This window comes from Flavobacterium urumqiense (assembly GCF_900108015.1).
GTDB lineage: Bacteria > Bacteroidota > Bacteroidia > Flavobacteriales > Flavobacteriaceae > Flavobacterium > Flavobacterium urumqiense.
Genome location: NZ_FNVP01000004.1, coordinates 173,015 through 230,685 on the forward strand (window position 1 = coordinate 173,015; position 57,671 = coordinate 230,685).

43 protein-coding genes (2 of these 43 running past the window's edge) are annotated in these 57,671 nt (G+C 33.3%); 14 read left to right on the plus strand and 29 right to left on the minus strand.

All coding sequences use genetic code 11. The features are described from left to right. Positions 1-1,729: the 5' portion of an ATP-dependent helicase gene (locus tag C4S35_RS07185; protein ID WP_103999531.1), read on the minus strand. 608 nt of this gene lie to the left of the window's left edge; the window shows 1,729 of its 2,337 coding nt (coding positions 1-1,729); the start codon lies at positions 1,727-1,729; the stop codon falls past the left edge of the window. Positions 1,730-1,847: 118 nt separating this feature from the next. Then, positions 1,848-2,615: a sulfite exporter TauE/SafE family protein gene (locus C4S35_RS07190; RefSeq protein WP_103999532.1), complete on the minus strand. Its 768-nt coding sequence runs from the start codon at positions 2,613-2,615 to the stop codon at positions 1,848-1,850. A gap of 131 nt (positions 2,616-2,746) precedes the next feature. Here C4S35_RS07190 and C4S35_RS07195 point away from each other — a divergent pair, with 131 nt between their 5' ends. Then, entirely contained in the window at positions 2,747-3,268 is a 522-nt protein-coding gene (locus C4S35_RS07195; protein WP_103999533.1) for a DUF7935 family protein, read from the plus strand. Between the two features lie 119 nt (positions 3,269-3,387). On the opposite strand, the gene C4S35_RS07200 is transcribed toward C4S35_RS07195, so the two are convergent. Continuing rightward, positions 3,388-5,451, minus strand: a complete 2,064-nt coding sequence (locus C4S35_RS07200; RefSeq protein WP_103999534.1) for a M1 family metallopeptidase — start codon at positions 5,449-5,451, stop codon at positions 3,388-3,390. A 104-nt stretch (positions 5,452-5,555) separates the two neighbouring features. On the opposite strand from C4S35_RS07200, the gene C4S35_RS07205 reads away from it, so the two are divergent. Continuing rightward, entirely contained in the window at positions 5,556-6,293 is a 738-nt protein-coding gene (locus tag C4S35_RS07205; RefSeq protein WP_103999535.1) for a Dph6-related ATP pyrophosphatase, read from the plus strand. Between the two features lie 65 nt (positions 6,294-6,358). On the opposite strand, the gene C4S35_RS07210 is transcribed toward C4S35_RS07205, so the two are convergent. The 5 genes from C4S35_RS07210 to C4S35_RS07230 form a co-directional block, all read right to left on the minus strand. Beyond that, positions 6,359-7,840, minus strand: coding sequence for an aminopeptidase P N-terminal domain-containing protein (locus C4S35_RS07210; RefSeq protein ID WP_103999536.1), 1,482 nt, complete (start codon positions 7,838-7,840; stop codon positions 6,359-6,361). A gap of 154 nt (positions 7,841-7,994) precedes the next feature. Continuing rightward, positions 7,995-8,417, minus strand: a complete 423-nt coding sequence (locus tag C4S35_RS07215) for a hypothetical protein (RefSeq protein ID WP_103999537.1) — start codon at positions 8,415-8,417, stop codon at positions 7,995-7,997. Between the two features lie 59 nt (positions 8,418-8,476). Further along, positions 8,477-9,022 (minus strand): DUF1697 domain-containing protein, encoded by a 546-nt coding sequence (locus C4S35_RS07220; protein ID WP_103999538.1) that lies wholly within the window; start codon positions 9,020-9,022, stop codon positions 8,477-8,479. Between the two features lie 202 nt (positions 9,023-9,224). Then, positions 9,225-9,704: a PIN domain-containing protein gene (locus C4S35_RS07225; RefSeq protein ID WP_244175208.1), complete on the minus strand. Its 480-nt coding sequence runs from the start codon at positions 9,702-9,704 to the stop codon at positions 9,225-9,227. After that, the gene (locus tag C4S35_RS07230) at positions 9,694-10,476 is read right to left on the minus strand and encodes a hypothetical protein (RefSeq protein ID WP_103999577.1); all 783 of its coding nucleotides are present in this window, start codon (positions 10,474-10,476) and stop codon (positions 9,694-9,696) included. Before C4S35_RS07230 ends, C4S35_RS07225 begins: the two co-directional genes overlap by 11 nt. A gap of 188 nt (positions 10,477-10,664) precedes the next feature. Between C4S35_RS07230 and recG the strand changes: the two genes are divergently transcribed. The 6 genes from recG (at position 10,665) to C4S35_RS07260 (ending at position 20,504) form a co-directional block, all read left to right on the plus strand. Next, the gene (gene recG / locus C4S35_RS07235; RefSeq protein ID WP_103999539.1) at positions 10,665-12,770 is read left to right on the plus strand and encodes an ATP-dependent DNA helicase RecG; all 2,106 of its coding nucleotides are present in this window, start codon (positions 10,665-10,667) and stop codon (positions 12,768-12,770) included. Between the two features lie 294 nt (positions 12,771-13,064). Beyond that, entirely contained in the window at positions 13,065-14,123 is a 1,059-nt protein-coding gene (locus C4S35_RS07240) for an efflux RND transporter periplasmic adaptor subunit (RefSeq protein ID WP_103999540.1), read from the plus strand. 81 nt (positions 14,124-14,204) lie between these two features. Then, positions 14,205-17,300, plus strand: coding sequence for an efflux RND transporter permease subunit (locus C4S35_RS07245; RefSeq protein ID WP_103999541.1), 3,096 nt, complete (start codon positions 14,205-14,207; stop codon positions 17,298-17,300). A 4-nt stretch (positions 17,301-17,304) separates the two neighbouring features. Further along, a complete protein-coding gene (locus tag C4S35_RS07250; protein ID WP_103999579.1) occupies positions 17,305-18,615 on the plus strand; it encodes a TolC family protein in 1,311 nt (436 codons plus the stop codon). A gap of 28 nt (positions 18,616-18,643) precedes the next feature. Further along, entirely contained in the window at positions 18,644-19,507 is an 864-nt protein-coding gene (locus C4S35_RS07255) for a bestrophin family protein (protein WP_103999542.1), read from the plus strand. 73 nt (positions 19,508-19,580) lie between these two features. After that, entirely contained in the window at positions 19,581-20,504 is a 924-nt protein-coding gene (locus tag C4S35_RS07260) for an AraC family transcriptional regulator (RefSeq protein WP_103999543.1), read from the plus strand. A gap of 1 nt (position 20,505) precedes the next feature. Here C4S35_RS07260 and C4S35_RS07265 read toward each other — a convergent pair whose 3' ends face one another. Continuing rightward, positions 20,506-20,880, minus strand: a complete 375-nt coding sequence (locus tag C4S35_RS07265; protein ID WP_103999544.1) for a DUF779 domain-containing protein — start codon at positions 20,878-20,880, stop codon at positions 20,506-20,508. Positions 20,881-21,110: 230 nt separating this feature from the next. Then, complete coding sequence (locus C4S35_RS07270; RefSeq protein ID WP_103999545.1) at positions 21,111-22,616, minus strand: aldehyde dehydrogenase family protein; 1,506 nt, start codon at positions 22,614-22,616, stop codon at positions 21,111-21,113. Positions 22,617-22,911: 295 nt separating this feature from the next. On the opposite strand from C4S35_RS07270, the gene pheT reads away from it, so the two are divergent. Next, positions 22,912-25,332: a phenylalanine--tRNA ligase subunit beta gene (pheT, locus tag C4S35_RS07275; RefSeq protein WP_103999546.1), complete on the plus strand. Its 2,421-nt coding sequence runs from the start codon at positions 22,912-22,914 to the stop codon at positions 25,330-25,332. Between the two features lie 126 nt (positions 25,333-25,458). Here pheT and C4S35_RS07280 read toward each other — a convergent pair whose 3' ends face one another. The 4 genes from C4S35_RS07280 to C4S35_RS07295 all read right to left on the minus strand — a co-directional run bounded on the left by C4S35_RS07280 (position 25,459) and on the right by C4S35_RS07295 (position 32,015). Continuing rightward, positions 25,459-27,555, minus strand: a complete 2,097-nt coding sequence (locus C4S35_RS07280; RefSeq protein WP_103999580.1) for an OmpA family protein — start codon at positions 27,553-27,555, stop codon at positions 25,459-25,461. 10 nt (positions 27,556-27,565) lie between these two features. After that, complete coding sequence (locus C4S35_RS07285) at positions 27,566-28,492, minus strand: PorP/SprF family type IX secretion system membrane protein (RefSeq protein ID WP_103999547.1); 927 nt, start codon at positions 28,490-28,492, stop codon at positions 27,566-27,568. Positions 28,493-28,526: 34 nt separating this feature from the next. After that, positions 28,527-31,163 carry a T9SS type B sorting domain-containing protein gene (locus tag C4S35_RS07290; protein WP_103999548.1) on the minus strand — a complete coding sequence of 879 codons (2,637 nt, stop codon included), beginning with the start codon at positions 31,161-31,163 and terminating at the stop codon, positions 28,527-28,529. Positions 31,164-31,460: 297 nt separating this feature from the next. After that, complete coding sequence (locus tag C4S35_RS07295; RefSeq protein ID WP_103999581.1) at positions 31,461-32,015, minus strand: fasciclin domain-containing protein; 555 nt, start codon at positions 32,013-32,015, stop codon at positions 31,461-31,463. A gap of 216 nt (positions 32,016-32,231) precedes the next feature. Here C4S35_RS07295 and C4S35_RS07300 point away from each other — a divergent pair, with 216 nt between their 5' ends. Continuing rightward, the gene (locus tag C4S35_RS07300) at positions 32,232-33,173 is read left to right on the plus strand and encodes a cation diffusion facilitator family transporter (protein ID WP_103999549.1); all 942 of its coding nucleotides are present in this window, start codon (positions 32,232-32,234) and stop codon (positions 33,171-33,173) included. Positions 33,174-33,290: 117 nt separating this feature from the next. Here C4S35_RS07300 and rpsA read toward each other — a convergent pair whose 3' ends face one another. From rpsA to C4S35_RS07355, 11 genes are all read right to left on the minus strand, one after another. Beyond that, the gene (gene rpsA, locus C4S35_RS07305; protein ID WP_073208518.1) at positions 33,291-35,072 is read right to left on the minus strand and encodes a 30S ribosomal protein S1; all 1,782 of its coding nucleotides are present in this window, start codon (positions 35,070-35,072) and stop codon (positions 33,291-33,293) included. A 403-nt stretch (positions 35,073-35,475) separates the two neighbouring features. After that, the gene (locus C4S35_RS07310; protein WP_103999550.1) at positions 35,476-36,732 is read right to left on the minus strand and encodes a nucleoside permease; all 1,257 of its coding nucleotides are present in this window, start codon (positions 36,730-36,732) and stop codon (positions 35,476-35,478) included. A 74-nt stretch (positions 36,733-36,806) separates the two neighbouring features. Further along, entirely contained in the window at positions 36,807-37,502 is a 696-nt protein-coding gene (cmk, locus tag C4S35_RS07315) for a (d)CMP kinase (RefSeq protein WP_103999551.1), read from the minus strand. 7 nt (positions 37,503-37,509) lie between these two features. Continuing rightward, the gene (porQ, locus tag C4S35_RS07320; RefSeq protein ID WP_103999552.1) at positions 37,510-38,529 is read right to left on the minus strand and encodes a type IX secretion system protein PorQ; all 1,020 of its coding nucleotides are present in this window, start codon (positions 38,527-38,529) and stop codon (positions 37,510-37,512) included. A gap of 179 nt (positions 38,530-38,708) precedes the next feature. After that, complete coding sequence (gene lon / locus C4S35_RS07325; RefSeq protein ID WP_103999553.1) at positions 38,709-41,159, minus strand: endopeptidase La; 2,451 nt, start codon at positions 41,157-41,159, stop codon at positions 38,709-38,711. A 290-nt stretch (positions 41,160-41,449) separates the two neighbouring features. Further along, complete coding sequence (locus C4S35_RS07330; RefSeq protein ID WP_103999554.1) at positions 41,450-42,775, minus strand: MFS transporter; 1,326 nt, start codon at positions 42,773-42,775, stop codon at positions 41,450-41,452. Positions 42,776-42,962: 187 nt separating this feature from the next. Further along, positions 42,963-43,778 (minus strand): M48 family metallopeptidase, encoded by an 816-nt coding sequence (locus C4S35_RS07335; protein ID WP_103999555.1) that lies wholly within the window; start codon positions 43,776-43,778, stop codon positions 42,963-42,965. Between the two features lie 88 nt (positions 43,779-43,866). Continuing rightward, positions 43,867-46,266: a glycoside hydrolase family 31 protein gene (locus C4S35_RS07340; protein ID WP_103999556.1), complete on the minus strand. Its 2,400-nt coding sequence runs from the start codon at positions 46,264-46,266 to the stop codon at positions 43,867-43,869. Between the two features lie 248 nt (positions 46,267-46,514). Then, positions 46,515-48,422 (minus strand): 1,4-alpha-glucan branching protein GlgB, encoded by a 1,908-nt coding sequence (glgB, locus tag C4S35_RS07345; RefSeq protein WP_103999557.1) that lies wholly within the window; start codon positions 48,420-48,422, stop codon positions 46,515-46,517. A 67-nt stretch (positions 48,423-48,489) separates the two neighbouring features. After that, entirely contained in the window at positions 48,490-49,770 is a 1,281-nt protein-coding gene (locus C4S35_RS07350) for a glucose-1-phosphate adenylyltransferase (RefSeq protein WP_103999558.1), read from the minus strand. Beyond that, positions 49,767-51,188 (minus strand): glycogen synthase, encoded by a 1,422-nt coding sequence (locus tag C4S35_RS07355; protein WP_103999559.1) that lies wholly within the window; start codon positions 51,186-51,188, stop codon positions 49,767-49,769. Before C4S35_RS07355 ends, C4S35_RS07350 begins: the two co-directional genes overlap by 4 nt. A gap of 177 nt (positions 51,189-51,365) precedes the next feature. On the opposite strand from C4S35_RS07355, the gene C4S35_RS07360 reads away from it, so the two are divergent. The 4 genes from C4S35_RS07360 (at position 51,366) to C4S35_RS16380 (ending at position 53,244) form a co-directional block, all read left to right on the plus strand. After that, complete coding sequence (locus tag C4S35_RS07360; RefSeq protein WP_103999560.1) at positions 51,366-52,232, plus strand: alpha/beta fold hydrolase; 867 nt, start codon at positions 51,366-51,368, stop codon at positions 52,230-52,232. A gap of 97 nt (positions 52,233-52,329) precedes the next feature. Next, positions 52,330-52,719 (plus strand): peptide-methionine (R)-S-oxide reductase MsrB, encoded by a 390-nt coding sequence (gene msrB, locus C4S35_RS07365; protein ID WP_103999561.1) that lies wholly within the window; start codon positions 52,330-52,332, stop codon positions 52,717-52,719. A gap of 196 nt (positions 52,720-52,915) precedes the next feature. Beyond that, positions 52,916-53,047: an HhH-GDP family DNA glycosylase gene (locus C4S35_RS16185; protein WP_279627778.1), complete on the plus strand. Its 132-nt coding sequence runs from the start codon at positions 52,916-52,918 to the stop codon at positions 53,045-53,047. An 80-nt stretch (positions 53,048-53,127) separates the two neighbouring features. Beyond that, on the plus strand, positions 53,128-53,244 hold the full coding sequence (locus C4S35_RS16380; RefSeq protein ID WP_244175209.1) for a hypothetical protein: 117 nt from the start codon (positions 53,128-53,130) through the stop codon (positions 53,242-53,244). Positions 53,245-53,294: 50 nt separating this feature from the next. On the opposite strand, the gene C4S35_RS07375 is transcribed toward C4S35_RS16380, so the two are convergent. From C4S35_RS07375 to C4S35_RS07395, 4 genes are all read right to left on the minus strand, one after another. After that, positions 53,295-54,245, minus strand: a complete 951-nt coding sequence (locus C4S35_RS07375) for an NAD(P)H-dependent flavin oxidoreductase (RefSeq protein WP_103999562.1) — start codon at positions 54,243-54,245, stop codon at positions 53,295-53,297. A gap of 288 nt (positions 54,246-54,533) precedes the next feature. Then, complete coding sequence (locus C4S35_RS07380; protein WP_103999563.1) at positions 54,534-56,153, minus strand: amidase; 1,620 nt, start codon at positions 56,151-56,153, stop codon at positions 54,534-54,536. Positions 56,154-56,294: 141 nt separating this feature from the next. After that, the gene (locus tag C4S35_RS07385) at positions 56,295-56,846 is read right to left on the minus strand and encodes a hypothetical protein (RefSeq protein ID WP_103999564.1); all 552 of its coding nucleotides are present in this window, start codon (positions 56,844-56,846) and stop codon (positions 56,295-56,297) included. A 469-nt stretch (positions 56,847-57,315) separates the two neighbouring features. Beyond that, positions 57,316-57,671: the 3' portion of a sensor histidine kinase gene (locus C4S35_RS07395; RefSeq protein WP_103999565.1), read on the minus strand. It continues 2,650 nt past the right edge of the window; only the last 356 of its 3,006 coding nucleotides appear in the window; its start codon lies off the right edge, out of view; it ends in the stop codon at positions 57,316-57,318.

Here is a 57,671-nt window from a genome sequence, read left to right on the forward strand (position 1 = left end):
GGAATTCTAATCCTTTAGCCAAGTGAATAGTCATTAAAGCCACACGATCTTCATCGCTGGTATCTTTATCTAAATCGGTTGCCAAAGCTACATCTTCCATGAACTCAGATAATGCGCCACGAGCGCCATCAACTTCTTTTTGTCCATCGGTGAAATCCTTAATACCGTTTAATAATTCTTCAATATTTTGAATTTTAGCCATTCCCTCAGGAGTTGCATCTTTCTTTAATTCTTGTACCAACCCCGTTTTCTTAGCAACATGATCAGCGAGATAAAAGGCATCGTGATTTTCATTTATGGCTTGAAAACTCTGAATCATCGTGACAAAATCAAGTAGTTTTTGTTTTGTCCCTGAGTTTAATTTCAAGTCAATTTTTTCAATATTCTGCATCACCTCAAATATCGAACGCTTATAATGATTGGCGGCAATGGTTAATTTTTCGATTGTTGTATTCCCAATTCCACGCGCAGGATAATTAATCACACGAACTAATGCTTCCTCATCTTTTGGATTTATAACCAATCGCAAATAACACAATACATCCTTTACTTCTTTCCTTTGATAAAAAGACAAACCACCATAAATTCGGTACGGAATATCTCTTTTTCTCAATGCATCTTCCATCGCCCGAGATTGTGCATTGGTACGATATAAAATAGCGAAAGCTCCATTAGGTAACTGGTTTTGCATTTTTTGCTCCCAAATGGTACTCGCAACAAATCGCCCTTCCTCGTTATCTGTTAAGCTGCGGTGTACTTTTACTTTTGGACCAAAATCATTCGCAGTCCAAACTATTTTATCCAGTTTTACTTTATTTTTATCGATGATAGTATTCGCCGCTTCCACAATATTTTTTGTCGAGCGGTAATTCTGTTCTAATCGAAAGGTTTTCACCCCTTCATAATCTTTCTGGAAATTCAGGATATTATTAATGTTTGCTCCACGAAATGCATAAATACTCTGCGCATCATCACCAACCACACAAATATTCTGAAATTTATCTGACAAGGCTCTAACTATCAAGTATTGGGAGTGATTCGTATCTTGGTACTCATCCACCAATATATAACGAAAACGGTTTTGATATTTAGCTAAAACTTCTGGAAAACGAGTCAGCAACTCATTGGTTTTCAATAATAAATCATCAAAATCCATTGCTCCTGCTTTGAAACATCGATCAACATAATTTTGATAAATTTCTCCCATTCGAGGTTTTTTAGACATCGCATCTGCTTCTTGCAAATCGGGATCATTAAAATAAGCTTTTACAGTAATCAAACTATTTTTAAAATTAGAAATCCTGCTTAAAACCTGTTTTGGTTTGTATACATCTCTGTCCAATTGCATTTCCTTGATAATTCCAGAAATTGCACGAAGTGAATCTTGAGAATCATATATCGTAAAATTCGAAGGATAGCCCAGATGTTCCGCTTCTGACCGAAGAATTCGAGCAAAAACCGAGTGAAAGGTTCCCATCCAAAGATTTTTGGCCTCACCAGCACCAACAATATCAGAGATACGCTTTTTCATTTCTCTAGCTGCTTTGTTGGTAAAAGTCAGAGACAAAATGCTAAACGCATCCACTCCCTGACTCATCAAATAAGCAATTCTAATTGTCAACACTCGCGTTTTGCCAGAACCTGCACCTGCAATAATTATCATAGGACCGTCTTTTTGTAAAACGGGTTCGCGTTGCGCTTCGTTCAGTTGATCGATATATTTATGCATGGAAATTTTTAAATTATATTACGCAAAAATAGCGATTTTCAATGAGGTTTTAAGCACTATAAAACAACAATTAGATAATTCATATAGCTGTTGATTTTAATAAGACATTCTGTATTTTTTATTTAAAAAACACATCATAAGCAAATCGGATTAATGTACCTATTACAACCACCAAAAAGAAAATCCGAATAAAACCATTCCCTTTATTGATCGCTAATTTTGCACCAATCCAGCCACCAAAAGCATTGCTGGCTGCCATTGGTATTGCTATTGCCCAAATAATTTTGCCTTTCAAAATAAAGAGACAAATGGAACCAAAGTTAGTCGACAGATTCACCATTTTTGCATTTGCGGAAGCGTGTAAAAAATCAAATCCCATGATAGCGATAAACGCAACCACTAAAAAACTACCTGTTCCAGGCCCAATAAATCCATCATATAAACCCACTATAAAACTGATTGAAATCGCATTCAGGATTTGTGTTCTGGGAGAATGCGTTTTTTCAATATGTTGTCCAAAATTCTTCTTTGCGTAGGTATAAACCACTAAAAACGAAAGAACAACTAATAACAATGGTTTCATAAAATCATTACTAACATAGGTCAACAATGTAGAGCCTAAAAATGCCGAAGGAAAAGCCAAAAGCATCATAATTCCTAATAATTTCCAGTTCATATCGACCTTTTTAAGATATTGATAGGCCGCAAAAGAGGTACCGCTGAAAGCCGGAACTTTTAAGGTTCCAATAACTGTTGAAACTGGCAAATTAGGCAATAAAATCAACCCCATAGGTGTTTGTATCAGACCGCCACCGCCAACAATTGCATCTATAAATCCGGCGGCAAAAGCAGCTAAACAAAGTAAAACCAATACGTACGTTTCCATTTTAATAATCGAGCTTAAATATTCAGATATAAATGGTAAAAATACTATTAGAATTGATTTATTGCTAATAATTTCAAGTTGATTTGTAATGAAAAAAGTATATTTTTGCTTTAATAAACATTATTACCAAAATGGAATCAATACCAATCATAGAATTACTAAGTTATACTTTACCGGCAATAGTTACAGGAGTTGTGGCCTATTATTTTTTTAATCTCCATATTAAAAACGAAGAAGGAAGACGCCGTTATTTATTACATAAAGAAGCACAAAAAAGCGCTTTACCCCTACGCTTACAAGCATTTGAGCGCATGACTTTGTACATGGAACGCATCAATCCTACAAAATTGTTGATTCGAATTATTCCTCTTTCGCAAGATAAAAATGATTATGAAAACCTTATAATTGCACAAATCGAACAGGAATTTGAGCACAATTTATCACAGCAAATATACGTTTCAGATGAATGTTGGACCATTATTGTGACAGCTAAAAATGCTACTATCCAAATGATTCGTAAGGCAAATAGGAGTGATCGTGTTGATAGTGCTGATAAATTGCGAGAAGTGCTTTTGAATGATCTAATGGAAAAACAATCTCCAAGTAATGCGGCTTTGGCTTATATCAAAAACGAAGTGGGACAATTGTGGTAAAAAACTCAATGCATTTCCTACTTAAATTTATAGGGCTTATATTTTGAAAAATGCAATCATATAAGGCATATAAGCTTATTTAATCAAAAAAATAGCTCCCAAAATTCTATATTTAATCGCTATTCTTTCAATAGCCGATTCAGTTGAAATTGTTCGCCTTCATTTAAATTAGGTAAAATCCTTTCGAAAGAAACTCTCATTTCCTTATTTTTCAGCAGTTTTCTAATGTTATCCCTTCCAAATTTCGAAAATTGCCACATGTGATGAGTTGTAGCTTTAACCAAATTTTGCAATACTTCATCATTGACCATATTAAAAGCTAATAATTTTTCTAAGGCATTTTGCCTTGTATTCTCTTCATAATTGATTGACGAATAATTTATTAATTCATCTATCAATTGTTTTTTATCTATTGAATAATTGAATGTTGACAGTGCTAACGACAACCACAATGTTCGCAGGTTAAAATCACTAAAGCCGATCCAATCTTTTGATTTATCCAAATAACGAGCACGTTGCTCCGGAAAATTATTCCATAAATTAAATAATGCTATTTCTTGTGTTTGATAGGATTTGTCATCCAATAAAGTTTCGTATTGCGCTCTAAAACTTTCGGGAATTTCATTTAGTGTAGCCGCAACGGCTTGACGAACTTGTATGTTTTTAGTATTCATAGCCAAGTTTAAAAGTGTGACTTTATCTTCAAATTTTTCTGATTTCAATTGATTAACAATTGCTTCTTTGACTGAAAAATACACATCCGATTGTACTGTTTTTATAAAAAAATCTTCTTTCTCCGACAAAAGTTTATTTCTTGATTTTTCTATTTCAAACAATACCTGAATTGACTTATTTTTATTTAATAAAGCATTAGCTTGTTGTGTATTAAAAACAGTTGTTTCAAGCCATAGTTTACTAAAAATAGTCAAGTCATAAGATGATACTTTTTTAATTTCAGTAAAAAAATCTTGTGTATTTACCGTTTGAAAGGAATGTTTTTTCAAATAGCATTTTACAGCTTTTTTAAAAGCCTTTTCGCCTATTGCTTCGTGTAAAACATGCAAAGCCCAAGCACCTTTTTGATAGAAAGTCAACGAACTGGCTTTGGCATTCAAAACAGGAATGGTATCCGTTCTGGAGGCAAACTTTAATTGTTGCGCCGATTCATATAATTTGGAATAAAAATAATCTTCGCCATAGATTTCCCTCTCAGCCAGCAATGCATAATAAGTTGCAAATCCTTCCTGCAACCAATGGTGTTTCCCACTTTCGGCAGTGACTAAATTCCCAAACCACTGATGCGCCAATTCATGTGCATTAACGTTCGTGTAACTCCTGTCCTCAAAACCTACCGAATCCACAACATAACGCGTATTGAAAAGCGATGCCGATGTATTCTCCATTCCTGCATACAAAAAATCACGAACGGGAGCTTGTCTGTAAATTTCCCAAGGATACTTCACTCCTATTTCTTTTTCCAAAAAATCAAACATCCTTTTTGAGTTTCGATACGTTGGTTCAAATTTAGTTGCGTCTTTTGACTCTAAATACATTTCTAAAGGAATTCCCGAATTTGATTGCTGCGTTTGTTTTTCAAATTTTCCAATGGCAAGCATTAATAAATAAGAACTCATCGGTTTATGCATATTGAATCGCCAATACATCATCGAATTATTGTTCTCTTTACTTTTTAAAATTCCGTTAGAAATCACTTGGTACTTTGAATCAACAACTACTTCCAAACTAAAAATAACTTTCTCATTGACATCATCAAAACTTGGAAACCAATTACTGGTATATTTTCCTTGTCCTTGCGTCCAAATTTGCAGATTATCATTTGTTTCAGATCCTACGAAATACAGGGTTTGCTTTGGCTTGGCAACATAATTAAAACTAATATTATTTGTTCCTTTTTTGAAAGAGGAAATCAATAGAATTTGTTTACCATTACTAGTAAATTGAATTTGTTTCTGATTCAATTCAACATCAGTAAAAGCCATGTTTTGCGCATCGATTTTAATGGTATCTGTAGGTTTCAAAACATCAAACCAATAACTAACTGCTCCTCTCACCGATTTATCTTGTGGATTAATTGTTATTTGTCCACGAACCGATTTAAAATCAACGAATTGAGTTTGTTGAGCAAATGTTATTGTGGATAGTAATAGGAATAAATATTTCATGGATTGTAAAGATTTATAATGCGATTTTCAAAGTTACAAAGGTTTACCAAACTACTAGTACAAATTTTGTAAGTTTACCCCCAGAAAACCTCAAGAAAATCCCATTGAAAAAGAAAGCCCTATTTAATTGGAGTAGCGGAAAAGATTCTGCCCTTGCCTTATACAAAACGTTGCAAAATCCCGAATTTGAAATTACCTGTTTGCTAACTAGTATAAATCAACAACATCAACGTGTTTCGATGCATGGTGTTCGGATTGAATTACTTGAACAACAAGCCAAAAGTATCGGATTACCTTTGGAAATCATGCAAATTCCAGAAATGCCAACAATGGAGGTTTATGAAAACGTGATGCGCGAAATATTGGCAAAACTAAAAGATAAAAGTGTTACGCATTCTATTTTTGGAGATATTTTCTTGGAAGATTTGCGCAAATACCGGGAAGATAAATTAGCAGAAATAGGTTTCGAAGGTGTTTTCCCGCTTTGGAAAATTCCAACTCAAGATTTGATTCAGGAATTTATAAATTTAGGATTTAAAACGATTGTCGTTTGTGTAAACGAACGGTTTATGGACAAAAGCTTCGTTGGTCGCGTGATTGACCAGAATTTCATAAACGATTTACCCGAAAATGTAGATGTTTGTGGAGAAAATGGCGAGTTTCACACCTTTACATTTGACGGTCCCATTTTCTCGAAACCAATTGAGTTTGAAATTGGCGAAATTGTATACCGCAAATATGAAAAACCAGAAAAAGAAAATTCCTCAGATACAGCTGGCGACACTAGCGCTTCCGATGCATTTGATTTCGGGTTTTGGTATTGTGATTTGGTTACAAAATAAAAAAAAAACTCCGAAGTCATAGAAGACAACCGAGTTTTATTTTTTTTTTAGAATCTGAAAGAATATTAATCCAAACTTGGTAAAGTAAAACCATCCAAAACACTTTTTTCAGTCATGAGGGCTTCAATTTCATTTGATTTTCTTGGTGCTTCACCAGATAAATTCATTGGTCCGCTAGCCGTTATTAAAATATCATCTTCAATTCGCACAGCAATTCCCCACCATTTCTTATCACAATCACTTCCGTTCGGAATATAAATTCCCGGTTCTACCGTAACAACCATATCGGCCTCAAAATTGTTGTATAAACCAGGATCATGAACATCTAATCCAATATGATGCGAAGTCCCATGAGGGAAATATTTTCTGGATTCCTCTTGTGTTTTTGTAATTCCTAATTTCATTAAACCATCACTGATTATTTTACGTGCCGCAACATCGGGAGCGCTAAAGCTATTTCCAACTTTTGCAGTAGCAATTCCCGCTTCTTGCGCATCATAAACTAAATCATAAATTAACTTTTGCTCAGTAGAGAATTTTCCATTAGCAGGAATCGTTCGGGTTACATCGGCAGTGTAACCGTGATATTCAGCACCTAAATCCATCAAAACCAAGTCATTTTCAACTTTCATTTTGCTGTTTTCAATATAATGCAATACGCAGCCATTATTACCCGCTCCCACTATTGACGGATAACCTTCAAACTCACTGCCATACTTTTTATAGACAAATTCGTGAATTCCCTGTATCTCCGTTTCAGACATTCCAGGATGCATCGCTTTCATTATTTCACGTTGCCCCATTGCCGAAATTCTAACCGCTTTTGTCAGTAAAAGCATTTCCTCTTTAGATTTGATCTCACGTAAACTGGCCATATAGGTTAAAATCGATTTGGTATCAATAGTCACCTTTTTTGAAGTGATACTTTTTTTACGATTAATTTCATTTTGCATATTCAAATCCGTTTGTGGTTTCGCTTTTTCGTTGTAACCAATTTGGGATTTAAAAGATTCAAATAATTTATATAAATCAGCTTTATCTCGCTTTGAATTTCGGGTATCTTCTTCGAATTCCTTAAACAGAACATTGCTAAAACTTGCATAATCTATTCCTGAGTTGAGGAACTCTGTTCCATTCAATGCCACCTCAAAGCCTAAATCCTTTTTAGCACCTTCTGTTCCTAAACGAATTCCGGTCCATTGCTCCGCTTTTGGATTTTTTTCCTGAACGTAAAGTAGCTCATTAAATGATTTTCCCCCTTTAGTTTGATTACCAGAAAATATAACCAGAACAGAATTTGGTTCTTTATACCCTGTTAAGTAATAAAAATCTGGGTCTTGATGATAGATAAAATCTACGTCATTGGCTCGGTTCCGAATGGGATTACTAAAAAACACTGCAACACTATTCTTAGGCATTTTAGCCCGTAATGCTTCTCTTCTTTCTTTGTGAAATTGAGCCGACAAATAATCAGTTGGAATTCCGTTTTGAGCAATTGAAGAACAGACAAAAAGTACAGTTAGGATAAAAGAAAATTTGAAATTCATTTATATATGGGTTAAGTAAATAATAAATACAATGCTATTCTTTAATAATTAGAGGTAAATATAAAAAATTTTGAGTTTATAATAAAACTTTTTAATTGGAGGATTGTTAGTAGTTTTAGAATCTATAACCAAATATGTTGTGTGTACTTATAATTTATTTTTTGTATTCTAATCCGGGACCATCACAGTTTTTCCATGTACTTGACAAGATATTACTCTCTGTAATATAAAGTTCCTCTTTTAGATTTCCGTAACAGCTTCCTATAACTTCGCTGTCATTGGGATAGGTTAATTCAAAATAAAATCCATCTGGATGATTTGTAGTTGTGTAAGTACCCGAAATGGTTGTTTTAATTCCATTTCGTTCTCTGAATTTTATAAATGTTCTGTTAATCTTGAACAAATAGAATTCTTGCCATTCCATAGCTGCACCCGTCGTTTCCGAGTTAACCATAGAACCCGACATTTTTATCAAAGTCCATTTTCCATAATAACCAGTATTATCCGTTGGTACGAGATCCTTTGAACAGGAATTAAAAACAGAAAGAAAAGCAATAAGAATTATGAGATGTTTCATGTGTCCGTTTTTAAAGATGTGAATTGGCTTTATTGATGGTTAATTTTTTAAATAATTCTTTACCGCTCTTCATACATTTTCAATAACTGCGTCACCGTATTCCAATTCCTGATTGTGGCGGTTACATTCAGTTTTTTCTCAATGTATTTTTGATCAAATCGTGTTTTTCCTGCTCCAACAGCGTATTTAATAAAAATTCTGCTGCCGTCAATGCTCGCTTCATCTGGCTTGAACTGACTAATTCTCAAATCATTCATACTGGTACTTTGCAAAGTGGTTGAAATGAATGCTACGTATAACTTCTTCGTATCTATATCTTTTTCCTTCAAGAAAAGATTGTTCTTGAAACACGCTTCTAAATCTGCTGAACTAATAACTACAACCGGCACTTCATGACCAAAAGCCTTAAAAATTTCCTGCTTTATTTTGAATCCAACAGCAGCTGGACTTTCTTCTTCGGTATCCACAAAAACATTTCCAGATTGAATATAGGTTTGAACATTTTTAAAACCAATGGCTTCCAAAGTCGTTTTTAGCGCCTCCATTTTTATCATACTGTGACCGGAAACATTGATACCACGGAGTAATGCGAGATGAGTTGTCATTTTTTAAGCTTTTTATTTTTGCGAAGATATTGTGTTTGGAGTAAAATTTGGGTTTAGTATTATAGGGATTTTGACTAAGATTGGCTAGGACATGCACTGATATTATAAAAATAGGGAATAAATTAATTTATAGAGTAAAATAGATATCTCAAATATATTGAAAGTGAACATTATAAAATCTATATAATTAAGAATTAATTATTTATATATCAAGTAATCCAAAAATTTCGTAATGTGGAACTTTTAAGTCAATAAATTGAAATTTTGGATTTGATTCAATAGTTAATAAATTATAAATTTTAAAACTTTCACTGTCGGAAGAAACATAAAATTCTACAGATTTTTCACAATCAGCTTGAGAAAATAATTTTGTATCGTTTGGAATTATATTTCTTTCATTAAGCTTTAGTTTCCCTTTATTATGAAAAACAATTCGAGCAAATTCTCCTGTTCTTTTTGAATGATCTAAATTAAAGGGTATAATTTGTAAATTTCTTAGCGGTAATTCATGAATATCTCCACCTACACAATATTCTGCTATTGAAATAGTTGAAATCATCATTGTTATCTCTTCTTTTATGAAATAACGGAAATAACCATCTGCATTTTTAAATAGTGGGTCACTTTCATTTAAAAAGCGCAAAAAAAAACTTGTATCAAGTAAAACGGATTTATGCATCATATCCTCCTCTTATTTCTTTTAACCAAATATCTGGATCAATTGAATTAAGCCAAGACTTTCTAGCTTTGTCTCTTAAATTTTTGAGATATGAATCATCATATTTAGGATGGTAATCAATTAATTCAATGAATTTTAATGTACTTGTATCAATTTCACCTGTTGAGGAATGTTGTTTTCCCATAGCCCTAATTCCTAAAGTTTTATAAAGAAGATTTTCTTCATACTCTTCCAAGAAGCTAATAGGAGTTTGTATTCGAATCGTACCACTTTCAGATGTTAAAATATGAATATTAGCTTTATCTTTTCCTCCAGCATTAGTCACTTTTCCATAGAAATAAAATTCCGCATCCGCCCAAATGGCTTCAGTTCTAAAATATCGAGTAGTTCTATCTACTTTTACTTCATTAGTATTTTCTAAAGAAGTTTTAATACTAAAAGTATAATCTTTTTTAATCGCTATATTTTGTATATTCTCAAAAGCTTTTGCAGTAGAAATATCTAGAAAATCTATATCTTCAACTTCATTGACCTGACCTATTATTGCATTAAAACCAATAATAAATTGGATTGATGTTTTTAGTATATGTTTTACAGAACCTTGTTGAATGTTATAACTAATTGTGGGTCTATCTTTTTTATCTCCAGGATAAAGCAAATTTTCAGCATTTTCGAGAATAGAAATTATCTCCCGTATATCATAGTTATCGGGTGATAGTTCAATATTTCCTTTTGAACCCGTAATTCTAATTTCTATAAATCCAATTTTTTCCACATCGCAAATTAACATTTTTTTTTTGAAGTAAGTAAGTTTTATACTAAAAGTTCATTTTCAAATTCCCCTATTTCTCCATTTCCAAATTTCCAAACAAAAAACTATCTTCGCTCCATCAAATTAAAAATCCGTTTTAATCTGCGTTTTGCTTTTGCAAATCCGTTTTATCCGTGTCCAAAAAAATCTAAATGCAAAATCTCCTACTTACTCCCATAGAATACCTCAAAGGCGTTGGTCCCAATCGGGGCGAATTGCTGCGTAAGGAATTGGGAATTTATAAGTATGTGGATTTGGTTAATTTTTTTCCAAACAGATACATTGACAGAACGCGCTATTACAAGATTAACGAACTGCAAAATAATAGTGCTGAAGTTCAAATCATCGGTAAAATCATCAATATCAAAACCGTAGAATTTGGCAGAAACCAAAAACGATTGGTGGCGACTTTTGTGGATGATACCGGCCAAATGGAACTCGTTTGGTTTCAAGGTCATAAATGGATTCGGGAGAGTTTAAAGCTCAATGAAATTTGTGTTATTTTTGGGAAATGCACGTCTTTTGGGAATGCTTTCAATATGGCGCATCCGGAAATTGAACTGATGAGCGAGCATGAACAAAGTCTGCGTTCGGCAATGCAACCCGTTTATCCTTCGACAGAAACCTTGACGAATCGCGGAATTACGAACCGGGTGATTAATAAACTCATGCAACAATTATTTCTGGAAACGCAAGCGTTGTTCACGGAAACTTTGCCGGAATATTTAATCAACGAACTGAAGCTAATTCCTAAAAAAGCGGCTTTATTCAACATTCATTTTCCAAAAAGCGCTGACGTTTTGGCGAAAGCCAAATTCCGATTAATATTTGAAGAATTGTTCTTTATCCAATTGCAACTAATTACGAAAAACCTGATTCGAAAACATAAAATAAAAGGACATCCGTTTACAACCGTTGGCGAATACTTCAATGATTTTTATCAAAATCATTTGCCCTTCCAATTGACAAATGCCCAAAAAAGAGTCATTAAAGAAATACGAAGCGACATGGGCAGCAACGCCCAAATGAACAGACTGCTGCAAGGTGATGTGGGTTCGGGAAAAACAATTGTGGCTTTTATGAGTATGCTTTTGGCTCTCGATAATGGTTTCCAAGCGTGCTTGATGGCGCCTACGGAAATCCTCGCCAACCAGCATTTTATTGGATTATCCGAATTAGCAGAAACTCTAAATATAAATATCAGAATCTTAACAGGTTCCACCAAAATAGCGCAGCGAAGAATTATCCATGAAGAACTGGAAAACGGAACGTTACATATTCTCATCGGAACACATGCTTTACTGGAAGATAAAGTAAAATTTAAGAATTTAGGACTAGCTGTAATTGATGAGCAACATCGTTTTGGCGTAGAACAACGCTCTAAATTGTGGAAGAAGAATGCGATTCCTCCACACGTTTTGGTGATGACCGCCACGCCTATTCCCAGAACTTTGGCGATGAGCTTGTATGGCGATTTAGACATTTCAGTGATTGATGAATTGCCTCCGGGACGAAAACCCATTCAGACCGTGCACCGATTTGACAGCAACAGATTAAAGGTTTGGAAATTTCTTAGGGACGAAATCGCTTTGGGTAGACAGATCTATATTGTGTATCCGTTAATTCAAGAATCGGAAAAAATGGATTTTAAGGATTTAATGGACGGTTACGAAAGCGTTTCCCGAGATTTTCCGTTGCCGCAATATTCGATTTCCATACTTCACGGTAAGATGAAACCGGCGGATAAAGATGCTGAAATGAAACGTTTTTCGGAAGGGAAAACCAATATTATGGTCGCCACAACCGTAATTGAAGTCGGTGTGAATGTTCCAAACGCCAGTGTAATGATTATCGAAAGTGCGGAACGTTTTGGATTATCGCAACTGCATCAGCTTCGCGGTCGTGTGGGTCGTGGTGCGGAACAAAGTTATTGTATCCTGATGACGAGCCACAAATTAAGCTCTGACAGTAAAACCCGAATGGAAACGATGGTACAAACTAATGATGGTTTCGAAATTGCCGAAGTTGATCTTAAGCTTCGAGGACCTGGAGATTTAATGGGAACACAACAAAGCGGCGTACTCAATCTTCAAATTGCCGATTTGGTTCGAGACAGAGATATATTGGCATTAGCCAGAAATTATGCTTTAAAATTACTCAAGGAAGATGCGGGCATGCAAAAACCAGAGCATGCTGCTTTGAGAGCTATCTTTATAGAAATGACTAAGAAGAAGAATATTTGGAATTATATTAGTTAGGCTGCATTATTTCTTATGTGTTTCCCATAGTTCTATATTATTTCTAAATTCGAATAAATTTTCCCAAAAAAAAAATTCAATTATCGATTAAACCATTTCCCTTTTCAGCAGTCTTATTTTCACTATAATTGTGGACATTTGTTACGTTTTATGATTGTTTGTTTTTTTAAATTAATATTTGTATGTACAAACGTTAAATAAAAATCAACAAATCCGCTAATCCCAATTCTATAACCTAAATTTGTTTTTTAACTAAAATTACTGAGGCTTAATCCTACTTTATAACTTATAAATATGAAAATAAAATATCTTGTTTACACCTTATTATTAGCCGGCATAGTTGGTTTTATTGCTTATAGAATTTCAGCTAACAGTGATAAGAACGGCGATTCTAAAGAAAAAGATGGGAAAAGCAAGCCCATGAGTGTAAATGGAATTATTGTGCAGCCGCAAACTTTTGATAACAATCTATCGCTTTCCGGTTCAATCGAAGCCAATGAACAAGTAGAAATTAGAAGTGAAGTTTCCGGTATCGTCGAAGGCATTTATTTTCAGGAAGGAAGTAATGTTAGTAAAGGTCAAGTGCTTTTTAAAGTAAATGATTTAGAGTTAAAAGCACAATTGAGACAAACTGCGACCAAAGAAGGTTTAGCTTCGGAAAACGAAAGAAGAGCTAAACTTTTACTTCAAAAAGAGGCCATCAGCCGTGAAGAATACGATATAGCAAGTGCAGATTTGAAATCGGCACAGGCACAAAGCCAATTGATCAAAGCACAAATCGCAAAAACATCCGTAAGAGCACCATTTTCAGGAAAAATAGGTTTGCGTTCAATTTCGCCTGGAACTTATATCACCCCAACCATTTTAGTTGCCAAATTGGTAAATGTAGGCAAACTAAAAATCACTTTTTCAATTCCTGAAAAATATGCCAATCAAGTAAGAACCAACACTAATTTAACTTTTACAGTTGCCGGATCTACTGAAAAATATTCGGCTAAGGTTTATGCTATTGAACCTGGAATTGAAGTAGCGACCAGAACGTTACAAGTTCGAGCAATCGCAGAAAATAGAGACGGGAAGTTATTGCCGGGTACATTTGCTAATGTTGAATTGCCTTTGGATATCATTAAGGATGCAATTGTAGTTCCTACCGAAGCGATTATTCCAGTACAAAACGGAAAAAAAGTCTTCATTTCCTCCAATGGTCAAGCCAAAGAAGTCATGGTAGAAACTGCCACCAGAACGGATGCTTCAATTTTAATTCTTTCTGGTTTAAAAGCTGGTGACACTGTTTTAACTAGTGGAGTCATGACTTTAAAAGACGAAACACCGGTCAAAGTGAAAATCAAATAATTTTAAAAGTTATGAATTATGAATTAGAAGCTTACACTGGTAGCTTACAATTCATAACTTATAACTCATAATTCAACAAAAATGAGTTTATCTACTTTAAGCATAAAAAGACCCGTATTTACCATTGTTATTAATTTGGCAATAGTATTGTTCGGAATTATTGGCTATACCTACCTGGGCGTAAGAGAATTTCCTTCGATAGATCCTGCTCAAATCTCAATTAGAACTAATTATACAGGAGCAAATGCAGATATTATCGAATCTCAAATCACGGAGCCTCTTGAAAAAGCAATCAATTCAATTGACGGAATTCGAAATGTAACTTCGTCAAGCGCACAAGGGAGCAGCAATATTACAATCGAATTTAATCTGGATAAAAATCTGGAAGAAGCCGCAAACGATGTCCGTGATAAAGTTTCTCAAGCCGTTCGTAATTTGCCACAAGATATTGATGCACCGCCAGTAGTTTCTAAGGCTGATGCCAATGGTGATGCTATTATTTCGATGACGGTACAAAGTGATTCCAGAGATGCACTGGCACTAAGTGATTATGCCGAAAACGTAATTGCGCAGCGATTAGAAACGATTCCCGGCGTAAGCGGTGTCCAAATTTGGGGACAAAAAAGATATGCCATGCGCTTGTGGATTGATCCAGTAAAATTAGCGTCTTATGGATGTACGGTTTCAGAAGTTCGTGAAGCACTGATCAAACAAAATGTGGAGTTGCCTTCCGGTAAATTGACAGGAGCCAATACTGAATTGACAGTAAAAACAGTTGGAAATCTTTCTACAGCCGAAGAGTTCAATAATATCATTATCCGCTCCGAAGGAGAGAAAATAGTGCGTTTAAGCGATATTGGAACAGCTAGTATTGGTGCTGAAAATTTAGAAACTAAAATGACCCAATCCGGAACGCCATTAGTTGGTGTTGCCATTGTCCCGTTGCCAGGTGCTAATTATTTGGATATTTCGACAGCATTTTACAAAGAATTTGAAAAATTAAAAAAAGATTTACCGAAAGATATTACATTAAATATTGCCATTGACAATACCATATTTGTAAAAAAATCAGTTATTGAGGTAGCAGAAACATTGGGAATTTCAATCATTCTGGTTATTTTAATTATTTACTTATTCTTTAGAGATTGGGCTATTGCTTTTAGACCATTGATAGATATTCCCGTTTCTTTAATTGCTACTTTCTTTATAATGTGGCTTTTTGGATTTTCTATAAATGTTTTGACATTATTGGCAATTGTTCTTGCCACAGGACTTGTAGTTGATGACGGAATTGTAGTCACCGAGAATATTTTCAAAAAAGTAGAAGAAGGGATGTCACCAATTGAAGCCGCAATTAAGGGTTCAAATGAAATCTTTTTTGCAGTAATCTCCATTTCGATAACTTTGGCAGCGGTATTTTTACCGGTAATTTTTCTCGAAGGATTTGTTGGTCGACTGTTTAGGGAATTTGGTGTCGTCATTGGTGCGGCAGTATTAATTTCTGCTTTTGTTTCCTTGACTTTAACACCTATGTTAAACGCCTATTTGATGAAAGGCGGACAGCAAAAAAAATCAAATTTTTATATTAAAACAGAACCTTATTTTCAAAAACTAAACAAAGGTTATGCTGAGGCTTTGGGATCTTTCATGAAGAAAAAATGGTTGAGTTTTCCTATTTTGATTGCTTGTTTTGGTTTGATTTATTTATTTTTCAGTTTAATTCAAAAAGAAACGGCGCCCTATGATGACCGAAGTGGATTTGTAATGCGCATGACAACTCCAGAAGGTTCCTCTTATGAATACACCGATCGTTTCATGCAAGAAATGTCTAAATTGGTAGATGATTCCATTCCAGGGAAAAAAGTCAGCTTGGTAATTACTTCTCCCGGTTTTGGATCTTCCTCAGTAAATAGCGGTTTTATTCGCGTATCGCTAGTTGAACCAAATGAAAGAAAAGATTCTCAAAAAGAAATTGCTGATAAATTAACCAAATGGACCAAGAAATATCCAGATGCTAAAACATCGGTAATAGAACAGCCTACAATCGCTGTAAACAGACGTGGTGGTTTACCTATTCAATATATTATTCAAGCTCCGAACTTTGAGAAATTGCGGGAAAAAATACCGGTATTTATGGATGAAGTGAGCAAAAATGAAACTTTTGCGGTTAGTGATGTCAATTTAAAATTCAATAAACCTGAAATCAATGTAACTATTGACCGTGAAAAAGCCGAAAGTTTAGGAATTTCTGTTATTGATATTGCCCAAACTTTACAGCTATCATTGAGTGGACAACGATTTGGTTATTTTATGAGAAACGGCAAACAATATCAGGTTATTGGACAATTTGATCAAAAAGATCGTTCTAAACCATTGGATTTGACCTCAATGTTTGTCAAAAATAATAAAGGGGAATTAATCCAAATGGACAATGTCGTTACAGTTGAGGAAAAAAGTAATCCTCCACAATTATACCATAATAACAGGTATATGTCAGCAACGGTTTCTGCCGGTCTTGCTCCAGGCAAAAGTATCAGCGATGGAATTGATGCGATGAATGAAATAAAAGCAAAAGTACTGGATGATACTTTTACCACCGATTTAGGTGGAGAATCCAGAGATTTTGTCGAAAGTAGTTCAAATACTTCATTTGCGTTTGGTTTGGCTTTGCTATTGATATTTTTGATTTTGGCCGCACAATTTGAAAGTTTCATCGATCCGTTTATTATAATTTTGACCGTACCAATGGCTGTTGCCGGAGCATTATTCTCGCTATGGTTATTTGACCAGACTTGGAATATCTTTAGCCAGATTGGAACAGTAATGTTAATTGGTTTAGTAACCAAAAATGGAATTCTGATAGTCGAATTTGCTAATCAGCTTCGCGAACAAGGAAAATCTAAAATGGATGCAATTCTTGAAGCTTCTGAAGCTCGATTGAGACCAATATTAATGACTAGTTTAGCCATTTCATTAGGAGCATTTCCAATTGCAATGTCGCTTGGTGCTGCTTCAACGAGTAGAATTGGAATGGGAGTTGTTATTGTAGGAGGAACTATTTTCTCATTGGTTTTGACCTTATTTGTAATTCCGGCTATGTATTTAATGTGGTCTAAAGAAAGAAAACATTATCCTGAATTTGATCACATTGAAGAATATGAAAAAGAAAGTAAGTAATATGATGAATTCAAAAAATATATTTAAAAGTCTGATTTTATTTTTCTTTTGCATTTTAAAAACAAACGCTCAAGAAGTTTTAACCATAGAAGATGCCGTGAAAATTGCATTGGAAAATAATTATGAAATCAAAATTGCGTCTAATAATCTATTAATTGACAAAACCAACGTAAGTTCCGGAAATGCTGGAATGTTACCGAAAGCTACCGCTACCATTACGGATAATAATGCTATTCAAAATATTTCGCAAACGCGATCAGACGGTACGGTAACTAAACTTGACAATGCTAAAAACCATGGTTTGAATTATGGCGTTGGATTGGATTGGACGATTTTTGATGGGTTCAAAATGTTTGCGAAACTAGACCAATTAAAAGAATTACAAAAACTAGGTGAAGCGCAGTTAAAGCTAACCATAATAACAAAAATAAGTGATGTAAATGCTACCTATTTTGATTTGGTACAACAGCAGCAGCAATTATCCGCTTTAAATTCTACAATCGTAATTTCAAATCAACGATTGACATTGGCACAAAACCGATTTACAATTGGAAAAGCCTCAAAACTAGAAGTTTTAAACGCGCAAGTGGATTTAAACACGGACAAAGTTACACTGTTGAGACAAAAAGAATTATATGCCAATACTAAAATTCTATTAAATCAAATTCTTGCAAGAGATGCTAAAACTAATTTCATTGTTGTTAATTCAATTACTGTAGACAATACATTATTGCTTCCGGAATTAAATACATTGGCAGAAAAACAAAATCCACAACTGGAAGCTCAAATTATTAATAACAGAGTCTCAGAATTACAGTTGAAACAAATAAAAGCAACCCGATATCCTATAGTAAAAGTTAACACAGGATATAATTTTGCCGAAAGCCAATCCAGTCTCGGTTTTACCACACAATCATCTGCCAGAGGACTTAATTATGGTTTTAGCGCTTCATTAAATTTATTTGACGGATTTGCCCAAAACCGAAACGAAAAAATTGCTACAATTCAAATCGAGAATTCTAAAATGGTAATTGATCAGCAAAGTTTGGCTCTAAATTCAGCATTAGCAACTTCCTATCAAACCTATTTAACGAACTTGGAGCTGATTGCCTTGGAAGAAAAAAATGAGACTATAGCCAAACAAAATCTAACAATTACATTGGATAAATTTAGAATTGGAACCATAACTACCTTAGAATTTAGAACAGCACAATTGAATTACGTAAATGCAAAAGTTCGTTATAGCAATGCCCAATTTCAAGCTAAATTATCTGAAATTGCACTAAAAGAATTAGCTGGAAGTCTTAGTTTTTAATTTAAATTTGTATAAAATTTTTGCCTAAATGATTTCATACAATACTAAGGACTGGTTTACTTTTATCTTTCGTTTTCACAAAGCAGATACTTTTCGGACTTTGTTTCCAATCATGCTTGCCATTGGTGCCTACGCAGGAATTATAGGTTACTTAGAAGTTGAATATTGGCAACTTGCCGATGACAGTTATGTGAAAAATATTACCATCATGCATGGAATGTTGGGGTTTGTAATTTCATTATTACTCGTTTTCAGAACCAATACTGCCTATGACCGTTGGTGGGAAGGCCGAAAAATGTGGGGAAGTTTAGTCAACAATAGCCGTAATTTAGCCATCAAACTTTCCGTAATTTTAATGGATGAAAAAGATCGATCTTTTTTTAGAAAAATAATTCCCAGCTATGCTTCCATTTTAAACAAACACTTAAAAGATGAGGAAACTGGCAAACAATTATTTGATGATGTAGATTTAGAAATTGATTATCACAAACACAGACCCAACCAGGTTGCAAAAATATTATTTCAAAAAATTAATGATTTATATGTTTCCAAAAAAATTACGGGAGACCAATTGATTATTCTAAATGCCGAAGTATTATCGTTTACCGAAATTTGCGGTGCTTGCGAAAGAATCAAAAATACTCCAATTCCCTACTCCTATAGTGCTTTTCTTAAAAAATTCATCTTCTTTTATGTCATGACTTTGCCGTTTGGCTATTCGTTCAGTTTGGGTTATTATGTAGCACCTGTTGTGGTTTTTATTTTTTATGTTTTGGCCAGTTTAGAGTTAATTGCTGAGGAAATTGAAGATCCTTTTGGGAATGATGAAAATGATTTGCCTACAAAAAAGATTGCGGAAAACATAAAAAAACATGTTGAAGAATTAATTTAAATTTTGTTAAACAGTGTTTTGATTCTAATTATTTTCATTAAATTTAAACTTTCTCTTCTTTAAGTTTAAAACTATGAATAGTACTCGTGCTTTTATAAATCCTCCACATTTATCAAATGAAAAATCGTTAAAAACATTAGTTGAAAATAGAACAGTTTACTCGTTAAACCATTGTGAACTGAATCTTTTTGAAACGTATGAATCTTCTGCATTGGTTCCGCTAAAGTTTAATGATTTAGTAGTGACAAGTATGTTAAGAGGTAAAAAAGTAATGCATCTTTTTGATGATCCAAGCTTTGATTATTTGCCCGGAGAGACAGTGGTAATTCCTTCGAATGTAGAAATGAAAATCGATTTTCCTGAGGCCTCAAAAAGCAATCCCACACAGTGTTTGGCTTTGGCGATAGACCAAATTAAAATTAGTGATACCTTACAATTCTTAAACGAACGGTATCCAAAAGAAGGTAATTCACAATTTTGGCAATTGAATTACCAGAATTATTTTTTTTACAATAATATTGAATTAGCTTCAACCATCAACAAATTAATAAAAGAATGTATGAGCACTTCGATTACCAAGGATGCTTTGGCAGATTTGACTTTGCAGGAATTGTTAATTAGAATTATTCAAACGCAAACCGCTAAAGCAATTGATGACGGCTTATTCACGGATCCAAAAAATCCGATTACACAAGTTGTAGAATTTATCCGATTGAATTTGAAAGAAAATATTAGCATGAAACATTTGAGCGAAAAAGCATGTATGAGTACCGCTTCTTTCTACAGACTTTTCAAAAGAGAATTAGGTATGAGTCCGATTGAATTTGTAATAAACGAAAAAATAAGATGCGCAAAACAATTACTTAAAAATCCCACGATACAAATTAACGAAGTTTGCTATTTATCTGGGTTTGAAGATAGCAATTACTTCATTCGTTTGTTTAAAAAATACGAAGGTATAACTCCAAAACAATATCAGTTATTGCATGTAAATTAGATTATTCAATATATTTTAAAGGCTCAAGCGAGTGCTCCTCTTCTGGAGTAAAAATGCGGTATTCAATTCGGAATGTTTTTTTTAACGGCGTTTCTAAAGAAAATCCTCCTACCCCAAAGGCATCAATTACATCTAATGTAAAATGAGCATGTTTCCAATATTCGAATAAATCCTTGTCCACCCAGAATTCAGTGTTTTCTACTATTCCAATACAAACATCACCCATTCTTTGGTAAAATCCGCCTTTTTCAAAACACTGCGGCTGAGTTCCTTCGCAACAACCTCCGGCCTGGTAAAACATCAAATCTCCATGTTTTTCTTGTAAAATTTTGATCAATTCTATTGCTTTTTCTGTAGCTTCAATTCTTTTTGTCATCCTTTTTTATTTTATTTTTTGCAATATTTTTAAAATATTTAAACTAATAAAATTAGCGCTAATTCTCAAATTCATTACTATTCAACGGCAATAATTTATTATAAAATCTTTATAATCTGTGATATCCGTGTTTAATTTTAATTTATTTTATTTAACTATTTTCCTTTAAAATAAAACCTGACAAATACTACAATCTGTCAGGTTTAGATTTAAATAATAATCTGTAACTACTAAAAGAAACCTAATTTCTTTTTATCATAAGAAATCAGCATATTTTTTGTCTGACGGTAATGTCCAAGCATCATTTTATGGTTTTCACGACCAATTCCTGATTGTTTGTACCCTCCAAAAGGAGCTCCAGCAGGATAAGAATGGAATTGATTAATCCAAACACGACCAGCTTGAATTGCTCTTGGAACCTGATAAATTTCATGTGCATCACGTGTCCAAACTCCTGCTCCTAAACCATACATCGTATCATTTGCAATAGCAATTGCTTCTTCAGTAGTCTTAAAAGTAGTTACCGCTAAAACAGGTCCGAAAATTTCTTCCTGAAAAATACGCATTTTATTGTGTCCTTTGAAGAGCGTTGGTTTAATATAATATCCTTCAGATAAATTTCCTTCTAAATGATTTTCTTCACCACCAGTCAACAGTTCGGCGCCTTCTTCTTTTCCTAATTTAATGTAAGAAAGAATTTTTTCTTTTTGAACTAATGACGTCTGCGCTCCCATCATCGTGGTTTTGTCCAATGGATTGCCTATTTTAATTGCTTCTGTTCTTTCAATCACACGGGCGATAAATTTTTCATAAATATCTTCATGGACTAATAATCTGGAAGGACAGGTACAAATTTCACCTTGATTTAAAGCGAACATAACAGCGCCTTCAATTGCTTTATCAAAGAAATCATCATCAGCGTCTCCTACGGATTTCATGAAAATATTTGGAGATTTTCCACCCAATTCCAATGTTACAGGAATAATGTTTTCAGTGGCATATTGCATCACTAAACGGCCCGTTGGCGTCGAACCTGTAAACGCAGCTTTTGATACTTTTTTATTTGTCACCAATGGTCTTCCAAGTTCAGAGCCAAAACCATTTACAATATTTATAACTCCTGGAGGAAGGATGTCCCCAATCAATTCCATCAATATCAAAATAGAAATTGGAGTACTTTCCGCTGGCTTCAAAACGACTGTATTTCCTGCCGCTAATGCTGGAGCTAATTTCCAAATAGCCATTAAAATTGGGAAATTCCAAGGGATAATTTGCGCAATGACACCTAAAGGTTCGCTCAAAGCAATAGAAACTGTTTGAGAATCCAATTCAGCAATCGAACTTTCCTCCGCGCGAATTACACCTGCGAAATATCTGAAATGATCAATTGCTAACGGCATATCAGCAGCTAAAGTCTCCCGAATAGCTTTTCCGTTATCGATAGTTTCAACGGTAGCAAGATATTCAAGGTTATCTTCCATAACCTGTGCAATTTTATTCAATAAATTACTGCGTTCTGTAACGGATATTTTTCCCCATGTTTGAAAGGCTTCGTGTGCTTTATCAACAGCCAAATCAATATCCGCTTTGGTGGAATGTGCAGCTGTTGTAAATACTTTTCCATCAATTGGAGAAAAAACATCAAAATACTGTCCACCGATTGGCGCAACGAAATTTCCCCCTATATAATTATCATATTTTGCCTTAAATTCAGGTCTTTTTACTACGTTATCCATATTGTTTTCTATTTATATTTCATCAAATATACTTTCCTCTACAGCATTAGAATAGCACAATTCATTCAACTGATAGCATTAAATTTTAATATCTGTTTTTTTAACGTTATTTTATTAATTTATTCGTATCTATTTCTGTTTAATATTATTAAATCTCTTTTTTTAATACTGCCAAAATGTGACAAATCAGTTATAAAAAACCAAAAAAATTGTTTCTTTCTCCAACCTGCAATCCTTATATTTGCATCCGAGAACGCAGGTCGAACTGACGCAGTAATCTTATTAAAATTGACAGATGAAAATATCTTACAACTGGTTAAAACAATTCATTAAAATAGACTGGAAATCCGAAGAAACAGCAGCATTGCTGACAGATTTGGGTCTGGAAGTAGAAATTGTTGACAAATATCAATCGGTAAAAGGCGGATTAGAAGGCATTGTTGTAGGACATGTGCTTACTTGCATCCAGCATCCAGATGCTGATAGACTAAAAATTACAACGGTTGATTTAGGCGATGGAGTACCTGTTCAAATTGTATGTGGCGCCAGTAATGTTGCTGTGGGACAAAAAGTACCAGTTGCTACTATCGGGACTACATTATATGATAAAGAAGGCGTTGCCTTTTCGATTAAAAAAGGAAAAATACGCGGACAGGAAAGTCACGGTATGATTTGCGCTGAAGACGAATTAGGTCTTGGTGAAAGCCATGATGGCATTATGATATTAGACAATTCTTTAGTACCAGGCACTCCTGCTGCAACCGTTTTTAAAATTGAAAATGACGAAGTTTTCGAAATTGGATTAACGCCAAATCGTGCTGATGCTATGAGTCATCTTGGAACAGCCCGCGATTTAAGAGCTGGAATGTTACAAAGTGGCGTGAATGTAGAATTGATTACACCATCAGTAAGTAATTTTAGAGTGGACAAAAGAACTTTAAAAATAGATGTTGATGTAAAAGAACCTAAACTAGCACCGAGATATTGTGGCGTTACCATTTCAGGTATAACGGTGAAACCTTCACCAGAATGGTTGCAAAACCGTTTAAAAGCGATTGGATTAAATCCAAAAAATAATATTGTTGATGTAACTAATTATGTTTTGCATGAATTAGGTCAGCCTTTACACGCTTTTGATGCTTTAAAAATTAATGGAAAAGTAATCGTTCAAACCCTTCCATCAGGGACAAAATTTGTCACACTTGATGATGTTGAAAGAACTCTTCACGAGGAGGATTTGATGATATGTGATGAGAAAGGACCTTTATGCATTGCAGGAGTTTTTGGCGGAAAAAAATCAGGAGTATCTGAAAATACGAATTCTATTTTCTTAGAAAGTGCTTACTTCAATCCTGTAAGCATTCGTAAAACAGCCAAAAGACACCAGTTGAATACCGATGCTTCTTTCCGATTTGAGAGAGGAATTGATCCAACTATTACGGAATACGCATTGAAACGTGCGGCGTTACTAATACAAGAAGTAGCAGGCGGCGAAATAACATCGGATGTAATTAATGTATATCCAAAGAAAATTGAAGACTTTTCGGTATTTTTAAATTTTAGTAAAGTGGCTAAAATCATTGGTCAGGAATTACCAAAAGATAACATTAAAAAAATATTAGTTTCATTAGATATAAAAGTAAACAGCGTTTCTGATGCCGGATTAGGATTAACAATTCCTGCTTACCGTGTTGATGTACAAAGAGAAATAGATGTTATTGAAGAAATACTTCGAGTATATGGGTATAACAATATCAATTTTTCTAAAAAACTAAACGCTACAGTTACTAATTCTCCAAGAAATGAAGACTACAAAATACAAAATACGATTGCCACTCAGTTAAATTCTCAAGGATTTAATGAAATGATGGCTAATTCATTGACTACGGCATCTTATGTTGAACTTTCTGAAGTATTAAATGCAGCACATAATGTAACAATGCTTAATCCTTTGAGCAATGATTTGGCAACAATGCGTCAATCGTTATTATTCTCCGGATTAGAAGCAATCTCCTATAATATTAATCGTAAAAATGCCGATTTAAAATTATTTGAATTTGGGAAAACTTATCATAATCTTCCATCAGGTTATGAAGAACATAAGCATTTAACTTTATTTCTTTCTGGAAACAGAAACCAAGAAAGCTGGACTAATGCTCAAAAACCTTCTGATTTCTTTTTGTTTAAAGGTTATGTAAACGCCATACTTTCAAGATTAGGCATTCAAAAAACACAAAATCTACCAGTAACTTCAGATGTATTTTCAGAGGGAATTGCTATTGGTTTTGGTCAGGAAATAATAGTAGAACTAGGTATTGTGAAAAAATCTATTTTGAAAAGTTTTGGAATAAAACAAGAAGTGTTTTTTGCGGATTTTAATTGGGCTTTGATTTTAAAATTAATTTCTACCAAAATAAAATATACTGAAATTCCTAAGTATCCTGAAGTTCGGAGAGATTTAGCTTTACTGATTGATCAAAACGTAACGTATGACAGTATTTACTCTATTGCAAGACAATCAGAGAAAACACTATTAAAGGACATTAATTTATTTGATGTATATGAAGGACAAAACCTTCCTGAAGGGAAAAAATCATATGCTTTAAGCTTTACCATTCAAGATAATTCAAAAACATTAACTGATGCTCAAATCGATAAAATCATGAACAAATTGCAAACGAATTTTGAAACGGAGCTTGGAGCAAGCCTAAGGTAAAATCATTTATTTTCTATTAAAAAAGCTTAATTCTCTACAAGAATTAGGCTTTTTTTATTTGCTATAGCGATGGCAAGCTAAAAACGGGTTACCTTTTGTTACGAGATCTTAATATTTATCAGATAATTATAAATTTTTAATTACAAATTCACTTCGTCTGTTCAATTCATGTTGTTCTTCGGAACATGATTCACTTGGCTCACATTTTATGATTTGAACAGTTTCTCCATATCCTTTTGCAATAATTCTTTTTTCAACTATGCCTTGATTTATGAAATATTCTCTTGTTGCTTCAGCTCTATATGTAGAAAGATTCCTATTGTAAATATCATTTCCCCTATTGTCAGTATGAGAACCAATTTCGATAACCATAGCTGGATATTTTTTCATTATTTCAATAACCCGATTTAGAATTGGTTTTGATTCTTTACGAATATACCATAAATTATAATCGAAATATATAGGATCAGTTTTGATAATTAAACGGTCTTTATCTTTTATTACATCTTTTTCATTTGCAATAATGTTATCCATTTTTTCCTTCTTCTTAACTAATGCAATCTCAATCTCTTTTTGAGCAGCAATTTGCTTGTCCTTTTTATCTATTTCAAGTAAGGCCATTTCCTCATTTTTCTTTTTCTGAATGGCTATTTCCCCTTCTTTTTTAATCATCGAAGCAGACTTCAAAGACATGGAAGCGTCATTGCTTTTATTTCTTTCTTTGTTGATTTTGAATGATCTGGCATCCTTTGTATAATCCACTTTGTATGCCAAAACAGAACAACCGATCTCGCATGCAACGGCAAAGCTGAATTTTCCGTCCAAAGTTGTAAATACTTTTTGGATTTCAATTTTATCAGAATTTTGCAAACTTACCAAAGCATTTTCTAAAGGCATTTTTGTATCTACATCTGTAATAATTCCAGCGATTAATTGTGAACAATCTTCGATCAGTAAAGGTTTTGTTTCTTTTAGTTCGTAAATATCATCATTCCCTTTTCCGCCTGGTCTGTTAGATGAAAAATAGCCTTCTTTTGATTCTGAATCAATAGTAAATGTAAAATCATCGAAACCGGAATTCACTGGAAGTCCAATATTTAATGGTTTTGAAAAACTATTAATCTCTATTTCAGATACAAAAACATCCAAAGAACCATATCCTGTATGCCCATTGGAAGAAAAGTACAACTTATTGTCTTTTGAGACAAAAGGGAATTGCTCTTTTTTAGACGTATTTATTTTAGAACCTAAATTTTTTGGAGTTCCATAATTACCATCATTTATTGAAACACTAAAAATATCAAATGAGCCTAAAGTACTTGGCATATCTGAAGCAAAATATAATGTTTTTTCATCATTGCTTAAAGCAGGATGTTCTGTAGAATAATCATCACTATTGAACGGTAAAGAGACAATAGAAGTCCATTTATTATTAATTAATTCCGCTTTAAAAATTTGCAAGTTGGAGATTTTGTTAGTGTTTTTTACTCTTTTACCTTTTTTATAATTATTTCTCGTGAAGTAGACAGTTTTGCCATCTTTTGTAAAAACAGCATTTGCCTCGTGCAAGGATGTATTTAATTCATCAGAAAAATAATTTACAATTGAATCGCTGGAATTCCTGTTTTCTATACGAATTGTAAGCAAATCAAGATAAAGTTCATTATTCCATTTGTATGTTTTATCAAACAAACCAGCTTTCTTTTTAACACCTGAAAAAACTAGGTTTTGCACTTGTTTTACAGCTCCAAATTCAGAATTAACAGTATTTAAAGCTAGATTTTTTATTTCAAATCTATTCCCTATCGCAGTCACATTTTCTAGATTCTTATTTTCTTTTTCGAAATTTGTCAATGCTTCATTATCGTTTGTACTAATCAAATATTCTCGGATAACTGCATTAGATTCTTCATAATTTCCTGTTGCTTTTAGTGTTTGAGAATATCGGAAGTAATATTCTTCTTCGAGACCCGTTTTAAATCTCGACACAAGAAACCGATATTGTATTTGAGCATTTTCATAATCATTAGTGTAATAATAGCAATCTGCTAAATTTTTTACGACCTCAATTGAACGATTTCCTTGAATAATTTTTTCATACATAGGAATCGCTTCACTATAAAAAGTTCTTTCAAAAAAGCGTTTGGCTCTTTGTAAATCTTGTTCTTGGGCAGTTATAAATTGTATCGAAAATACGATTATTATGAAGTATATTCTTTTCATGCATTTTTTTTTAGAAGAATCTTGGTGATTTATCATAGCCTTTGCCTAATAAATCTAAATTAAATAGAACAAAAATTTCATGTGTTCCTGAATTGAACTGGCCCAGATTAGAAATGGTATAATCATAAGCGTAGCCTACTCTAATAATCGGAGTCACTTTTATGTTTACCAAAGTGCTAACTGCGTCTCCCACTCGATAAGCAGCTCCAAGTTCAAATTTGTCGTTATACAAAACATTCGCAGAAATATCTACAGCAATTGGTGCTCCTTTTACAAATTTTGACATAAAAGCAGGCTTTAATTTGAATGAATCAGACAAATTAAATACATACCCCCCAGTAAAAAAAACATGAACATTTTCTGAACCATAATTACTAATTCCAGAACGCTCTTCAATGTGTTTTGAATCAAGTAAATTGGGAGCGGATAATCCAATATAATAGACGTCATTAAAATAATAAGCACCAATCCCGATATTTGGTTTTAAAATATCTATGTTTTCAAAGGCAAAATCCGGAGAGGCACTTTCAAATTTAAAACCATTAAAATTAGTTTGTAGCGATTTGGCGCCAGCCTTCAATCCCAAAGAAAGTCGGTGCGAATCATTCAATTGAAGTACGTATGCAAAATCTACATAGAAGTTATTTTCTTTTTTTGCTCCATCGCCAATATCATCAGAAAGTAAAGAAAAACCCATTTCTATTTTTTTATTAACAGGCATGTGAGCAAAAACATTTAATGTCTTTGGAGCTCCAACTGCCCCAACCCATTGCGTTCTATATAATGTACCAATATCTAACATGAATTGCATACCAGTTGCATAAGCTGGGTTTATCACATTCATATTATACATGTATTGTGTATATTGCGAATCTTGCTGAGCAGAAACCTTTGTTATAAAAAATAAAAAACTTACAAATAGTATTGTTTTTTTCATTTGAAATTAGTTTAACGTAATGAAGAGCATTTATTTATCTGTTTAAATAAAGTCGCCCTTGTTTGGGAGGTTTGTTCCCTTTATTAAAATTGATAATATAAAAATAAATGCCATTAGGAGCAATGCCATCTAAACTCATATTTGAATCAGAATTTTTCCCATCCCATTCTGCTTTATTTTTATTACCCTTAAACATTAAACTACCATATCTATTGTAGATTTCTAAGGAATAATCTGGATATATAAACTCGATATCAGGAATTCTGAAAGTGTCATTTGTAGCATCTCCATTTGGCGAAAACCCATCAGGAATAAAAAAATCAGGAGTTACATCACAATTGGCTAGTGATACAGTAACTGCTAATGGATCCGAATAACAATTTGTACTACTTGAAAAATTGAGGCCATAATAGGTAGCACCATTGACAAGTAATTCTGTTGAAATTAATTTATTCCCATTAATAGCATCATCAAACCAGAATAAATTTCCGTTTGTAACGGTATTGTTTGTCAAACTTTGCAGAGTAGGATTATCCAAACCACAGAAATTTTGTCCGTCTTGATTTAATGTTGGAGCTGGCACTTCATTTATCACAACTAATGCTGATACTCTTCCAGATTCACAGCCAGTTGCTGCATTCACCTCTTTAACGTAATAATTTCCCGAAACCAAAAGAGTATTAGCACTTAAAACAGTGGTATTTGCTGGGGAATTGAACCATTGGAATTGTGTTCCGCTTGGAGTTAAAGCAGCAATTGTTTTTTTATCGTTTTTACAAAATATTTCGTCCTTAGTTGTTGGAGTTTTAGGAATGGCATTAATCATAAAGTTCTTAGTCCCATTATTTATTGATGATCCGCAACCACCACCATTATCAATAATATTAGTAATAACCAGAGAAGTAATTCCACTATTGACAAGAGTACTAGATGGAATTATAAAACTTGTACTCCCTGCAATAACTGCTACTACAACGGATTGGTTTGCTGCATTATTTACGCCAGTTAAATTATAATTTATGGTAATATTAGCTAAAATCCCCAATCCAGAAAGTGATACTACAACAGGTTGATTTTGACAAAGAGCTTTTATATCTAACTTAAGATTTGCAAAATCAGGCAATGGTTTAACACCAAATTCTTTAGTTATATTTGAAACATTAGTACAACCTGTAGTAAGATTAGTGATCTTTGTGATTGAAATTCTGATATTACCAACAACAGGAATCAAACTTGCCGGAATAACAAAAGTTCCGGTTCCTATTGCAACTTTAAAAAAAGCTTGTTGTGCAACAGCTATGTTACTGTCTGATAGATTATAAACTATACTGTAATTCCCCTCGGTTAAATTTGTATCTCCGGAAATTTTAACCGTAGCATCAAAACCTTTACATATTGGATCTATAGTTAATGTTGCTTTGTCAATTTTTGGTAATGGAAAAACATTTAAAACATCAGAAATGGAACCCATTTTACTTATACAAGCACCTAAACTACCAACTCTGGCAACATCGATTATACCAACAGTGTAAATACCGACTTGCGGAAAATAAATTCGACTTATACTAAATCTCAAAACTCCATTATTGAAATTTGAAATTATGGTAATTGGTTCCACAATTCCAGAAATGGTATAAGTCACGAAATAACTGCCATTTGGAATTTTTTGAATCCCTTGATTCAAAACAACGTTGTAGTTTGCTGTAGTAATTTCATTTTCACAAATATCAGAGTTTACAACCAGTTTAGCACCAGTTAAATCGATTTGTTTTTCTATGATAATAGTTACTGTTGCCTTTTTTATATCGCAAATGGGGTTGGAGGGTAAAACGGAATAAACGAAGTTATATGCTCCAGCACCAAAAGTATCATAGATATGCCTGACATCTATTGTAGAATCAAAAGAGCTTGATAATTCTGAGGTGCCGGAAATTTCCATCCATTTGCCATTTGCATCTTCTCCAGACAATCTACTATTTAAGTTTAAATTGGTATCAAATGATAAGTAATCAGAATCACATAACAATAAAACACTTCCAATTCCTGGATCAGGAGCTCTAAATACAGTTACAATAACAGTTGAAGATTCTGCTGGACAAGTTCCTAGTGCTGGCATAGTGTAGGTAAAAGAATGTGTTCCAAGTCCAGCTTTAGCTGCATTAAGAAAATTATCCGTTAGTGCCCCAGTCCCATCATTATCTGACCACGTTCCATTCGACTGTGGGCTGAGAAAATTTCCATTAAAGCCCTGAAACAAATTAAAACTAAGGTCATCACTACAAGCAGAAACATTAGGACTCGATATTCCGGAATAGCCACCGATGACCACTGTTATTACGGCAGAATCTTTGCAACCTATGCCGTTATTAACCGTGTAAGTATAAGTAAAAACACCACTTTTATTGATTATTTGAGCATTTAAAATTCCCGTAGTTAAATTTAGTCCTCCAGAAAAAAAATTATCAGTCCAAATACCACCTGTCGTATAAGCTCCTAAAAGACTAAAAAGGTTAATCGATTTATTATTTGAATTCGGAATATTGCAAATAGTTATACTGTTATCACTTCCTGCACATTGCGCACTAGTATTTATTGCAGAAAAAAATAACAAGAAGATAATGACATAATGTAAAAAGTTGGATTTTGAATGGAAGAGTATTTTTAAAATCATAAAAATTTCTTAATTTTAAATCAAATTTAAACTATTTCCTGTCTAAATTTTATAAATAACGTAATTATTGCATCAAAAAAATAAAATACTAAATTCTGTTTCCTTGATCGTACAATTAAAAATAATCAGGTAAAAAGTCCTCAAAAAGCTTTATAAATTTTAATTTTTATTTCTATAGCATAATATTTTTTGTGTTGATATTTAAAGATCTGACATCTTTTTACAAATAAAAAACCCTGCAAAAACTAGAATGCAGGGCTTTTTCAATAAACAATTCTCAACCTCAAATCAAATAATTTATTGTTTTGGTAATACAACTGCATCAATAACATGGATTACCCCATTTGACTGATTTACATCTGCAATTGTAACTTTAGCAGAATTACCATTTTCGTCAGTAATATATATATTTTTCCCTTTCATCCAAGCGGTCAAAGTTCCACCACTAACCGTTTTCAACATTGCTTTTCCTTTTCCCATTTTGATTGCTTTAGCAATTGCCGAAGCATTCATTTTCCCAGCAACTACATGATAAGTTAGTATAGTTTGCAAAGTTTTTAAATTTTCAGGTTTTAATAAGGTTTCTACTGTACCTTTTGGCAACTTATTAAACGCAGCATTTGTTGGGGCAAAAACAGTAAAAGGTCCTTTGCTTTGCAAAGTCTCTACTAAACCTGCTGCTTTTACTGCGGCAACTAATGTAGTATGATCTTTTGAATTTAGAGCATTTTCTACAATATTCTTAGTTGGATACATTGCAGCTCCACCAACCATAACACTTTTTTGAGCGAAAGAAGTTGCTCCAAACACTAATGCAAATAATGCAATCGATAAAATTTTTTTAGTTTTCATAAAATTTATTATTAAAGTTATATAAATGCATTTACGCAGTTCGTTTGATTTTGGTTTCAAAAAAATAAAAATATTTTTTAAAGTGTTGATTTTCATACCTAAATATTGAAAAAATATATTTATTAAGCGAACCGTAGTATTAGATATTTTTTTAAGAAAACACCTATTTGTTTAATCAATATATCGTTATTTTTATATTTTTAAATTAAATACAAAATGGATAAAAATTCTAAAGAGCATACTAAGACTGCCAATGGTTCAAATCATATCATTCAGAGCCTGTTAGTAAATGTTGTCATTGTTATTTCTAAAGGATTTGCAGCTTTTATGACCGGTTCCGGTGCTATGCTGGCAGAAACGATACACTCTACTGCAGACTGTGCCAATCAAATCTTATTATTATTTGGCATGAAACAAGCCAGCAAACCAGCAGATGAACAACATCCATTTGGTTATGGAATGTCTGTATACTTTTGGTCTTTTATGGTAGCCATGCTCCTATTTTCTATTGGAGGAATGTTTTCTATTTACGAAGGTGTTCATAAATACAATAACCCCGAACCAGTTCACGAAATCGGATGGGGAATTGGCGTTTTATTATTTGCCATTGCTTTAGAAGGTTATGCTACTTATTCAAATATTGTTGAACTCAACAAAAGAAAAGGAAATAACAGTTTTTTTAGTTATTTGCGCACCACAAAAGATAGCGATTTGATTGTTATTTTTGGAGAAAATTCTGCGGCCGTTCTTGGACTTATCATAGCAATACTTGCATTACTGGTTTCTTATTTTACTGGAGACAGCCGTTATGATGCAATGGGATCATTAGGAATTGGAGTAGTATTAATTTCAGTAGCTGTTTTTCTTGCTGTTGAAGTAAAATCATTACTGATTGGCGAAAGTGCCGATTCAATTATTTTAGAAACTATTGAAGTAATAATAAAAAAAGAATCATCTATTACTCAGCTAATAAATTGTAGAACAATTCAACAAGGTCCAAGAGAAGTTTTAGTGTGCGTGAAAATAAAATGCAGTCCGAATCTCAATACACAATCCATAAGCTTGCTAATTAATAATTTTGAAAAAGAACTTAGAGCGTTAAGACCCGAAGTAAAATGGCTTTATGTAGAACCTGATTTTCAGGAATGGAAAGCATAAGATTTTAAGTTTTATACTTTTAAAATGTAATCATTAAAATAAACTATTTAGCTAAATTGATTATACAAAAAAAGCTCCGCAAATTGCGGAGCTTTTTATATTCAAAAAATCAAGAAATTATTTTTTCTCAGACTTTTCCATTTTAGCTTTTAATGCTGCTAATACATCATTATTATCACCTAAAGTTGCAGCTGCTGCGTTTGTAGATGTTGAAGCTGATGAAGTATTTTCAGTAGCTGTTTTCACATTTTTCTCTTCTTCTTCACGGAAGATAGCAGTGTGAGATGCCACTACTCTTTTGAATTCTTTGTTAAATTCGATTACTTTGAAATCAGCTGATTCTCCTTTTTTCAATTTCTTACCATCTTCTTTTTCAAGGTGACGAGTAGGAATGAAAGCAACGATATCATCTCCGAATTCTACAGTAGCTCCTTTGTCAACGATTTCAGAAATTTCACCGGTGTGGATAGTTCCAACTGCGAAAGAATCTTCATATTGATCCCAAGGATTAGCAGTAGTTTGTTTGTGACCTAAAGATAATTTACGTCCTTCAACATCTAATTCTAATACTACTACATCAAGTTTTTCACCAACATTTACAAATTCAGATGGATGTTTGATTTTCTTAGTCCAAGATAAGTCAGAGATGTATATTAATCCATCAATTCCTTCTTCTAATTCTACGAAAATTCCAAAGTTTGTAAAGTTTCTAACGATACCTGTATGTTTAGAACCTACTGGATATTTAGAAGTGATATCAGTCCAAGGATCTTGAGACAATTGTTTGATACCTAATGACATTTTACGGTCATCTCTATCTAATGTTAAGATAACTGCTTCAACAACATCACCTACTTTTACGAAATCTTGAGCAGAACGTAAATGAGTAGACCAAGACATTTCAGAAACGTGGATTAAACCTTCAACACCTTCAGCAACTTCGATGAAAGCACCGTAATCAGCGATTACAACTACTTTACCTTTTACTTTATCTCCAATTGCTAATTTAGCATCTAGAGCATCCCAAGGGTGAGCGTTTAATTGTTTCAATCCTAATTGAATTCTTGTTTTTTCGTCATCGAAATCAAGGATTACAACATTTAATTTTTGGTCTAATTCCAGCACTTCACTTGGGTGGTTAATACGACTCCAAGAAAGGTCAGTAATGTGAATTAATCCATCAACACCACCTAAGTCAATGAACACACCGTAAGAAGTAATGTTTTTAACAACACCTTCTAATACTTGTCCTTTTTGTAATTGACCGATGATTTCTTTTTTCTGGATTTCGATATCCGCTTCAATAAGCGCTTTATGAGAAACAACAACATTTTTGAATTCGTGGTTAATTTTTACCACTTTGAATTCCATCATTTTGTTTACATATACATCGTAGTCTCTAATTGGTTTAACATCAATTTGAGATCCTGGTAAAAACGCTTCAATTCCGAAAACGTCAACGATCATACCACCTTTAGTTCTGCATTTTACAAAACCATTAACGATTTCTCCTGTTTCGTTAGCCGAAATAACTCTGTCCCAAGATTTGATAGTACGTGCTTTTCTGTGTGACAATACTAATTGACCTGTTTTATCCTCACGGATGTCAATTAATACCTCAACAGTATCACCTACTTTTAATGCTGGGTTGTAACGGAATTCGTTCAATGAAATAACACCTTCCGATTTTGCGTTGATATCAACGATAACGTCTCTATCTGTAATTCTAACAACTGTACCATCAACCACTTCTTCTTGATCCGTAGCGATAAATGTTTTTGAAACTAGTTCTTCGAATTCTAATAAGTTTTTCTCATCAACAGCATCAATACCTTCTTCGAAATTGTGCCAGTTAAAATTTGCTAAAAACTCTTCTTGTGATTTTACTTGTTCAGACATGCTGATTAAAAATTTGTATTCTGTATTCTCTCGAGTTTCTTAATGTGCTAGAAAACAACAGAAGTTGTTTGTATAATTAATTGATACCTAAAGGAAACTCTTATTCACCAAAAGGTCTGCAAAAGTAACACTTTTATATCAAATGACAAAATATTTACGTGTAGATAATAAACAACAAGCCAAAAGATAATTATCTGATAATCAGCATCCTTTATTTTAACTATTCGAATCGAATTATTGGGGCATTTTTGGAGCCAAAATTCCCGCTCTCGCCTTTATCTCTCCACTGCGCTACGAGGATATCGGCTCTATCGGGGATAGTTAGGTTTTATGGCGATTTTTCAGCACTAAAAAACCCGATATCTATAAAAGTTATCGGGTTAAATTTATAAGAAAAAGTATTTTAGTGATTAATTTCTCCCAAAACTTTTGGCCCAAATTTATCTTTAAAAACAAAAGGAAAAATTATGGCAAGAACTAAAGCATACGCTGCAAAAGTGATCCAGATATGAAACCAGTCTTTACTTCCATCAGCCATAGTAAAATATTTTTGAATAATATAACCACTCGCAAAACTACCAATTAAGGCGCCAAAACCATTAACCATCATCATAAACATACCTTGAGCACTTCCTCTAATTTTTGAATCCGTTTGTGTTTCCACAAACAAAGAACCTGAAATATTAAAAAAGTCAAAAGCCATTCCGTAAACGATACATGACATAATGATCATCCAAAGACCATCCGATGGATTTCCAAAAGCAAACAGTCCAAAACGCAATACCCAAGCCAGCATACTAAACAGCATAACATATTTAATACCAAATTTTCTCAGGAAAAATGGAATTGCCAATATAAATAAGGTTTCTGAAACTTGTGAAATCGACATGATTATTGCAGGATATTTAACTGCAATAGTATCTTTATAAGCATCAACCGTACCGAAATCATGGATATAAGTATCTCCATAGGCATTAGTCAATTGCAAAGCAGCTCCTAACAACATTGAAAAGATAAAGAAAATGGCAAATTTTTGTTGTTTAAACAATTCAAAAGCATTCAGTCCCAAAGCTTGTGTAAAAGAAGCACCTTTTTCTCCTTTACACATTGGAGGACACTTAGGAAGTGTAAATGCATAAATTCCTAATAATATAGAAACGATACCTGCAATGTAAAATTGATTTGCAGAAGTTTCATTATGCGTCAAACTAACCACCCAAAGTGCAACAATAAAACCTATGGTTCCCCATATTCTGATAGGCGGATAATCTTTTACGACATCCATATCTTTTGCAATTAATGCATTATAAGCAACCGTTATTGACAAGGAAATTGTAGGCATATAGAAAAACATATTCACTAACATAACCCAGAAAAATGTGGTCGGATTATCTACTTGCGGCAAATAAAACAAGGCTACTGCACCAAAAAAATGAAGCAAACCATATAATTTTTCCGCATTTATAAATCGGTCTGAAATAATTCCTGTTAAAGCGGGCATAAAAACCGAAGAAATTCCCATTGTTGAAAATATGATTCCAAACTCAGTTCCGGACCAATGTTTGTTATTAAACCAATATGCACCAATAGTTAGTAACCACGATCCCCAAATAAAAAACTGAAGAAAGTTCATTAAAACCAATCTATTTTTAATTCCCATAAGATGAGTTGTTTTTTTATTTTTAAAAATTAACAGGGCGTAAATCTAGTATTAAAAAAGAGATTTCCAAAAAATTATAACGTTTTAGTACTATCATTTACTAATTCTAAAACAACTTGGAATTGTTCTTCGCGGTTCAGATAAGAATTATCAATTTCTATTGCATCTTCCGCCTTTAATAATGGCGAGTCAACTCTATGAGTATCAATGTAATCACGCTCTTCCACATTTTTCAGAACTGCTTCATAAGTCACATCATCCCCTTTTTGTTGCAATTCATCAAAACGTCTTTGTGCTCTGGTAGTTGCACTTGCTGTCATAAAGATTTTTAGTTCCGCATCCGGAAAAACAACAGTCCCAATATCTCTGCCATCCATAACGATACCTTTATCCTTACCCATTTCCTTTTGCTGTTCCACTAATTTGGCTCGAACTTGTGAAACTTCAGCGACCTTGCTTACAAAATTAGAAACTTCAATTGTACGAATGGCTGTTTCAACATTTACATCATTTAAGTACATTTCGGCAAAACCCAAATCAGGATTAAATTTAAATTGTAATTTTATGAAAGATAAACTGTTTAGTAATGTTTCTTTGTCAAAAAAATCAGGATTAATATATCCGTTTTGCATCGCAAAAAAGGTTACTGCACGATACATCGCTCCGGTATCTACATAAACATATCCTAAATGTTTGGCGAGTTGTTTCGCTAAAGTGCTTTTTCCTGTTGAAGAGAATCCATCAATTGCGATCGTAATTTTTTTATCCAAAATGATATTATTGTAAGTTAATAGTTAATCCAAATAAACTCGTATTTCCAGCTAACGTATATTTCGAATACGAATAATTAAATTTTAATTTGTTCATTTTTAGCCCGAAACCAACTGAAATTCCTGAGAAATTACGCTGTTCTTCAAGCCTTAATTCTTCTGCTCTTCGAAAATTATACCCCAATCGAAGATTGAAGGCTTTTTTAGGAAAAAGTTCAACCCCAACAATTACATGACGCAGGGCATTATTAACCACTGAAATTTTCTCATCACTTGAACTTCCATCGATTGCCGATTGCGCTCTTACAGGATTAGAAAAAGCAACATTCCATTGTTGCAAATTTTCTAAAGTAACATGCCATCGAATAGGCACATTATCCAATTCCTGAGAAACACCAGCTATAATTTCTAAAGGTAATTTTTCGGATGTACCCGAATAAGTGGTGATTTGTGTCCCTATATTTCGGATTACCAAACCCCAATTCACATCATTCCTTTCGTCAATAAAAAGAGCACCCAGATCAATCGCTCCACCTAGGGAACTATAACTTTCTAAAGTCGAAGATATTAATTTTGCATTAGCGCCTAAATGAATAGTAGTATTCGGGATGTTATAGGCGTACCCTAGGGAAAGGGCAATTTCACTTCCAGTAAATTCCGATGTAGGCTGACCATTTTCGTCATAACCCTCAAAATTACCATAATTTACATAATTTACACCAGCGTGAAAAGTTTGCAAATGCCGATCATAAGTGTAAGCATAAGAAGCGGTCCCATAAGTCACTTCTTTATAATAGCTTCCATAATTCAAAGCCAAATGATTGTCCATCTCTACATTCAATGTTGCAGGATTAAAATTGACCTGATTCACATCGTCGTCATATATTGTAATCGTTTTTCCTCCCAGGGCCGCTTGTCGAGGTGATGTAACTAAATTTAAAAACTGATAAATATACTTCCCTCCTATCTGACTGTGGGACACAGAACAAACTAAAAATAAAGAGAATAATAAAAGTTTTTTGAGCATGCTTGAATAGCTGTCTTTGTATAGTAAAACGCAAATGCGAAGATAAAATTATAATATAAATATAATCCTATTTTTAGACCTAAGTTTTAGATTAAAACGGAATTATAATAAAAATTCCAAGTTCAAAACTTAAAAAATTAAGCAATGAACTTGGAATTTAAATTATACAAAAAAAGGTATTATAATACTTTTGCGTTTTTAACTTTCTGATCCGTCAGAGCAAATTTCAATACTTCATTCATTTCCTTCACATAATGAAAAGTAAGTCCTTCAAGATATTCCGGTTTTATTTCATCAATATCACTTTTATTATCCTGACATAAAATAATTTCTTTGATGTTTGCTCTTTTAGCAGCCAATATCTTTTCTTTTATTCCACCTACAGGCAACACTTTTCCCCTCAATGTAATTTCCCCAGTCATAGCCATGTTTTTCTTCACTCTCTTTTGCGTAAAAAGAGAAACTAATGAAGTCAACATTGCAATTCCTGCACTTGGTCCATCTTTAGGAGTAGCTCCTTCCGGAACGTGTAAGTGAATATTATATTTTGACAATATCTCTGAATCTAGTCCTAACAATTCTGTGTTGGCTTTGATATATTCCAGAGCAATTGTTGCCGATTCTTTCATTACTGTTCCTAAATTTCCAGTAATAGTCATTGTCCCTTTTCCTGGAGAAAGTAACGATTCTATAAAAAGAATATCACCACCAACGGAGGTCCAAGCTAAGCCTGTAACAACACCAGCGATATCATTGTTTTCGTATTTGTCTCTTTCTAATCTGGCAACACCAAGTGATTTAATTATATCTTGATCCGTAACCTTTTTGTTGTACTCCTCTTCCATTGCAACTGATTTTGCTGCATTACGGATCACTTGAGCAATTTTAGCTTCTAAACCACGAACTCCAGATTCACGGGTATATCCTTCTACAATTTTTTCCAATTGTTTTTTTCCAATAGTCAAATCTTTAGAAGTCAAACCGTGTTCTTTCAATTGTCTTGGAAATAAATGCTGACGCGCTATTTCTACTTTTTCTTCAATAGTATAACCGGACATATTGATAATTTCCATTCTGTCTTTCAATGCAGGCTGAATTGAAGCCATATTATTGGAAGTGGCAATAAACATGACTTTTGACAAATCATATCCCATTTCCAGGAAATTATCATAAAAAGAATTGTTTTGTTCCGGGTCTAAAACTTCCAGTAAAGCAGAAGACGGATCTCCGTGGCTACCGTTTGAAAGTTTATCTATTTCATCCAAAACAAAAACAGGATTTGATGTTCCGGCTTTTTTTAAACTTTGAATTATTCTACCAGGCATCGCACCAATGTAGGTTTTTCTATGTCCGCGAATCTCTGCTTCATCACGCAAACCACCCAATGAGATTCTAACATATTTTCTACCCAATGCTTCCGCAATTGATCTTCCTATTGAAGTTTTACCAACTCCCGGAGGTCCTGTCAAACAAATAATTGGAGATTTCATATCATTTCGCAATTTTAAAACTGCCAAATGTTCAATCATTCTTTTCTTGACATCTTCAAGACCAAAATGATCTCTATCGAGAATTTTTTGCGCTCGTTTTAGATCAAAATTATCTTTTGAAAACTCATTCCACGGCAAATCTAAAAACAACTCTAAATAGTTTCTTTGGATTCCAAAATCAGGTGCCTGTGGATTCATTTTACGCATTTTAATTAATTCTTTATCAAAATGCTTTTTCGTTTTTTCGTCCCATTTTTTTGACTTGGCTTTCAGACTCATTTCATCCATTTCCTCTTCCTGTGAAACGCCACCCAATTCTTCTTGAATGGTTTTCATTTGTTGGTGAAGGAAATATTCGCGTTGTTGTTGGTCTAAATCAAAACGAACTTTAGATTGAATATCGTTTTTTAATTCGAGCTTTTGCAACTCGATATTCATATAACGCAATGTTTCTAAGGCTCTTTCTTTCAATTCATTAATCGCCAGTAAATCTTGCTTTTCTTTAACAGACAAATTCATGTTTGAAGTAACAAAATTGATCAAAAACGATTGGCTTTCAATATTTTTTATTGCAAAAGTTGCTTCCGTTGGAATGTTTGGACTTTCTTTAATAATTTGAATGGCTAATTCCTTAACCGAATCAAGAATTGCTACAAACTCAGTGTCGTGTTTTGCAGGTCTTTTTTCTGAAACTTCCTTAATATTTGCAGTAATATATGGAGTTTCCGAGACAACACTGTCAATTTCAAAGCGTTTTTTCCCTTGAAGAATAACTGTTATATTACCATCGGGCATCTTTAAAACGCGCAGAATTCTGGCTACTGTTCCAATTTTATGGATATCATCAGTTGAAGGATCTTCATCCTGTTCATTTTTTTGAGCAACAACACCTATGATTTTACCTTCTGCATTGGCGTCATTAATTAATTTTATAGATTTGTCACGTCCTGCAGTAATAGGTATTACAACTCCAGGAAACAAAACCATATTCCGTAATGGCAAAATCGCTAATGTTTCAGGCAATGCTTCATTATTCATCTCCTCTTCATCTTCCGGAGTCAACAATGGTATTAAATCTGCTTCGGTATCAAATTCCTGAAGTGACAGATTGTCAATAGTAAGTATTTTATGATTTGACATATATTTATTTAAGTCTTTTTGTCATTAAAAATTTTCATTTGTCAAGCAAATATAAGTTATCATAGTATTAATTTTAATAAAATCGTTGTATGACACTAATAATTTGTACATCCCTAAAAGAGACAATCATTATGCCAAAGTGAACGTCAAATCAATTCCATTTCTTACAAATAAAGAAAATTTTGGAATTAATACGTAAGGAAACACCGCACTATAAAATGCAAAAACTAGAGTGCTAATTTGTATTTAAAATCAGCTCAAAACTAATTAGTGACAATTTTTGAGGATCATTAATTTAGAACACCTTTTTTTGGAACTCTTTTTAATAGTATAATACCAATAACAAAAAACACTCCAAGAAATACAATGGCAAATCGCGGACTTCCGGTGATTTGATCAATAATTCCATAAATTAACATTCCGATTACGATTCCTATTTTTTCAGCTACATCATAAAAACTAAAAAATGAAGCCGTATCTTCCGTTTGAGGTAATAATTTTGAATAAGTTGAGCGTGATAAGGCTTGAATTCCGCCCATCACTAAACCTACAACTGACGCCATCACGTAAAAATGTATGGGTAAAGTAATAAAAAATGCCAGTGTGCAAAATACTGCCCAAATACAGTTAATCACAATCAACGTTGGAATATTTCCGAATTTTTCGGACGCTTTTGAAGTTAGAACAGCACCAACAACAGCTACTAATTGTATTATTAAAATACAAATAATTAAACCCGTAGTACTTTCTGCTTTAGATGACCATGTAATTTCTTGAGCTCCAAAATAAGTGGCAACAAGCATTACAGTTTGTACGGCCATACTGTAAACAAAGAAACTTCCTAAATAACGCTTTAATGGAATATCTACTTGAAGTAAACCCCAAACTTTTTTTAATTCTTTAAAACCATTAAAAATAACAGCATGTGTCACTTTACGTTCTGCATTTTTGTTTCCTTTGGGTAAAAAATAATAAGAATACTGACTGAAAATAATCCACCAGACTCCTACCATGACAAACGAATATCGCATAGCTTTCATGGCTGCTTCACCTTCAGTTCCTGTAATTCCGAAAAATTTAGGTTTCATGATCATCGCTAAATTAATAATCAATAAAATTACACTTCCAATATATCCTAAAGAGTAGCCTTTAGCACTAATTTTATCTTGTTGTTCCAAAAAAGCGATATCAGGCAAATAGGAATTGTAGAATACTAAACTTCCCCAATAACCAATAAGTCCTAAGAAATAAAATGCCAATCCCATGTATATATTTTCGAGATTGAACCAATACAATCCCATACATGACAAAGCTCCCATGTAGCAAAAGAACTTCATAAATGATTTCTTATTTCCCACATAATCTGCGATTCCAGATAATAATGGTGAAATAAAAGCGACCAATAAAAAAGCTACAGCGGTTACAAAGCTTATTAAAGCTGAATTTTTGAGATGCAAACCAAAAACATCAATATAATGATCTCGCTCTGTAAATAAGGCTTCATAAAAAATTGGAAATACTGAAGATGCAATGGTTAGTGTATAAACTGAATTTGCCCAATCATAAAAAGCCCAAGCATTCAATAATTTTTTACTCCCTTTTTGTAAATCTGCCATATTTCTTTTTTTATGCTGCGAATTTATTTATTTTTTGTTTAGAATTATGAAAAATAGTAGTAAATCTTATATTAATAAATCATTAAAAAATTGAATCCTTCGCCTTCTTTTACATGAATTCAAAAAAAAAGCTATTCTAAAAAAGAATAGCTTTTGTAAAAAATTAGATGCCTAATTAATATGATTTTTATCTGTAAATAATTCCAACTTTAGCTGCTGTTGCTTTCGCTTCTGGAATTAATGCTTTCAAATTTGCAATTCTGGTAGCATCAGACGGGTGTGTACTTAAAAATTCTGGCGGTGCTTGACCATTTGATTGCGCTGCCATTCTTTGCCAAAAAACAATAGAATCATCCGGATTGTAGCCTGCAATTGCCATAAGCGTAAGACCTATTTTGTCAGCTTCACTTTCATGACTTCTGCTAAATGGAAGCATTACTCCAACTTGAGAGCCTAATCCATAATATTGTTGCCACATTTGTTGATTTTCGGCACTTTGGCTTCCTGTTGCAACTGCAACTCCAACTGCTCCTAATTGTTGCAATTGAGCAGCACTCATTCTTTGTGCACCATGATTTGCTAAAGCATGTGAAACTTCATGTCCCATCACAGTTGCTAAACCTGTATCATCTTTAGTAATAGGTAATATTCCGGAATAAACAACAATTTTACCTCCTGGCATACACCAAGCATTGACTTCTTTATTATCTATTAATTTATATTCCCAACGATAGTCATTCAGGTATTGTGTTTGTCCTAAATAAGTCAAATATTTTTCGGCTGCTGCCTTAATTCGCATACCAACTGTTTCAACTCTTCTTGCATCGGCAGTTCCAGTAATTACTTTATTTTCTTTTAAAAAAGTACCATATTGTTGAAACGATGATGGAAACAACTCACTGTTTGAAACAAAATTTAAACTTTTCTTTCCTGTAAGAGGATTTGTAGCACAGGAGTATATCAGCCCTAGCGCACAGACTCCTAATAATAAGTGTTTTTTCATAATTTTAAGTTTAATTGATAGACAAAAGTACAAATAGTAATTAATTTTACTATTATATAATTAAATTCAAAAGTATCAACTTTTTTGTTTATTCGCCAATAATGTGCAACTCTGTAAATTCTTTATCTACGATTAAATAATTGCCATCTTCAAATGATTTATGATCAAATGAAATTTTGACATTATCCACCTCTATAGTATTTATTATAAATGGCAATCCTATTAAATCTATTTTATACTTAGAATATCGAGTATCATATTTTCCTTCTTTATGTAATTGTATGATTAATTCTTTTTCTTTTCCGGTTGTTTGAAATGATAAAAAACTATATCTCCCTTTTTTGTAATCATAACCATCTTGAGCATCCTCATAAACTACTGATTTTTCTTTGCCTTCTTTATAATAAATCTCTAATGTCAATTCGTCAAATTCTAACTCTCCTACATATTGTTGTACAGGATATTTAGGAATAACCGCACCCGCTTTTACAAAAAGTGGAATTTGATCAAATTTTGTATCCACCCATATTTCTTTTCCTCCACTAACTTCTTCGTTAGTCCAATAATTATACCAGTGTCCGCGAGGTATATACATTCTTCTGCCTAAAGAATTAGGTTCTAAAATTGGGCAAACTAAAATTTGATTACCAAAAACAAATTCGTCATTTCTATAATGTGTCTGAATATCCTCTTGATCATAATACACTAATGGTTTTAGCATAGGAATTCCTTCTTCAATATATTGCCAAAACATAGTGTATAAGTATGGTAATAATTGGTAACGCAAGTTGACAAATTTTCTGGTTATATCAATTACCTCTTCGTCAAATGCCCAAGGTTCCTGATTACCATGATCACCAGAAGAATGGGTTCTGCAAAAAGGATGAAAAACCCCTAATTGAATCCAACGAGCATATAGTTCGCCTGAAGGTTGTTCCGCAAATCCACCAATATCTGAACCTGTGAACCCCATTCCTGAAAGAGACATTCGTTGTACTTGAATATTAGCTATCCATAAATGTTCCCAAGTTGCTACGTTATCACCTGTCCAAGAAGACGTGTATCGTTGCGCACCAGAATAAGCAGATCTTGTTATAATAAAAGGTCTTTTTGGATACGCAAATCTTTTTACACCGTGATAAGTCGCTCTTGCCATTTGTGTTCCATAGATATTATGGGCTTTTCTATGACTGCAAGGATTTCCATCATAATCATGACGTACATCCATTGGAAATGTTTTATTGGGAACCTCCATAACGGCAGGCTCGTTCATATCATTCCAAACTCCTTTTACGCCAATCTCCGAAATTAATTCTTTAAATAATCCTGCCCACCATTCTCTAACTGCAGGATTTGTATAATCGGGAAAGTTACATTCCCCTGGCCATACTTTTCCTTTCATATAAGGACCATCGGCTCTTTTGCAGAAATAATCTTTTTCTAAAGCTTCTTTATAAACAGCGTATTCTTTATCAATTTTTATTCCCGGATCAATGATTACAACTGTTTTGAAACCATCTTCCGCTAATTCAGACACCATTCTTTTTGGATCAGGAAAATATTCTTTGTTCCAAGTAAAACAACGAAAACCTTCCATATAATCTATATCCAAATAAATTGCATCGCAAGGAATTTTCAACTCCCTAAATTTTGCCGTAACTTCTTTTACATTACTCTCAGGGTAATAACTCCATTTACATTGATGATATCCCAATGCCCAAAGTGGTGGTAATTCCGGCTTACCTGTTAAATCAGTGTAAGTCGTAACCACATCTTGCATTTGTGGTCCATAAATGAAATAATAATTCATTTCTCCACCTTCGGCCCAATAACTGGTTACATTTCTTCTTTCGTGACAAAAATCAAAATAAGTACGAAAGGTATTGTCAAAGAAAATTCCGTAAGATCGTTTGTTTTGTAACCCAATATAAAAAGGAACAACTTTGTATAATGGTTCCTGATCTTTTTGAAAAGCATATTGATCTGTAGCAAAATTCTCCAGCCTTTTCCCTTTCAAATTCAGTTGAGTTGCTTTGTCTCCAAGTCCGTAAAAGCATTCACCATCTTTGGAAGCTTTACTCATTTTGACAATATTACCGCCATATTCATAGCTTTCTTCCCAATGAAAACCCAATTCATCTTCCAATATAACATTTTCATTCAAATCAAAAATAGATAACCTCATATCTGCTTTTTGAATTCGACATTGCACTTTACTGGTTTTTATCTGATAATAATCCGCTGTTTCAGAAATTTCAAGAAAGTTATATCCATGAGAATGACTTTTATCAATAGCATAAGAAAAATCATTACTGAAATATCCTTTTGTGGTAAATCTAAAACGGATTAAACTATCTCTTAATACAGTTACTTTTAGTATAACACTATTATCAGTATGAAAACTTATAGAATCTACTTCATGCTCAAATGAAACTATTTTTGTTGGATATAGGTCTCCTTTATATTCTAATTCGGTGTTTGTAATCATTTTTATTGGTATTAATTGTAATGAGTTTTTGGTGTTCAAACATACAAAAAATACTTTGTAAGCATATGTATCTCTGATGTTTATTCACGAAATCGTTGTAGTTATTTAACAATGAGACTTAAAGATTAAGAGCTAATTTTATTTAAAAATATAGAATTAGTATAGAATTTATGTTTTAATGTTTATTTTGTGGTGACTGCCTCATAATCTTAAAACCTCATTGTAGTCTATCATTTATACAAAACAAATTATCCAATCTTAAAAACGGTAATACTCAAGGGTGGTAAAAGTAATTCCGTAGAATAATCCCTTGCATCGTAAGGCATTGCTTCAATTAATAGTTTTTTAGGATTTAAAACTCCACTTCCGCCATAAATTGTGGCATCACTATTAAAAATCTCTATTAATTTTCCTTTTCTTGGTAAACCAATACGATAATTTGGACGAACAACTTGAGTAAAATTGCAAACAACAATTACGTCTTCTTTTTGGTTATTTCCTTTTCGAATAAATGACATTACTGCATTTTGATGATCTGAATAATTAATCCATTCAAAACCTTCAGGACTAAATTGTTTTTCATGCAATGCAGTTTGGGTTTTATACAAATGATTCAAGTCAGTTATCAATTTTTTCACCCCGTTATGAAACGGATATTGCAATAGATGCCAATCGAGACTTCCTTTAAAATTCCATTCGCTACTTTGTCCAAATTCACTTCCCATAAACAATAATTTTGTCCCAGGATGCATAAACATATACCCATATAGCAATCTTAGATTAGCAAATTTTTGCCATTCGTCCCCAGGCATTCTTCCTGCAATAGATTTTTTCCCATAAACGACTTCATCATGGGAAAGTGGCAGCATAAAATTTTCTGAAAAAGTATAGGTCATGGCGAAAGTCAAATCATTTTGATGGTACTTTCTGTACACCGTATCTTTTTGAAAATATTCCAAGGTATCGTGCATCCAACCCATCATCCATTTCATACCAAAGCCTAATCCACCAATAGATGTTGGTCTTGAAACCATGGGAAAAGAGGTACTTTCTTCCGCAATTGTTTGGACTCCTTCAAAATTTGAATAAACCGCTTCATTGAATTCTTTCAAAAAACTAATAGTATCAAGATTTTCTCTACCTCCATAAATATTTGGTTCCCATTCACCTTCATTTCTAGAATAATCCAAATACAGCATGGAGGCAACGGCATCAACACGTAAAGCATCAGCATGATAATGTTGCAACCAAAACAAAGCATTGCTTATCAAAAAGGAACGAACTTCATTTCGTCCATAATTAAAAACTAAACTTTTCCAGTCCGGATGATAGCCTTTTTTACGATCTGGATGTTCAAATAAGTTTGATCCATCAAAAAATCCTAAACCATGCGCATCGTCAGGAAAATGCGAAGGAACCCAATCCAGAATTACTCCAATTCCCGCTTCATGTAATTTATCAACCAAATGCATAAATTCTTGTGGATTTCCAAAACGGGAAGTTGGCGCAAAATACCCAACTAATTGATATCCCCAAGACGGATCATAAGGATATTCCATTATTGGCATGAACTCTACATGAGTAAAGCCAGTTTCTTTTATATAATTCACTAAATCTTCGGCAAATTCTAGATAGGTTAGAAAACGATTACCATCGGCATGACGTTTCCAAGAACCTAAATGGACTTCATATACAGAATAAGGCTTGTCCAGACCATTATGGTTTTGACGCGTTTCCATCCAGTTTTTATCTTTCCACTCATAGTCTAAATCCCAAACTACTGATGCAGTATGAGGTGGTTTTTCACAATAAAAAGCAAAAGGATCTGCTTTTTCTGTCATAATTCCTCCATTATTAGACTGAATCTTATATTTATACGTTGATCCTTTTTCTATATTGGGTATAAATCCCTCCCAAATACCGGAGGAATCCCAACGAACTTCTAACAGATGTTCGCCTTGTGTCCAAAAATTAAAGTCCCCAACTACACAAACGGAATGAGCCGTGGGAGCCCAAACTGCAAAATACACCCCTTTAACCCCATCAACCTCAATAAGGTGCGCACCTAATTTTTCGTAAAGTCGGAAATGTTTCCCAGCTTTAAATAAATCAATATCAAAATCTGTAAAAAGGGAATGCGAGATAACTTTACTCATATATAATTGTCTAATTCTATTTGATGAAAAACAGAATATTAATTTTAATAAAAAACAGTTTGGTACTCTACTTTATAATATAATTATCCGGTATAACTGCACCTTTTTTGATGACAACAATTCCGTCTTTAATGGCATATAATTCATTCGAAAAATCTTCTAAATGACTACCGCCATGAATATAAACATCATTACCTATCCTACAATTTTTATCAACAATCGCATTACTTATAAAGCATCTTTCGCCAATTCCTACTAATTGCCTGCCTCCCGTTATATCATCATTCATGTCACATATATTTTGATAAAAATCATTTCCCATCACATAACTGTTTTGAATAATAGTTCCTTCCCCTATCCTGGATCGAATACCAATCACGGAACGATTAATTTCTTTGGCATTCAAAATACATCCTTCAGAAATTAATGATCTGTCTACCATAGTCTTTTGGAATTTCGATGGCGGCAATAATCGTGGTCTGGTAAATATTTTATTATCGTTATCAAATAAATTAAATTTCGGCAAGTCATCTGTCAATCCAATATTTGCTTCAAAAAACGAATCGATATTACCAATATCTGTCCAATATCCTTCATATTGGTAACTTAATATCTTTTTATTACCTACTGCTTGCGGAATAATTTCTTTACCAAAGTCTTTAGTCTCTTTGTTTGACATGATTTCTACCAACAACTTTTTATTAAAGATGTAGATTCCCATTGATGCCAAATAGTCTTTTCCTTCTCTTTTCATTTGCTCGCTCACATCTGACTTCCAATCTGGTAAAAGTTCCTTGGCTGGTTTTTCAATAAAGGATTGAATACAACTTTCAGAATTCGTTTTTAAAATCCCAAATTCAGGTGCATCTTTATCATTTACTGGCAATGTTGCAATTGTAATGTCAGCTGCATTCGATATATGAGATTCAAGCATTTCGTTGAAATCCATTTGGTACAATTGATCTCCCGAGAGTATCAAGGCATAATCAAAATCATGATTCAAAAAATGAGGCATACATTGTCTTACCGCATCTGCCGTACCTTGAAACCATGTTGGATTATCAGGAGTCTGTTCAGCAGCGAGTATATCAACAAAAGCATGACTAAAAATACTAAAGTTATAGGTGTTCTTTATGTGAGCATTTAAAGAAGCTGAATTAAATTGCGTTAATACAAACATTCTGTAAATATCTGAATTCATACAATTTGAAATTGGAATGTCTACCAATCTATATTTTCCTCCAATTGGCACAGCTGGTTTAGACCTTGTTTCTGTTAAAGGATATAATCTGGAACCTTGTCCTCCACCTAAAATAATTGCAATGACATTTTTCTTTTTAGCTTTCATTTCTTACTAATTATTAAATTATATATCTCTACGTACTCTTGACAAACTCTACCCCAAGAATGGTCTGTCTTCATGCCTATTTCTCTAATTTTATTTAAACTTTTTTTATCTTGAAATAAATCTACTGCTCTTTGAATTGAATAACAAATGTCTCCAACACTTGCCTGATCGTGACATATCCCGTTTCCATCATCTCCAAAATCAATTACTGTATCTTTCAGTCCTCCTGTTCGTCGCACAATAGGTATTGTTCCGTAGCGTAGAGAATACATTTGGTTTAAACCACATGGCTCTACCCTTGAAGGCATCAATAAAAAATCAGAACCTGCATAAATCAAATGAGCTAATTCTTCATTATAACCAATAAAAGTGTTGAAGTTACCTTTATAATCGGACAATAAACTGTTTAATTGGTTTTCAATAACTGCATTTCCAGAACCTAAAATTAAAATATTTATTTGTTGGAAATTTTCAGATAATGCAAGTGCTGCGGCATGCGGCAATAAATCACCTCCTTTTTCTTCTAATAATCTTCCAATGAAACTAAAAAGAGGTTTGCTTGGATCTAAATTAAAGAGATTGCACAATTTTTCTTTATTTTCCTGTTTTCCTTTTTCAAAGTTTTTAATCGAATAGTTTTTTTCTAACATGCCATCAGTTGCCGGATCCCACACTTCTTCGTCTATTCCGTTCAAAATACCTTTGGACTTATGTCTCACTAAATTAAATAAAGATTCTAATCCATTGGCCGAATAATTTATTTCATTCAAATAATTAGGAGAAACTGTAGTAACAGCCCAGGCACACTTTATTGCTACAGCCAATGAATTGATACAATTGTCCCATTCTAAAACTTTGACGTGTGCCAAATCAAATTCTGGTAAATAATATAATTTGTCAAAACCAAACTGTCCCTGATATAAACCATTATGGATGGTAATCATACTAGGTGTATTTCGTAATTTTTGATATTTATCGCAATACAACATAATGAATGGAATTAATCCGGTATGATGATCGTGACAATTGATAACATCTGGAATCTCGTTTCTACTAATAATCAAATCTAAAGCAGCAATTTGGAAAGACAAAAAGCGTTCAATATCATCTTCATATCCATACACTTCTTTTCTATCAAATAGCTCCGGAATTTCCACTAAATAAAGTTCAAATTCTAACTTATCTGATTTCTCTTTGAGAATATTAAATGGAAAACTGAAATTTCCTAACTTCAAATGTCCCCAATGAACACATTCAAACTCATTCTCTTGCCTGAATTTTGTATCGTAACAAGGCATAATAACTCTTACATGATGTCCTGCATTATTTTGATATTTAGGCAATGCTCCAACAACATCTGCTAAACCTCCTACTTTTGCTACTGGGTAACATTCTGCACTGATATGAAATATTTCCATTTATGAAGTTTTTTATTCAATAATTATTGCTTAAACAATAGTACATTTAATTATTTTATTAACTTTTAAGTAATCGCTGAGAATTCATTAATTTTTTTAGAAAAAATACTACTTTTATGTTTTTCTAAATTAAGTAAAAAATAAATAAAATATTAACACAGTCGAAAATTTATTGTAATGACAAAAAAAACTTCTATTCATACTCAATCATTGAAAATTCCTAAATTTATCTTACTAACAAGTAAATTTTTCTCTGTTATTTCGCCAAAACTGGTAACTTTATTTGCAGCAAAATTATTCACAATGCCTATAAAACATAAAATTCCTAAAAGAGAATTAGATATGGATCAAAAAAGCATTCAAAAATTAATTTTTGTTCCAGCAATTAATAAAGAGGTGATGGTTTATAATTATGGGCAAAGTGACAAAAAAGTGCTATTAGTTCATGGATGGTCTGGACGAGGAACTCAATTATTCAAAATAGCGGATGAATTACTTAAAGCGAGATATTCCACCATTAGTTTTGACGCACCAGCACACGGAAAATCCCCGGGAAAAACGACTATTATGGTTGATTTTATTGCAACTATTTTAGAAATTGATAAGCAATTTGGACCTTTTGAAGCTGCTGTAGGTCATTCATTGGGCGGAATGTCGGTTTTGAATGCAATAAAGAAAGGACTCAAAGTAAATAGCGCCGTAGTAATAGGCAGCGGAGATATTGTTCAGGATATTATGGATGATTTTGTTACAAAATTAGAATTGAAACTTAGTATAAGCAAGCTTTTGCGTTTACATTTTGAGAAAAAATATGGAGAAGATATGAATAGTTATTCTGCTTATTTAGCCGCAAAAGAGACCGATGTTCCCGTTTTAGTAATACATGACAACAACGACTCGGAAGTTCCGGTAAAAGCGGGGATACACATTCACAAATACCTGAAAAATGGTGAATTATTAGTAACCGACGGATTAGGTCATAGAAAGATCTTGGGTAATTCTAAAGTAATTGAAAAAACAGTTCAATTTATAGATAATAAGTAGCTTATTTTTAGTAATTTAACTAAACGTAAAATTCAGAATAATACCAACAAGAGATCAAAAGTAAAACGTAATAATTTGTCAATAAAAACAATAAATAATGAAATATCCTTTAGAAAAAACAGAACAAGAATGGAAAGAGCAATTAGGTGAAGAACGTTACAGAATTCTTCGTAAAAAAGGAACTGAATATCCGCATACCGGAACTTACAATTTGCATTTTGAAAAAGGAACTTATTGCTGCGGAGCTTGTGGAGAACCATTGTTTGAAAGCAACTCAAAATTTGATGCACATTGTGGCTGGCCTTCTTTTGACGAATCCATTGCTGGAAAAGTAGAATATATTTCAGATTTTACACTTGGTATGAAACGCACGGAAATCCTTTGTGCTAATTGCGGAAGTCATCTAGGGCATGTATTTGACGACGGACCTACCAAAACTGGACAACGATATTGTGTGAATTCCTTATCAGTGAACTTTGAACAATAATGGTAAGGATTTATTGGAAAACTCAACTTTTTGGGGTACAAAACGTGAGCCTATTCTGGCGAAGCATTAAGAGCGAAGACATCCGTTAGACCATCACAATGCCATATATCTCCAATGTCAGGAATTTTGAAATAAAGCCAAATAGTTACAAAAAATTGCTCAAAAAGTTGAAAAAGACAAAAATATTCCACTGACGATGGATGGTTTAGTTGCTTTAAAAGACATTGGACGAAAGTCCGCCAATGTCATTATGCGAGAAGCAAAAATTCCTTCAGAAAGTATCATAGCCGATTTGCATGTCACAGCAAGACACCCAAAATTGGTTTAACCACCGAAACTAAAAATGGAATTAAAGAAGAAAAGCAACTCATGCAAGTATTGCCAAGAGAAATTTGGGGCGAAATTGGTATGGCTATTTCATTTTTGGGACGAGAAATTTGTCGACCACAACCCAAATGCGAAGAATGCCCAGTTAATGACATTTGTAATTTTTACAAGACTATTTTCAAAAAATATCCCATGTAATCAAATCGCAATTGATTAAATGGGATCTTAAATAATTTATTGCTAAAAAATTACAAAAATAATTTATCAACTATTTTAGATACAGCGCTTATTTCAGTAGTATTTTCAATAGTTGGACCTGCAACCCAAACCGTTTTATAAGTTACTTCAGTGGCAGCTTTAGTAACTGCATTTGATCCGATCATGTATCGAATCATCTTTACCCACTTTTTTAAAGTTTTATTTTTATTTAAAGTTTGCTCTAACCAAGTCTGTTTAGTTCCCACCTTTTTAACATAAGGCGTATTAATGACTGTACAAGGTGTTCCCGATATTTTTTCAGTCAAAACGATATCTTTTGCACCATAATCAACACACGCTTGTTTATATTCCTGTGAAACTCCAGATTCAAATGACGCAATAAAAGGACTTCCCACTGATACGCCTACCGCACCATAGGATAACATCTTTTCAAGCTCTTTTTTAGTGCTGACACCACCCGCAGAAATAACAGGCAATGTGGTATTCAAATTTAATTCTTTGATCAATTCTTCTGGACCATAATTACCTCTGTGACCGCCCGCCAGATTATTGACGGCTATTAAAGCATCGGCACCCAAACTTTCCACTTTTTTGGCAAAAGCCAAGTCGGTTACATCACAAAAAACTTTAATTCCTACCTTATGAGCTTGCTTAATAGTCTCTTCAGGTGAACCTAAAGAAGTAATTATAAAATCTACTTTTTCTTCACACAATACAGCTAATTGATCCTTATATTTGATATTTGATTTATTGACAATTAAATTGTAACCAAAACTCCCACCAGCAACTTTAGCTGCTCTAAGTTCAATAATTGAAGCCCGTAATTCCTCCAATGTGCGATAATTTAATGCAGGAATACAACCCGCAACACCCGATTTCATTCCTTCAATAACCATTTTGGTATTCGAAACTAAAAACATAGGTGCCATGATCAATGGACGATTAATATTCAAAAGGGAAGTTAGCGAAGGTTTTATCATTATTCGTTATTTTTAATTAAAACAAATATAGCAAAATATACTATGCACGCCTAGTATATATAATTAAAACAAAAGGTGATTTTGGAATTCAGAAAAGGAAGAATTTGATTTCTATTTTAACTTTATAATTGCATTACGAAAAATCAGAAAATGTGATTTTGTCCGTACAAAAATTTACAAAAAAGGAACCAATCTTCAATAGTGACCTATTAATTAAATTTCCGAATATTATAAAAAACTGAAGGCAAAGTGTCAATTACACTCTACCTTCAATTGATAATTGCTATTTTATAAAAAAGAAGGCTTAAAAGCTGGTTTTACTCGTTTTTTAGAAGCTTGCTCATATGCAAATCCCAATCCTATCAATTTTCCTTCCATATAAGGTGTTGAAAAAAAGGATAATCCAACAGGCAAATCATAGACCATTCCGCAGGGAACGGTAATGTGCGGATATCCACTTGCCGCAGCGGGAGTTGTCAAGGAGTATCCCCAGCGGTCTCCATAAATCATATCAATACTGCATGCTGGACCCATTGTTATTCCGCAAATGGCATCTAACTTATTTTCTTTGAAAACCGAATTTAAAATATTTTTACTTCCTATAAAACTTTTTGCTAATGAATCAACATATATCCTGTCATCTAATCCTTTTTTTGCATCAGAACTTTCCAGTGTTTCTTGCTTGAAATAAGGCATAGCCTTATCTTCATTGCTTTTATTAAAGGCAATTACTTCTTTCAAAGTCTTTACTTTAGCATTGGCTGTAGCCAAATATTTATTTAATCCATCTTTAAATTCGTATTGGAGGACTTCAAATTCGGCTTGACCTAAAGCATTAATTTTATCCAGATAGTCAATTTCGACTATGATAGCACCCTGTTTTTTTAGAAGGTTGATAGCATCTTCTAAAAGTGCATTAATATATTTATTATCTCCTTGTGGTTTTTTCTCAATTCCGATGCGCTTGTTCTTCAAAGCGTTTAAATCTAAAAACTTCGTATAATCCTTTTGAGCCTTTCCTTTGCTTTCAAGCGTTACAGTATCATCTTGGTCAATAGCAGCAATTGCTCCTAATAAAATGGCAGCATCGGTTACGGTTCTAGCCATTGGCCCTGCAGTGTCCTGCGTTTTTGAAATGGGAATAATTCCAGATCTACTTACCAAGCCTACTGTTGGTTTAATACCGACAACACCATTAACGGAAGCTGGGCAAACCACAGAACCATCCGTTTCTGTTCCGACAGCAATTACGCAAAGATTGGCTGACACAGCAGTACCTGAACCTGCACTGGAGCCACATGGATTGTGATCTAAAATATAAGGATTTTTAGTCTGACCGCCTCTGCTGCTCCATCCTGAACACGATTGGGTTGAACGAAAATTTGCCCATTCACTCAAATTGGTTTTACCAATAATTATTGCTCCAGCCTCTCTTAGTTTTTTAACTACAAAAGCATCATTTGAAGCAATATTCCCTGCCATTGCCAAAGATCCTGCAGTTGTTTGCATTTTATCGGCAGTGTCGATATTGTCTTTTATCAAAACTGGAATACCGTGCAAAGGTCCTCTAATCTTACCTGCCTTCAATTCTTTATCCATTACAATAGCAATAATAACTGCATCTGGATTAATTTCGATAACCGAATTCAATTGAGGTCCATTTTTATCTACAGCTTCAATGCGCTTCAAATACAATTGTACTAATTGTTCCGAAGTATATTTTCCGGAAGTTAATTTCTCTCTTAAACTGCCGATGGTTTCTTCATCCAGTTCAAAGGCTTCATTAGAATCTTCTATTGGTGCTGAATCTTCATTCTTTTTGGTGCTGGAGGTGCAACCAGTAACCAAAAGTGTAGTAAACCCTGCTGAAGCAAGAGTTGCAGTAGTTAAAAAAGATCTTCTTTTCATAGATTAAATTATTTATTTGGTTAGCAATTTATTAAACAAGAAACTAAAGTAGTTTTTTTTCACCAGATAAAGCAACCTATTAATTGGAACAAATGTTAAAGTTTAGATTCTCTTAGTATGGAAATATACTTCAACAAACTTTTAAACGTAAAAAAACGAAAATAAAATGGAAATCAAAATTAGATATGTAAACACAGGCACAAATTTTCGTTGGGGATGTTCATAATGAATCGTATCATTTTTTAAAAAATTACTGACAGACAACATCAATTTGCTTTCAAATAGTTTTGATAATTGCTTGCTTAAAACATGTGTAAAAGTTAATAAAGTGCTTTTTTCTAATGAGGAATTACCCTTATTATTTTCATCTTTAGTATCACTAAACCCAACAATACTATCATAGTGATAATTTCTTAAAAATCCTCTATTCTCGTCTTCTTCCTCTTCAATATTCTTTAAAACGAAGAACCAAGAACAGATCAAAAAACTGAGCAGCATAAAATATATTGGAAAATCAATTTCCGAACATGTCAATAAGGTGAAATTGTATATTCCAAAGCCAATATTAGAAAGTAAAAGCGATTTGTAAGGCGAATTTGACTTAGCTTCTACAAAGAAACTCATTAGAACAATGCCAAAGGCGATATAAGAAATAACGGTAAAATTTTGCAAAGGCAAAAAAATAGAATCCATAATTAAAATTGTTTTATTTACTTTACAATAATGTCATGTTTTGAAAGAAAAGTAAATGCCTGCCTTGACAAATCCCTTTAGGATGTTGCGGACATAAAAAGCTAGTTAAACTCAAAATAGAAGAACATATAGCACCAAAATATTTACAAAATTATTGCGCTTTTTCTAGACCATCATACAATACATGTCTCCCTCTACGGATTCCAAGAGGATGCCGATCACATGATTTTTCTATTAAACTTACAACACTATTGCTTTTAGAAACACAATTTTCACAGTAATACGTTTGAATATGATTTAATCTTTGATTTACCTCCTTTGAAACAAAAATATAAGTTTACCGTAAGCTCAATTAAATCGTCTTATGAAAGGTACTTTTTAAGCTATGAAAGAGCTCAATTGGTTTGTAAACGTAAAAGGCTCCAATCCAAAATTGGATTAGAGCCTTTATAATTATTCATTTCAACTATTATACCGTCAGTCTTATGGTCACTGTCGTTCCGTTATTTTCTGTAAACAGAATGTTAATCGGATTGACATTTGAATTTTGTAAAAGGGAAAGTCTTTCTTTAGTCAACTGAATGCCTTTCGAATTATGAATTTTCGCTTTTTTAGCAGCATTTAAGCTCATACCGTTGTCAATAATTTTGCATTCTAAAATATTTTTAGTCAACATTTCAAAAGAGATTGTCAATTTTGGAGCAGGATGCGAAGCGTGAAAGGCATGAACAAAAACATTTTCAACAAAAGGCTGCAATAACATGGTAGGAATTTTGGAATGGTAAACATCTACGTCAGAACCAATATGGAATTCCGTTTCAATTC

Coding starts and splice junctions, on each gene's coding strand:
- C4S35_RS07190 (WP_103999532.1), bottom strand. CDS start 2,615: ATGGAAACGTACGTATTGGTTTTACTTTGTTTAGCTGCTTTTGCCGCC.
- C4S35_RS07195 (WP_103999533.1), top strand. CDS start 2,747: ATGGAATCAATACCAATCATAGAATTACTAAGTTATACTTTACCGGCA.
- C4S35_RS07200 (WP_103999534.1), bottom strand. CDS start 5,451: ATGAAATATTTATTCCTATTACTATCCACAATAACATTTGCTCAACAA.
- C4S35_RS07210 (WP_103999536.1), bottom strand. CDS start 7,840: ATGAATTTCAAATTTTCTTTTATCCTAACTGTACTTTTTGTCTGTTCT.
- C4S35_RS07215 (WP_103999537.1), bottom strand. CDS start 8,417: ATGAAACATCTCATAATTCTTATTGCTTTTCTTTCTGTTTTTAATTCC.
- C4S35_RS07220 (WP_103999538.1), bottom strand. CDS start 9,022: ATGACAACTCATCTCGCATTACTCCGTGGTATCAATGTTTCCGGTCAC.
- C4S35_RS07225 (WP_244175208.1), bottom strand. CDS start 9,704: ATGATGCATAAATCCGTTTTACTTGATACAAGTTTTTTTTTGCGCTTT.
- recG (WP_103999539.1), top strand. CDS start 10,665: ATGCAAAATCTCCTACTTACTCCCATAGAATACCTCAAAGGCGTTGGT.
- C4S35_RS07240 (WP_103999540.1), top strand. CDS start 13,065: ATGAAAATAAAATATCTTGTTTACACCTTATTATTAGCCGGCATAGTT.
- C4S35_RS07245 (WP_103999541.1), top strand. CDS start 14,205: ATGAGTTTATCTACTTTAAGCATAAAAAGACCCGTATTTACCATTGTT.
- C4S35_RS07250 (WP_103999579.1), top strand. CDS start 17,305: ATGAATTCAAAAAATATATTTAAAAGTCTGATTTTATTTTTCTTTTGC.
- C4S35_RS07255 (WP_103999542.1), top strand. CDS start 18,644: ATGATTTCATACAATACTAAGGACTGGTTTACTTTTATCTTTCGTTTT.
- C4S35_RS07260 (WP_103999543.1), top strand. CDS start 19,581: ATGAATAGTACTCGTGCTTTTATAAATCCTCCACATTTATCAAATGAA.
- C4S35_RS07265 (WP_103999544.1), bottom strand. CDS start 20,880: ATGACAAAAAGAATTGAAGCTACAGAAAAAGCAATAGAATTGATCAAA.
- C4S35_RS07270 (WP_103999545.1), bottom strand. CDS start 22,616: ATGGATAACGTAGTAAAAAGACCTGAATTTAAGGCAAAATATGATAAT.
- pheT (WP_103999546.1), top strand. CDS start 22,912: ATGAAAATATCTTACAACTGGTTAAAACAATTCATTAAAATAGACTGG.
- C4S35_RS07280 (WP_103999580.1), bottom strand. CDS start 27,555: ATGAAAAGAATATACTTCATAATAATCGTATTTTCGATACAATTTATA.
- C4S35_RS07285 (WP_103999547.1), bottom strand. CDS start 28,492: ATGAAAAAAACAATACTATTTGTAAGTTTTTTATTTTTTATAACAAAG.
- C4S35_RS07290 (WP_103999548.1), bottom strand. CDS start 31,163: ATGATTTTAAAAATACTCTTCCATTCAAAATCCAACTTTTTACATTAT.
- C4S35_RS07295 (WP_103999581.1), bottom strand. CDS start 32,015: ATGAAAACTAAAAAAATTTTATCGATTGCATTATTTGCATTAGTGTTT.
- C4S35_RS07300 (WP_103999549.1), top strand. CDS start 32,232: ATGGATAAAAATTCTAAAGAGCATACTAAGACTGCCAATGGTTCAAAT.
- rpsA (WP_073208518.1), bottom strand. CDS start 35,072: ATGTCTGAACAAGTAAAATCACAAGAAGAGTTTTTAGCAAATTTTAAC.
- C4S35_RS07310 (WP_103999550.1), bottom strand. CDS start 36,732: ATGGGAATTAAAAATAGATTGGTTTTAATGAACTTTCTTCAGTTTTTT.
- porQ (WP_103999552.1), bottom strand. CDS start 38,529: ATGCTCAAAAAACTTTTATTATTCTCTTTATTTTTAGTTTGTTCTGTG.
- lon (WP_103999553.1), bottom strand. CDS start 41,159: ATGTCAAATCATAAAATACTTACTATTGACAATCTGTCACTTCAGGAA.
- C4S35_RS07330 (WP_103999554.1), bottom strand. CDS start 42,775: ATGGCAGATTTACAAAAAGGGAGTAAAAAATTATTGAATGCTTGGGCT.
- C4S35_RS07335 (WP_103999555.1), bottom strand. CDS start 43,778: ATGAAAAAACACTTATTATTAGGAGTCTGTGCGCTAGGGCTGATATAC.
- C4S35_RS07340 (WP_103999556.1), bottom strand. CDS start 46,266: ATGATTACAAACACCGAATTAGAATATAAAGGAGACCTATATCCAACA.
- glgB (WP_103999557.1), bottom strand. CDS start 48,422: ATGAGTAAAGTTATCTCGCATTCCCTTTTTACAGATTTTGATATTGAT.
- C4S35_RS07350 (WP_103999558.1), bottom strand. CDS start 49,770: ATGAAAGCTAAAAAGAAAAATGTCATTGCAATTATTTTAGGTGGAGGA.
- C4S35_RS07355 (WP_103999559.1), bottom strand. CDS start 51,188: ATGGAAATATTTCATATCAGTGCAGAATGTTACCCAGTAGCAAAAGTA.
- C4S35_RS07360 (WP_103999560.1), top strand. CDS start 51,366: ATGACAAAAAAAACTTCTATTCATACTCAATCATTGAAAATTCCTAAA.
- msrB (WP_103999561.1), top strand. CDS start 52,330: ATGAAATATCCTTTAGAAAAAACAGAACAAGAATGGAAAGAGCAATTA.
- C4S35_RS16185 (WP_279627778.1), top strand. CDS start 52,916: ATGGATGGTTTAGTTGCTTTAAAAGACATTGGACGAAAGTCCGCCAAT.
- C4S35_RS16380 (WP_244175209.1), top strand. CDS start 53,128: ATGGCTATTTCATTTTTGGGACGAGAAATTTGTCGACCACAACCCAAA.
- C4S35_RS07375 (WP_103999562.1), bottom strand. CDS start 54,245: ATGATAAAACCTTCGCTAACTTCCCTTTTGAATATTAATCGTCCATTG.
- C4S35_RS07380 (WP_103999563.1), bottom strand. CDS start 56,153: ATGAAAAGAAGATCTTTTTTAACTACTGCAACTCTTGCTTCAGCAGGG.
- C4S35_RS07385 (WP_103999564.1), bottom strand. CDS start 56,846: ATGGATTCTATTTTTTTGCCTTTGCAAAATTTTACCGTTATTTCTTAT.